The sequence below is a fragment of the Flavobacterium sp. FlaQc-49 genome (assembly GCF_044005985.1).
Lineage (GTDB): Bacteria > Bacteroidota > Bacteroidia > Flavobacteriales > Flavobacteriaceae > Flavobacterium > Flavobacterium cupriresistens.
In genome coordinates this window covers 403,700-461,370 of sequence record NZ_JBIPCS010000003.1, presented here as the reverse complement: position 1 = coordinate 461,370, position 57,671 = coordinate 403,700, and the positions used below count along the sequence as shown (strand labels likewise).

General features: G+C 34.5%; 56 protein-coding genes and 1 tRNA gene (1 of these 57 cut by a window edge). 21 read left to right on the top strand and 36 right to left on the bottom strand.

What is annotated here, in order from left to right:
• From ACHRV3_RS08440 to groL, 4 genes are all read left to right on the top strand, one after another.
• Positions 1-271, top strand: the end of a protein-coding gene (locus ACHRV3_RS08440; RefSeq protein ID WP_395433939.1) for a hypothetical protein. Its footprint begins 1,169 nt before the window's first position; only the last 271 of its 1,440 coding nucleotides appear in the window; its start codon lies off the left edge, out of view; its stop codon occupies positions 269-271.
• Between the two features lie 3 nt (positions 272-274).
• A complete protein-coding gene (secG, locus tag ACHRV3_RS08435) occupies positions 275-616 on the top strand; it encodes a preprotein translocase subunit SecG (RefSeq protein WP_047778410.1) in 342 nt (113 codons plus the stop codon).
• A gap of 138 nt (positions 617-754) precedes the next feature.
• A complete protein-coding gene (gene groES, locus ACHRV3_RS08430; RefSeq protein ID WP_047778409.1) occupies positions 755-1,030 on the top strand; it encodes a co-chaperone GroES in 276 nt (91 codons plus the stop codon).
• A gap of 81 nt (positions 1,031-1,111) precedes the next feature.
• The gene (gene groL, locus ACHRV3_RS08425) at positions 1,112-2,740 is read left to right on the top strand and encodes a chaperonin GroEL (RefSeq protein WP_047778408.1); all 1,629 of its coding nucleotides are present in this window, start codon (positions 1,112-1,114) and stop codon (positions 2,738-2,740) included.
• Positions 2,741-2,974: 234 nt separating this feature from the next.
• Here the strand turns inward: groL and ACHRV3_RS08420 are convergent, their stop codons facing one another.
• On the bottom strand, positions 2,975-4,504 hold the full coding sequence (locus ACHRV3_RS08420) for a SulP family inorganic anion transporter (RefSeq protein WP_395433937.1): 1,530 nt from the start codon (positions 4,502-4,504) through the stop codon (positions 2,975-2,977).
• 135 nt (positions 4,505-4,639) lie between these two features.
• Positions 4,640-4,852 (bottom strand): hypothetical protein, encoded by a 213-nt coding sequence (locus tag ACHRV3_RS08415; RefSeq protein ID WP_047778406.1) that lies wholly within the window; start codon positions 4,850-4,852, stop codon positions 4,640-4,642.
• Positions 4,853-5,322: 470 nt separating this feature from the next.
• Between ACHRV3_RS08415 and ACHRV3_RS08410 the strand changes: the two genes are divergently transcribed.
• From ACHRV3_RS08410 to ACHRV3_RS08380, 7 genes are all read left to right on the top strand, one after another.
• Positions 5,323-6,318 carry a sensor histidine kinase gene (locus ACHRV3_RS08410; RefSeq protein WP_047778405.1) on the top strand — a complete coding sequence of 332 codons (996 nt, stop codon included), beginning with the start codon at positions 5,323-5,325 and terminating at the stop codon, positions 6,316-6,318.
• The gene (locus ACHRV3_RS08405) at positions 6,294-7,004 is read left to right on the top strand and encodes a LytR/AlgR family response regulator transcription factor (protein ID WP_395433936.1); all 711 of its coding nucleotides are present in this window, start codon (positions 6,294-6,296) and stop codon (positions 7,002-7,004) included. Before ACHRV3_RS08410 ends, ACHRV3_RS08405 begins: the two co-directional genes overlap by 25 nt.
• Before the next feature lie 152 nt (positions 7,005-7,156).
• Positions 7,157-7,564 (top strand): hypothetical protein, encoded by a 408-nt coding sequence (locus tag ACHRV3_RS08400; RefSeq protein ID WP_047778403.1) that lies wholly within the window; start codon positions 7,157-7,159, stop codon positions 7,562-7,564.
• Between the two features lie 2 nt (positions 7,565-7,566).
• Positions 7,567-8,859 carry a hypothetical protein gene (locus ACHRV3_RS08395; RefSeq protein ID WP_395433935.1) on the top strand — a complete coding sequence of 431 codons (1,293 nt, stop codon included), beginning with the start codon at positions 7,567-7,569 and terminating at the stop codon, positions 8,857-8,859.
• Between the two features lie 98 nt (positions 8,860-8,957).
• On the top strand, positions 8,958-9,302 hold the full coding sequence (locus ACHRV3_RS08390; RefSeq protein WP_395433934.1) for an SH3 domain-containing protein: 345 nt from the start codon (positions 8,958-8,960) through the stop codon (positions 9,300-9,302).
• Positions 9,303-9,421: 119 nt separating this feature from the next.
• The gene (locus ACHRV3_RS08385) at positions 9,422-10,102 is read left to right on the top strand and encodes a hypothetical protein (protein ID WP_047778400.1); all 681 of its coding nucleotides are present in this window, start codon (positions 9,422-9,424) and stop codon (positions 10,100-10,102) included.
• A gap of 149 nt (positions 10,103-10,251) precedes the next feature.
• On the top strand, positions 10,252-11,505 hold the full coding sequence (locus ACHRV3_RS08380) for a TMEM143 family protein (protein WP_047778399.1): 1,254 nt from the start codon (positions 10,252-10,254) through the stop codon (positions 11,503-11,505).
• 237 nt (positions 11,506-11,742) lie between these two features.
• On the opposite strand, the gene ACHRV3_RS08375 is transcribed toward ACHRV3_RS08380, so the two are convergent.
• Complete coding sequence (locus ACHRV3_RS08375; protein WP_230004627.1) at positions 11,743-12,288, bottom strand: DUF4494 domain-containing protein; 546 nt, start codon at positions 12,286-12,288, stop codon at positions 11,743-11,745.
• Positions 12,289-12,505: 217 nt separating this feature from the next.
• Here ACHRV3_RS08375 and ACHRV3_RS08370 point away from each other — a divergent pair, with 217 nt between their 5' ends.
• A complete protein-coding gene (locus ACHRV3_RS08370; protein ID WP_230004626.1) occupies positions 12,506-12,970 on the top strand; it encodes a DUF962 domain-containing protein in 465 nt (154 codons plus the stop codon).
• Between the two features lie 205 nt (positions 12,971-13,175).
• Here ACHRV3_RS08370 and ACHRV3_RS08365 read toward each other — a convergent pair whose 3' ends face one another.
• From ACHRV3_RS08365 to ACHRV3_RS08345, 5 genes are all read right to left on the bottom strand, one after another.
• Positions 13,176-14,318 (bottom strand): acyltransferase, encoded by a 1,143-nt coding sequence (locus ACHRV3_RS08365; RefSeq protein WP_395433933.1) that lies wholly within the window; start codon positions 14,316-14,318, stop codon positions 13,176-13,178.
• Between the two features lie 125 nt (positions 14,319-14,443).
• Positions 14,444-15,352 (bottom strand): LytR/AlgR family response regulator transcription factor, encoded by a 909-nt coding sequence (locus tag ACHRV3_RS08360; protein ID WP_395433932.1) that lies wholly within the window; start codon positions 15,350-15,352, stop codon positions 14,444-14,446.
• A 174-nt stretch (positions 15,353-15,526) separates the two neighbouring features.
• Entirely contained in the window at positions 15,527-16,120 is a 594-nt protein-coding gene (locus tag ACHRV3_RS08355; RefSeq protein WP_395433931.1) for a hypothetical protein, read from the bottom strand.
• A gap of 120 nt (positions 16,121-16,240) precedes the next feature.
• Positions 16,241-16,699 (bottom strand): hypothetical protein, encoded by a 459-nt coding sequence (locus ACHRV3_RS08350; RefSeq protein WP_395433930.1) that lies wholly within the window; start codon positions 16,697-16,699, stop codon positions 16,241-16,243.
• Between the two features lie 162 nt (positions 16,700-16,861).
• Positions 16,862-17,302, bottom strand: a complete 441-nt coding sequence (locus tag ACHRV3_RS08345) for a hypothetical protein (protein WP_395433929.1) — start codon at positions 17,300-17,302, stop codon at positions 16,862-16,864.
• Positions 17,303-17,859: 557 nt separating this feature from the next.
• On the opposite strand from ACHRV3_RS08345, the gene ACHRV3_RS08340 reads away from it, so the two are divergent.
• Positions 17,860-18,732, top strand: coding sequence for a DUF2272 domain-containing protein (locus ACHRV3_RS08340; RefSeq protein WP_395433928.1), 873 nt, complete (start codon positions 17,860-17,862; stop codon positions 18,730-18,732).
• A gap of 415 nt (positions 18,733-19,147) precedes the next feature.
• On the opposite strand, the gene ACHRV3_RS08335 is transcribed toward ACHRV3_RS08340, so the two are convergent.
• From ACHRV3_RS08335 to ACHRV3_RS08315, 5 genes are all read right to left on the bottom strand, one after another.
• On the bottom strand, positions 19,148-21,538 hold the full coding sequence (locus ACHRV3_RS08335) for an arylsulfatase (RefSeq protein WP_395433927.1): 2,391 nt from the start codon (positions 21,536-21,538) through the stop codon (positions 19,148-19,150).
• A 125-nt stretch (positions 21,539-21,663) separates the two neighbouring features.
• Entirely contained in the window at positions 21,664-21,894 is a 231-nt protein-coding gene (locus tag ACHRV3_RS08330) for a hypothetical protein (protein ID WP_395433926.1), read from the bottom strand.
• A gap of 224 nt (positions 21,895-22,118) precedes the next feature.
• Positions 22,119-22,192: transfer RNA gene (locus ACHRV3_RS08325), tRNA-Arg, on the bottom strand.
• 90 nt (positions 22,193-22,282) lie between these two features.
• Positions 22,283-22,732 (bottom strand): GatB/YqeY domain-containing protein, encoded by a 450-nt coding sequence (locus tag ACHRV3_RS08320; protein WP_230004617.1) that lies wholly within the window; start codon positions 22,730-22,732, stop codon positions 22,283-22,285.
• Positions 22,733-23,043: 311 nt separating this feature from the next.
• Complete coding sequence (locus tag ACHRV3_RS08315; protein WP_395433925.1) at positions 23,044-23,421, bottom strand: hypothetical protein; 378 nt, start codon at positions 23,419-23,421, stop codon at positions 23,044-23,046.
• Positions 23,422-23,632: 211 nt separating this feature from the next.
• On the opposite strand from ACHRV3_RS08315, the gene ACHRV3_RS08310 reads away from it, so the two are divergent.
• Both ACHRV3_RS08310 and ACHRV3_RS08305 read left to right on the top strand, forming a co-directional pair.
• Positions 23,633-24,910 (top strand): IS1595 family transposase, encoded by a 1,278-nt coding sequence (locus tag ACHRV3_RS08310; RefSeq protein ID WP_395433924.1) that lies wholly within the window; start codon positions 23,633-23,635, stop codon positions 24,908-24,910.
• 20 nt (positions 24,911-24,930) lie between these two features.
• Complete coding sequence (locus ACHRV3_RS08305) at positions 24,931-25,104, top strand: hypothetical protein (RefSeq protein WP_395433923.1); 174 nt, start codon at positions 24,931-24,933, stop codon at positions 25,102-25,104.
• A 53-nt stretch (positions 25,105-25,157) separates the two neighbouring features.
• Here the strand turns inward: ACHRV3_RS08305 and ACHRV3_RS08300 are convergent, their stop codons facing one another.
• On the bottom strand, positions 25,158-25,862 hold the full coding sequence (locus tag ACHRV3_RS08300; protein ID WP_395433922.1) for a hypothetical protein: 705 nt from the start codon (positions 25,860-25,862) through the stop codon (positions 25,158-25,160).
• Positions 25,862-26,797 carry a hypothetical protein gene (locus tag ACHRV3_RS08295; protein ID WP_395433921.1) on the bottom strand — a complete coding sequence of 312 codons (936 nt, stop codon included), beginning with the start codon at positions 26,795-26,797 and terminating at the stop codon, positions 25,862-25,864. Before ACHRV3_RS08295 ends, ACHRV3_RS08300 begins: the two co-directional genes overlap by 1 nt.
• Before the next feature lie 464 nt (positions 26,798-27,261).
• Between ACHRV3_RS08295 and ACHRV3_RS08290 the strand changes: the two genes are divergently transcribed.
• Positions 27,262-28,083: a hypothetical protein gene (locus ACHRV3_RS08290; RefSeq protein WP_395433920.1), complete on the top strand. Its 822-nt coding sequence runs from the start codon at positions 27,262-27,264 to the stop codon at positions 28,081-28,083.
• A gap of 220 nt (positions 28,084-28,303) precedes the next feature.
• On the opposite strand, the gene ACHRV3_RS08285 is transcribed toward ACHRV3_RS08290, so the two are convergent.
• Complete coding sequence (locus tag ACHRV3_RS08285; RefSeq protein ID WP_395433918.1) at positions 28,304-28,462, bottom strand: hypothetical protein; 159 nt, start codon at positions 28,460-28,462, stop codon at positions 28,304-28,306.
• A gap of 131 nt (positions 28,463-28,593) precedes the next feature.
• On the opposite strand from ACHRV3_RS08285, the gene ACHRV3_RS08280 reads away from it, so the two are divergent.
• Positions 28,594-29,334 carry a hypothetical protein gene (locus ACHRV3_RS08280; RefSeq protein ID WP_395433917.1) on the top strand — a complete coding sequence of 247 codons (741 nt, stop codon included), beginning with the start codon at positions 28,594-28,596 and terminating at the stop codon, positions 29,332-29,334.
• A 189-nt stretch (positions 29,335-29,523) separates the two neighbouring features.
• Here ACHRV3_RS08280 and ACHRV3_RS08275 read toward each other — a convergent pair whose 3' ends face one another.
• The 16 genes from ACHRV3_RS08275 to ACHRV3_RS08200 all read right to left on the bottom strand — a co-directional run bounded on the left by ACHRV3_RS08275 (position 29,524) and on the right by ACHRV3_RS08200 (position 48,643).
• Positions 29,524-30,681, bottom strand: coding sequence for an IS3 family transposase (locus ACHRV3_RS08275; protein ID WP_395433916.1), 1,158 nt, complete (start codon positions 30,679-30,681; stop codon positions 29,524-29,526).
• A gap of 28 nt (positions 30,682-30,709) precedes the next feature.
• Entirely contained in the window at positions 30,710-31,813 is a 1,104-nt protein-coding gene (locus tag ACHRV3_RS08270) for an IS3 family transposase (protein ID WP_395433915.1), read from the bottom strand.
• Between the two features lie 196 nt (positions 31,814-32,009).
• On the bottom strand, positions 32,010-33,992 hold the full coding sequence (ftsZ, locus tag ACHRV3_RS08265; protein ID WP_047778392.1) for a cell division protein FtsZ: 1,983 nt from the start codon (positions 33,990-33,992) through the stop codon (positions 32,010-32,012).
• A 78-nt stretch (positions 33,993-34,070) separates the two neighbouring features.
• Complete coding sequence (gene ftsA, locus ACHRV3_RS08260; RefSeq protein ID WP_230004616.1) at positions 34,071-35,504, bottom strand: cell division protein FtsA; 1,434 nt, start codon at positions 35,502-35,504, stop codon at positions 34,071-34,073.
• Between the two features lie 6 nt (positions 35,505-35,510).
• Complete coding sequence (locus ACHRV3_RS08255; RefSeq protein ID WP_230004615.1) at positions 35,511-36,233, bottom strand: cell division protein FtsQ/DivIB; 723 nt, start codon at positions 36,231-36,233, stop codon at positions 35,511-35,513.
• Positions 36,220-37,569, bottom strand: a complete 1,350-nt coding sequence (gene murC, locus ACHRV3_RS08250; RefSeq protein ID WP_047778389.1) for a UDP-N-acetylmuramate--L-alanine ligase — start codon at positions 37,567-37,569, stop codon at positions 36,220-36,222. The genes ACHRV3_RS08255 and murC overlap by 14 nt, the downstream gene beginning before the upstream one ends.
• 235 nt (positions 37,570-37,804) lie before the next feature.
• Positions 37,805-38,896 carry an undecaprenyldiphospho-muramoylpentapeptide beta-N-acetylglucosaminyltransferase gene (gene murG / locus ACHRV3_RS08245; RefSeq protein ID WP_395433914.1) on the bottom strand — a complete coding sequence of 364 codons (1,092 nt, stop codon included), beginning with the start codon at positions 38,894-38,896 and terminating at the stop codon, positions 37,805-37,807.
• A gap of 46 nt (positions 38,897-38,942) precedes the next feature.
• Entirely contained in the window at positions 38,943-40,262 is a 1,320-nt protein-coding gene (locus ACHRV3_RS08240; RefSeq protein WP_395433913.1) for an FtsW/RodA/SpoVE family cell cycle protein, read from the bottom strand.
• A gap of 88 nt (positions 40,263-40,350) precedes the next feature.
• Positions 40,351-41,682: a UDP-N-acetylmuramoyl-L-alanine--D-glutamate ligase gene (gene murD, locus ACHRV3_RS08235; RefSeq protein ID WP_047778385.1), complete on the bottom strand. Its 1,332-nt coding sequence runs from the start codon at positions 41,680-41,682 to the stop codon at positions 40,351-40,353.
• A gap of 71 nt (positions 41,683-41,753) precedes the next feature.
• Positions 41,754-42,104, bottom strand: coding sequence for a four helix bundle protein (locus ACHRV3_RS08230; protein WP_395433912.1), 351 nt, complete (start codon positions 42,102-42,104; stop codon positions 41,754-41,756).
• A gap of 61 nt (positions 42,105-42,165) precedes the next feature.
• Positions 42,166-43,395 (bottom strand): phospho-N-acetylmuramoyl-pentapeptide-transferase, encoded by a 1,230-nt coding sequence (mraY, locus tag ACHRV3_RS08225; RefSeq protein WP_047778383.1) that lies wholly within the window; start codon positions 43,393-43,395, stop codon positions 42,166-42,168.
• Positions 43,396-43,469: 74 nt separating this feature from the next.
• Positions 43,470-44,933, bottom strand: coding sequence for a UDP-N-acetylmuramoyl-L-alanyl-D-glutamate--2,6-diaminopimelate ligase (locus tag ACHRV3_RS08220; RefSeq protein ID WP_395433911.1), 1,464 nt, complete (start codon positions 44,931-44,933; stop codon positions 43,470-43,472).
• Positions 44,930-46,936, bottom strand: coding sequence for a penicillin-binding protein (locus ACHRV3_RS08215; RefSeq protein WP_395433909.1), 2,007 nt, complete (start codon positions 46,934-46,936; stop codon positions 44,930-44,932). The genes ACHRV3_RS08220 and ACHRV3_RS08215 overlap by 4 nt, the downstream gene beginning before the upstream one ends.
• Positions 46,927-47,274 (bottom strand): FtsL-like putative cell division protein, encoded by a 348-nt coding sequence (locus ACHRV3_RS08210; protein ID WP_047778380.1) that lies wholly within the window; start codon positions 47,272-47,274, stop codon positions 46,927-46,929. Before ACHRV3_RS08210 ends, ACHRV3_RS08215 begins: the two co-directional genes overlap by 10 nt.
• Positions 47,275-47,286: 12 nt before the next feature.
• Positions 47,287-48,195, bottom strand: coding sequence for a 16S rRNA (cytosine(1402)-N(4))-methyltransferase RsmH (gene rsmH / locus ACHRV3_RS08205; protein ID WP_205625364.1), 909 nt, complete (start codon positions 48,193-48,195; stop codon positions 47,287-47,289).
• Positions 48,170-48,643, bottom strand: coding sequence for a division/cell wall cluster transcriptional repressor MraZ (locus ACHRV3_RS08200; RefSeq protein ID WP_047778421.1), 474 nt, complete (start codon positions 48,641-48,643; stop codon positions 48,170-48,172). The genes rsmH and ACHRV3_RS08200 overlap by 26 nt, the downstream gene beginning before the upstream one ends.
• Positions 48,644-49,020: 377 nt before the next feature.
• Here ACHRV3_RS08200 and ACHRV3_RS08195 point away from each other — a divergent pair, with 377 nt between their 5' ends.
• On the top strand, positions 49,021-49,785 hold the full coding sequence (locus ACHRV3_RS08195) for an alpha/beta fold hydrolase (protein WP_047778379.1): 765 nt from the start codon (positions 49,021-49,023) through the stop codon (positions 49,783-49,785).
• A gap of 42 nt (positions 49,786-49,827) precedes the next feature.
• Positions 49,828-50,448 carry a ribosome biogenesis GTP-binding protein YihA/YsxC gene (yihA, locus tag ACHRV3_RS08190; protein WP_047778378.1) on the top strand — a complete coding sequence of 207 codons (621 nt, stop codon included), beginning with the start codon at positions 49,828-49,830 and terminating at the stop codon, positions 50,446-50,448.
• A gap of 1,041 nt (positions 50,449-51,489) precedes the next feature.
• Here the strand turns inward: yihA and gldC are convergent.
• Together gldC and gldB are read right to left on the bottom strand one after the other, a co-directional pair.
• Positions 51,490-51,825 (bottom strand): gliding motility protein GldC, encoded by a 336-nt coding sequence (gene gldC, locus ACHRV3_RS08185; protein ID WP_047778376.1) that lies wholly within the window; start codon positions 51,823-51,825, stop codon positions 51,490-51,492.
• Positions 51,825-52,781, bottom strand: coding sequence for a gliding motility lipoprotein GldB (gldB, locus tag ACHRV3_RS08180; RefSeq protein ID WP_395426985.1), 957 nt, complete (start codon positions 52,779-52,781; stop codon positions 51,825-51,827). The genes gldC and gldB overlap by 1 nt, the downstream gene beginning before the upstream one ends.
• 99 nt (positions 52,782-52,880) lie before the next feature.
• Here gldB and nadE point away from each other — a divergent pair, with 99 nt between their 5' ends.
• Entirely contained in the window at positions 52,881-53,687 is an 807-nt protein-coding gene (gene nadE, locus ACHRV3_RS08175) for an NAD(+) synthase (RefSeq protein ID WP_395433908.1), read from the top strand.
• A gap of 92 nt (positions 53,688-53,779) precedes the next feature.
• Positions 53,780-54,409, top strand: a complete 630-nt coding sequence (locus ACHRV3_RS08170; protein WP_026730588.1) for a response regulator transcription factor — start codon at positions 53,780-53,782, stop codon at positions 54,407-54,409.
• Here the strand turns inward: ACHRV3_RS08170 and dnaG are convergent.
• Both dnaG and ACHRV3_RS08160 read right to left on the bottom strand, forming a co-directional pair.
• The gene (gene dnaG, locus ACHRV3_RS08165; RefSeq protein ID WP_230004610.1) at positions 54,406-56,439 is read right to left on the bottom strand and encodes a DNA primase; all 2,034 of its coding nucleotides are present in this window, start codon (positions 56,437-56,439) and stop codon (positions 54,406-54,408) included. The genes ACHRV3_RS08170 and dnaG overlap by 4 nt on opposite strands.
• Positions 56,440-56,566: 127 nt before the next feature.
• Positions 56,567-57,598: a hypothetical protein gene (locus ACHRV3_RS08160; protein ID WP_395433907.1), complete on the bottom strand. Its 1,032-nt coding sequence runs from the start codon at positions 57,596-57,598 to the stop codon at positions 56,567-56,569.
• Positions 57,599-57,671: the final 73 nt, after the last annotated feature.

Genomic DNA, 57,671 nt, shown 5'->3' with positions numbered 1-57,671 from the left:
ATTAATTGATAAATTTATCGAAACAAATCCGAAAATCGCACCGGTCAAGTCCGTAGCAGCCACTACCACTACTCAATTTGACATCAATAAGGAAGAGAATCCATACCTGATGACAGAGACTTTAGCCAGAGTCTATTTGGAACAAAAGAAATATACAAAAGCAATCCAAGCATATGAAATATTAATTTTGAAATATCCAGAAAAAATTAGTTTCTTTGCAGACCGCATATCGGATATAAAGATTTTACAACAAAATAACAATAACAATTAAACAATGAGCACATTTTCAATTTTTTTAGTTTTAATCACAATAGTTTGCTTTCTATTGATCGTAGTAATTATGGTACAGAATCCTAAAGGAGGCGGATTGTCTTCTACAATTAGTGGGACTCAAATGCTAGGTGGAGTACAAAAAACGACAGACTTTTTAGATAAAAGTACTTGGACGTTAGCTACTATCTTAATTGCTTTAATTTTACTTTCAAGCTTAAGCTTTACAGGATCATTAAGTGATACTGACTCTAAACTTATTGAGAAAACGGAAGCTCCTGCTGCCAAAACACCAGCTGCTCCGGCTCAACAAACTCCTGCTCCGGCAGCTCCTGCAACAAAATAATAATTTTGATATAAAATTGAAATGCCAGCCTGTCAAAGCTGGCATTTTTTTTAGGAAATAATGTCAGTTTTTGAAGCATGGCATAATTTCTGAAAGTTTTTGAACATTAAAAAGTATAACCTAAATATAAATAAAATTATGGCTTTAAATATTAAACCGCTTTCTGACCGCGTACTTATCGAGCCTGTTGCAGCTGAAACTAAAACTGCTTCAGGAATCTTTATTCCAGATACTGCCAAAGAGAAACCACAAAAAGGTACTGTAGTTGCAGTTGGAAACGGATCTAAAGATCACACTATGACTGTAAAAGTTGGTGACACTGTTCTTTATGGTAAATATGCCGGAACAGAATTAAAACTAGAAGGCACTGATTATTTAATCATGCGTGAAGAAGATATTCTTGCGATAATCTAAAAATAAAAGTAAGTAATAAATAGTAAGAGTGAAGTACTGCGGTAACTTGAAACAACTCAAACTTTAAACAAAAAACAAAAAATGGCAAAAGATATAAAATTTGATATTGAAGCACGTGACGGATTAAAACGTGGTGTTGATGCATTGGCAAATGCTGTAAAAGTAACTTTAGGACCTAAAGGTCGTAACGTAATTATCGGGAAATCATTTGGTGGACCAACGGTTACTAAAGACGGTGTTTCTGTTGCAAAAGAAATCGAATTAAAAGACCCATTAGAAAATATGGGCGCACAAATGGTTAAAGAAGTTGCTTCTAAAACCAATGATTTAGCAGGAGACGGAACTACAACGGCTACTGTTTTAGCTCAGGCTATCGTAAAAGAAGGTTTGAAAAACGTTGCTGCAGGTGCCAATCCAATGGACTTGAAACGTGGTATCGATAAAGCAGTTGAAGCTATCGTTGCGGACTTAGCGAAACAAGCTAAAGTAGTTGGAAGTGATTCTGATAAAATCAAACAAATTGCTTCTATCTCTGCAAACAATGACGAAGTTATTGGTGATTTGATCGCTACTGCTTTCGCTAAAGTAGGTAAAGAAGGAGTAATTACTGTTGAAGAAGCTAAAGGAACAGATACTTATGTTGACGTTGTGGAAGGAATGCAATTTGACAGAGGATACCTTTCTCCATATTTTGTTACAAATCCAGAGAAAATGGAAGTTGAATTAGATTCTCCATACATCTTATTATACGATAAAAAAGTATCTTCTTTAAAAGAATTACTACCGGTTTTAGAGCCGGTTGCTCAATCAGGAAAACCATTATTGATTATTGCTGAGGATGTTGACGGAGAGGCTTTGTCTACTTTGGTAGTAAACAAATTACGTGGAGCTTTAAAAATTGCTGCTGTAAAAGCGCCAGGTTTTGGAGACAGAAGAAAAGCAATGTTAGAAGACATCGCTATCTTAACTGGTGGTACTGTAATTTCTGAAGAAAGAGGATATACCCTTGAAAACACTACTATCGAAATGTTAGGAACTGCAAAAAGAGTTTCTATCGATAAAGACAACACTACAATTGTAAGTGGTGCAGGTGAAGCGGATATCATCAAAAACCGTGTGAACCAAATTAAAGGTCAGATGGAAACTACAACCTCTGATTATGACAAAGAAAAATTGCAAGAGCGTTTGGCTAAATTAGCCGGTGGTGTTGCTGTTCTTTATGTTGGAGCTGCTTCTGAAGTAGAAATGAAAGAGAAAAAAGACAGAGTTGACGATGCTTTACACGCTACTCGCGCTGCTGTTGAAGAAGGAATCGTTGCCGGTGGTGGTGTTGCCTTATTAAGAGCTAAAGCGGCTTTGGCTGACTTAAAAGCAGATAATGCTGACGAGGCTACAGGAATTCAGATTGTATCTCGCGCTATTGAATCTCCACTTAGAACTATCGTTGAAAATGCAGGTCTTGAAGGTTCTGTAGTAGTAGCTAAAGTTGGTGAAGGTTCAGGTGATTTTGGATACAACGCTAAAACAGATGAGTATGTAGACATGTTAAAAGCAGGAATTATCGATCCTAAAAAAGTAACTCGTGTAGCACTTGAAAACGCTGCATCTGTTTCAGGAATGATCTTAACTACAGAATGTGCCTTAATTGATATTAAAGAAGAAAACGCTGGCGGAATGCCAATGGGTGGCGGTATGCCGGGAATGATGTAATCGTTCTTAACTTCTTACCTTATAAAACGCCAAATAGAAAATTCTATTTGGCGTTTTTCTTTTCGTACAATCGAAACAACTACATATTTTAATCTTATTATTTTATGTTCTTAAAACCTTTGAGAAGAAATTTTAATCTGTTTCTTGCCACAAATTACACGAATTATCGCGATTTTTTTTTAAAATTATTGCGCACAGATTAGTGCAAATTGGTGTCTCTTTAAAAAAAAGCAATTAGCTCACCACCTTATAAATTGGATCTTCAATTACATTTACCTTAATCACGGCAGCTGCATTTTTAAGTAATATTCTGCAATCCTCACTTAAATGTTTTAACTCGATTACTTTACCTAATTCGTTGTATTTTCTGGTCAGATTATTTACAGCCTCAATCGCAGACATATCCGCGATACGGCTTTCTTTAAAATCAATAATCACTCGATTAGGGTCATTTTGTATATCGAATTTCTCCATAAAAGTGGCTATTGAGCCAAAGAACAAAGGACCGTAAATTTCATAATGTTTCACACCATCAGCATCCATAAAATGTCTGGCGCGGATTCTTTTAGCGCTTTCCCAGGCAAAAACTAGTGCAGAAACAATTACACCAATCAAAACCGCTAAGGCCAGATTGTGTAGTAAAATAGTAATTACTGCGACCAGAATTCCAACGAAAATATCGTGTTTTGGCATCTTATTTATAATCCTCAAACTGGACCACTCAAATGTCGTAATTGCTACCATCATCATAACTCCCACCAAAGCGGCCATTGGCAATTTCCCGATTACGGGAGCACCAAAAAGTATGATTACTAAAATGGTTAATGAAGCAATAATTCCCGAAAGTCTGGCTCTGGAACCTGCCGAAAGATTTACCAAAGTTTGCGCAATCATCGGGCATCCTCCCATTCCGAAAAAGAAACCATTCAGTATATTAGAACTCCCTTGTGCAATACATTCCCGATTGCTGTTACCACGTGTTCCGGTGATTTCGTCCACTAGATTAAGCGTTAGCAAACCTTCTGTTAAACCTACCGCTGCCACGATTACGGCGTACGGAAATATCACTTTAAAAGTTTCAAAAGAAAGTGGAATATTTGGAATATGAAACGGAGGAAATCCTCCCTGAACCGAAGCAATATCCTGAACTGTTTTAGTCTCAATATTAAACACTAAAACAAGAACAAAAACTACCAATATCGCGACCAAAGATGCCGGAACAGCTTTGGTAATTTTAGAAAAAAGCAATACTATACCCACTGTAAGTACCGTCAGTCCTGCCATTACATACAAAGAAGTTCCCTGAAGCCAGGTTGTTTGCCCGTTTACAATGGTTTTAAATTGTTCTAGCTGTGACATAAAAATAACAACCGCAAGACCATTCACAAAACCAAACATCACAGGTTGCGGAACCAGTCTGATGAACTTTCCAAATTTAAAAAGTCCAATAGCAATTTGTACTACTCCTCCCAGTGCGACGGCTGCAAAAACATATTCTATTCCGTGTGATCTCATCAAGGCGATCAAAACAATCACCGTTGCTCCTGCACCACCCGAAATCATCCCGGGTCTGCCTCCAAAAACAGCGGTCACCAAACCTGCAATAAAAGCTGCGTACAAACCGGCCAAAGGAGGAAATCCGGCAAGAATTGCAAAAGATAATGATTCGGGAATCATCGTCATTGCTACCGTTAAACCTGCTAAAATTTCATTTTTATAATTAACCTTTTGTGAAAAGTCAAAGAGGGAATATGCTTTTTTCATAAGAGCACAAATTTAAAAAATTATGCGCAGAAACAGAAGAAACTCTTTCAATCCTGAGAAAAGCCTGAAAAACTCGTATTTCGATGTACCGGTTCTTTTAAAAACGGATTTAATAATGGAAAGTATAAAACTTAATTACTCTAACGGTACACAAATATACCCCAGACAGTTTACATAATCTATTATGTTTTTGGGCTCTAATTCGATACCTTCCACTCTTAGAATTTTGTCACAGTCCTCCAGATCAAAATTGATTTTATAATCAGGAAACTGGGTCTGGATCACTGCAATTATATAATTTTTGTCTGATTCTTTCTGAACATTTGTTTTAAAAACCTCAACAACCATAACGCTATTTTTAAATAATAAAAAAACTAGAATTTTTAATTTTGTCTAAAAAAGACAGTCCGATATACCAAACCTATATCTAAGTCCGGATATTTTCTTTCTGATCGTAACCATTCGGTTGGTTTGCTCACCTTCTGCTGTCATTTCTGACTTTAACGTTTTTCAAAAAAACGATTGCCTGAGGTGTAACTCGATATTCCTAAGTAACACCGGATTAAAACTCCAGCTGATTGAACTTAAAAACACCTTTTAAATTTGAGGTGCTTAAAGTTAAGAAAAAACCTTCAGACTCCGATTCGGTTCCAAATTGTTTTTTTACAATGATCAAAAACCAAAGCAAATGTAAATGAGAAGTGCTTATTATAACAGCATAATTACACCAATGGCGTCAAAATTTACACCAATGGCGTTCGTATAATTTTTATTCTCCACGCTATTGTAAATTATAATATTGCCCTAATTTTGTCCTTATGACGATTCTCAAAATTTACCAGAACTTTTTTCTTAGAAACCTCATCCTGAATATCATTTTGTTTGGGCTTATTTTTATCTGTGTTTACGATGAAACAAAATTCACCGGACAGGATTTATCCTTCATTACTACTAAAATTGCTTTAGGCTTTTTTCCTTGTATTATCTGGATTACCTTTTTTAATCTTTGTATCATCAGACCCTTTTTGTTTCAAAAAAAAATAAAGACTTTCTTCTTCCTTCTTTTCATCTATTGGACTGCTTTTTATTATTTTATGAACTGGTATTTTCCATTGGTCGGATTAGAAAAATCTAGAACGCTGTCGATTGTATCGCTTATGATAAACGGGATTGCTTTTTACTTTCTTCATATGATTATTATGAAAAAAGTATCTCAGACCAATAAAGACATTATTAATTTCAAATCAGAGCTTTCGTTTTTAAAACAGCAGCTGAATCCGCATTTTTTATTGAATGCCATGAATAATTTATATGGCGAATCCTTGTCTGAACCCGAGAAACTTCCCGACAGAATTCTAAACCTTTCTGATTTACTGCGGTATCAGATTGAAGCGACCAAAAAAGATTTTGTCTTTGTAGCCGAAGAAATAGATTTCATTAAAAAATATATCGAATACTATACGTTCCGGAACGAAAGGCTGGGCATTACCCAAAATTATGAAGGCTCATTTGACAACATCGAAATTCCGCCTTTGTTCTTCTTGCCGCTGGTAGAAAATGCTGTAAAATTCTCTGCTGAAACAACCGAACCTTTTATTACAATAGATTTAAAGGTAGATCAGCAGAATTTGTTTTTCACTTTAAAGAATAATTATCCCGAAACCGGTTCCCGACTTTCGAGCACAGGAATCGGAATTGAAAACTTAAAACGACGTCTTGAAGTATACGGTTTAAAACACGAGTTAACCTGTAAAAAAGAAGCAAACATCTTTAGCGTAACACTAAACCTATGGCACTTACCTACCGCTGTCTGATTATTGATGACGAATCGCCCGCACATAAGGCATTGGCATCGCATATTTCTAAATTTGACGATCTGGAGCATTCCGGAAGCGCTTTTAGTGGTATGGAGGCACTAAAAATGCTCAACGAAAACAGCTATGATATTATTTTTCTGGACATTAATATGCCGCTTCTTTCGGGTGTTGAACTTATGGAAATACAACCCAAAAGACCCCTTACCATTGTCACAACGGCCTATTCTGATTTTGCGCTTTCTGCCTATCAAAATGATGCAATTGATTATCTGTTGAAACCCATTTCATTTGAAAAATTCTCTAAAGCTATCGAAAAAGCAAGAACGTATTATTCCGGAAAAAGCCTAAAAAAGGACGATACTACCAACAAAAAAGTGCTTTCCCTACGCGTAAATGGCCAAATGATCGATGTTGTAATCAGTGATATTTTATACATCGAAAGTTTGGGAAATTACATGAAACTGTATAGCGCTAAACTCAACTTACCACTGCTTATTTACGGCTCACTCGCCAGTATCACCTCAGAAATTGACAGTACTGACTTTCTTCAGGTACATCGTTCTTATATCGTAAACGTTAATAAAATTAAAGCGGTTACGTTCAAAAACCTAACCATGAATACGAACGAAATTATTCCTGTGGGAAGGAAGTATCAGATTTTATTGAATAGTTTTTTTAAGTAACAATCTGTTCCTCAAAAATACACAAAAGCTCAACTTTAAACAGTTGAGCTTTTTTTTCGTTTTATAATTTGTTAAAAAAAGATAATAACACCTCATCAATATCTTTAATTTAAGCTTACTTTTACTACAAAATAATTTTAACTGCCACCGCTATGATAACCAAAACTACATTAGACACCCTTTATTTAATTAATGATTCCAATCGAATGGTTTCAGTAGAAATAGTAATTGGTGATCAGGGTCAGACCTCTTCTTTGATTGTATCGCTAAACGATGAAGTCATTGTTCCTGACCCTAATAGCAATCCCTCTGAAACGGCCCATAGCGGTAATTTGCCTAAAACAGCCATTAAGGAAAATAAATTACTGCATGGAAAAAATCTTAAAATACAAGCTGTCATAACCGATACCTCTAAAGAAACCAATATAACTTCATTAACTGTAAAATTATCCGGCGGTTTCATAACCAGAACCTATCCCCTATACAAAATGGTCGACAAAGAAGGAGAATCTGCAGATTACTATTGTTATATTGATTTTACTGACTCTACAAAGTTGTGATTATGAAAAAAATAGCTACCCGATTTATTTTAGTTTTCTTTCTCTTTACAAACCTCGTACTTATAGCCCAGGAAAAAGATAATAGTGAGGAATTTGATTTATTAAAAGCTCCAATTTCTCCCGCTTCCAACCTATTAGGTTTTTCGCAAAGCGACATCGACAAACCAACGGATGTCTCTGCTTTTATGACCTCCTTGCAAACAGCAACAAATTCCTTTTCGCAATTGCCCTCCAATTATGCTATCGATATTGCTCCGTTTTGGTTGTTTAAAAAAGACAATCCGGGTGATATCAGTACCAAAGGCCTGAGTAATTCCTCTGGCGAAAAAGTAGTAAAGCAGACTTTAGTCCTCTCTTTTGCTGTTAAAAATACAGACTCCATATCGAATAATTTTGACCCTGCAAGCACCTATGCTGCTTTTGGTTTCCGGTTTTCTATTTACAGAGGTGAGTATGACAGCAAAACTAAAAATCAATTAACAGCAATTGCTTTATTGCAGCAGGAAAAGTTAAAATTGATGAAAGATAATCAAATGGAGGTGTATGAAAACCTTCCGCTCGAAATTGATAGTCTGAAAAAAGTACGAAAAGCTATTTTTATAGGAATTGATACTAATGATACATCAGACGACAATACCAAGCTTGTTGAATTATTATATAAAAAAGCAGATAAATTAGACTCCATCATCTCCTTGAAAATACAAATTTTATTGGATGACAATATAAGTTCAAAAACAAAGAATGGTGATAGCGATTTAAACAAATTTGAAAGAATCAATACCAAGATAAAGCAACTGGCAAGTCAATTCCAGCTGGCCAGAGTCAATTTTACGTGGGATATTGCGGGCGGTATCAGTGCCGAATTCAGAAATAAAAACTTCAACAATTCAAAAGTTTACAATTCGGGAATATGGACCACTTTTGGTTATACTTGGGAAAAATCGGGTTCCCTATTAGGCTTAGTACGATATTTATATAATCCGGATAAAATCTTTGCCTTAGACAATCAGGTAAACGAAATGAACAATGTCTCTACTATTGATACCGGAGTCAGGTACATTATAGGAAAATCACAATCTAAATTTAATTGCAGTATAGAGGCCATTTACCGAAGTGCCTTGTCTAAAAACACCACTAACTCTTCCTGGAGGCTTATGGCAAATGCCGATTATGCCATTTTAAAGAATCAGAAATTAACATTCTCTTTTGGACGCAATTATGACGGAACGACTTCTAAAGACGGTAACCTGATAGCTGCCTTAGGCCTTGTATTTGGATTTGGTAACAGCAGATAAATTAATTTCAGAACATAAAACTTCAATAGTCGAATCCTACATAAAAAATATTGGTATTTTTGAAAAACTTAGACAATTAAAATTAAACCGGTACTCCCATGGAAACTTTTAAGATTCTCGAAACATATAAAACCCAATATAAAGATCCTATTGTTTTGCATGTAGCCGAAATTGTACATCTTGGAGAAGAGGAAAAAGAAGAAAAATGGAAGGGTTGGATCTGGGCAGAAAGCAAAACCAATAAAGGCTGGATACCGCTGCAAATACTTGAAATTTCGAGCGATAAAAGAACCGGTAAAGTTTTAGAATATTATTCCGCCAAAGAATTAGATGTTGAAAAAGGGGATGACATCGAAAAAATCAAATCTTTAAATGGGTGGACATGGTCCAGAAATGTAAAAACCAATACAGAAGGATGGATTCCTGACGAAATTATCGAATAGGATAATTGTTCATTTTTTGAGAAAAAGTTACGTCGTAAAAACAACAACTATTGGTTGAATTTTTTAGCTTTGCAAGATTATCAAAATTGCTTAGGAAGCAATTTTAAAATCTAAAGACAATGAAAGCCATCACCTCAACATTTTTATTCTTAATGCTTCTTTGTTCAAATTCTTACGCACAATTGAATTCCGATCAAATATTCGACAGCTTTAAACAGGGTGAACGTACCAACTGTTCCTCGATTGCTTTTATTAAAGCTTCTTTAAATGTTTATGGGCTGGACAATCTTTTTGTAACTGAAAAAGTAAACGATAACGGGTATAAAATAACATTAAAAAACAATGCTTCTTTTACTTTAAAAAACGAGGAACTTGATAAAGCAAGCTTTTCTGCCGGTTTTGTGTTTATTAAAGAGAATGAAGAAAACACCAAAATAAAAGACTACGCCGTATTGGCCTATGCTGTAATGGCAAAATACAAACAAATTATTGACAGAGAATCAACTTTTGACAAAGCATTAGAGGATTTGGAAGATGGTGAAGTATATACGCCAACTATTTATAAATATTTAGGATTCGAAAAAGACAAACAAGTACTGCCGTTAAAACGATTAACAGGAAATGAATATTGTGGTGTAGTAGCATGGTCTACAGCACATGCTGTTTTTGTTTGCGAAGAATATATGGACTACTATGGCAATAAAAAACACATCTGGGGAAAATACCCGGGACGTTTCAGAATCATTAATACAGACGCTATTTCCAAACACTTAGAAAAACCGGATAACGCAAATTTGTAATTCTAATTTTCCGTAGTCTTCTCATTCTTCTGAGAAATGGAATTTTGACCCCAAAATTCCACAATCAAAACAGTCCAAACCTTTGTACCTTTGCCTCTTTGCCACTTAAAAAAAGAAGCCCCACCAAAAATTAAAGTTCCAAATCGAATATGACACGAGAACATTATATTCCTTTCAACAAGGAATTCTTACTCGAGCAACAAATAAGTGTTTTTGCTGAAGACCCACAAAAAAGTGATGCTTTTAAAAAATTGTTTGACATTGTTGAACATTACTATCATTACGAAGCCTTTAACCTAAACCGCAATCTAAAACAGAACTACGCTTTATTCGACCCCGATTTGAGTCCGAAAGAGCGTGAAGCTTTTGTTGGTAAAAGTGATTTTTTGATTTTTAAAGAAACGCTTCATAAGGTTTTAGCCCACGGCAATTACACTCGTATAGATCAGGAAACTTTAGACAGAGCCTTTAAAGAATCTGACTTAATTGGTTTAAATCTTTCTATCGATTTTAATGCTTTTAAAGACTACGAATTGTATGTTCGCGGCCATCATAAAGCGACAGAAAAAGTATCTAAATTTGTTTTCTGGAAAAAGGAAATAGAAGTAGAATACTACGATCGCGTGATGGTTTATCTGAATTACAACGAAGCCGATTATCTGAAAGAGAAAAAAGTCAAGCTAGGAAAAATGCCTGTTGACCCGGGTTCTATCGGGTTAAAAATCTTTAAGCGTGTTCCTAAAAACGATCTCGAAACGATATTTCCAAACGCGATTCCGAGAATGTCAACCCGGGATAAATTATTCTTTTGGGTACCGGGAATCGGAGGTGGTATTTCTTTACTGAGCACAACGGTAATTCCGGCATTGATTGGTATGTACGCTGCGTATCAATCGGGCGAAACAATAGATTTGCTAAACAGTAAAGCTTCCTTAAATCAGGGATTAATTGCACTGGGAATATTGTGTGCTTACTTGTTCCGTCAGTACAGCAACTTTATCAATAAAAAAATCAAATACGGAAAAATGTTATCCGACAGTCTTTACTTTAAGAATCTCGGAAACAACAGTGGTGCTTTTTACTCACTCTTAAACTCTTCGGAAGAAGAAGTGCTTAAAGAAACGATATTGGCCTATGCTTTTTTATACAGAAGCCCTACTCCGCTTACCGAAGATGAACTCGATGCTCAAATTGAATCCTGGTTTCTGACAGAACTCCACACTGACCTGGATTTTGATGTAAAAGATGCTTTAGAAAAATTACAAAATATTGGTCTTGGTATAGAAACCAACGGCAAATGGGAAGTTATCGGACTCGATAATGCACTTGTAAAAATTGATAAATTATGGGATAGTGTTTTTGAATATAATCAGGAAACAACCTCAGGATTGAATTGCACCTAATTTTTTTTTTAAACACATAGACACATAGATTCTATTTTTTTAAAAGACTATAAAAAGAAAATCGTTTTTTTACATAGATGCAGACTTTCTGTTTTTTAAATAAGTGAAATGCCTGTTTTTGAGTTTCGAAAGCTATGTCTCTATGTGTTAAAAATAATTACACACAAAGACTTGAAACAAAAAAAAGAGAACAAAATTGTTCTCTTTTTAATTGTATAATTTTGAAAGTTCTTGATTTTAAACCTCCATAAGGTCATCTACAGTCTCTCCCATGTCACCAACGGCAACCAATGCAGGTTTTGAAGCTTTTAAGGTATTGAATCTTTCCAATTGCGCTAATTCTCCTTCTTCACCACTGAAGTACGGGAAAACGTCCATAATCGGAGATTCTGAAATCGCAGGAATCGTATAATCTCCCATCGTGTTTTTCATTACCGTTATCGTATTATCGTAAGCTTCTTTTACATCATTGGCCTGTACCAAAAGATACATATTGGTTTTTCTCTCTTTACCGCTTTCTTCATCATAAGCCATTAGGGTAACTTTTGATTTGAACCAACGATCGGCGTTTTCAAATGGGTGTATCTCGGCAAAATTTGCCACTTTTATATTCGTGATTTTAAATTCTTCACTAACGTAAGCAGCCATTTCTTCATTGATTCTGCTTTCTGCTTCTGTATAAGATACCGCATCTACCAAATAAGGTTCTGAAGTAACTTTTTGTCCTCCGGTCTCATCGGTTTTTCTATATTTTACTTTGCATTCGTACCAAATTGCGCTCATTTCTTCTGTTTTTAAGGATGCCAAAGATAGATTTTAAAGGGCATAAAAATCGACAATTTAAAAAATAGATATTCACAATTTCCAATGGCCTTCAAATTACTTTTTTACGTTTTGCAGATTATTATTTTTGAGACACTTAGAACTCATTATTCCTATTTTAAATTATAAAAAAACAAATATTATTTAATAGATTTGTTATATACCTAAATTCAAAAGTATGAGAACATTAGAGCAATGGTTTGAAGAATATGCCGTAAGTCATCAAAATCCAAAAAACAAAGCGATCCATTACGTCTGTGTTCCGGCAATCTACTTTTCGATTGTGGGTTTATTAATGAGTATTCCAAGCGGTTTTATTGCCAGTACCCTACAACTCAATGCTCCTATTGTAGAAAATTGGGCGGTTGTCGTATTGATTTTTGTACTGCTCTTCTATATTCGGCTATCGGTTGCAATGGCGTTTAAAATTGCTATTCTTTCAGCGCTTTGTCTGATCGTAAATTATTATATCGGACAAGTTTTACCGCTATGGTTGTTCTCCATAGGCGTGTTTGCAATCGCCTGGGTCGGACAATTCTACGGACACAATATCGAAGGTAAAAAGCCTTCTTTTCTCAAAGATCTTCAGTTTTTAATGATTGGCCCTGCGTGGGTGGTGGAGAATTTGTTTTCTAAGAAGTAGTTTTTTTTAGTCGCAGTCGCAGTTTTCAGTCGCAGGCTGAAACCGGGAAGTATAACTGTAAAAATGTAAACTGTAAACTGTGACTGAAAACTGAGACTAAAAACTGTGACTGAAAACTGTGACTGAAAACTGTGACTGAAAACTGTGACTGAAAACTGTGACTGAAAACTGCGACTAAAAACCAAGACAGTTCTAAAAACGACAATCAAAGTACCTTCTTCACACCGGGGATTCGTAAAATAAGTCCTCCGAGGCCGTAACTTGCTCCAAGAACTATTGGAGCTACTAAAAGTAATTTTAAGGCAGGATCAACCTCCCAATTTCTTATAGCCAGCGTCAAACCTACAATTACGAGCGGGTGAAAAATGTATACAACAAAATTAAGTCGTGCCAATTTACGTAGTACTGCCGATCCGGTGTTCCATTTTGTTCTTCCTTTGATCAAAAATACCGTCAGTATAGAAATTCCGATCCATTGCTCCCAAATGGCATATAACAACGACTGCCAATGAAATCCGCCTGAGTACCATGATATGGGCATGTTTACTTTTGCGCGGATAAGAAAAAATACAGGAAAAAACAGTAAAGCTAATACAATTGATTTCATCAGTCGCCTTTGAGTCAAGTCCGAAAGTTGTGCAAACCAATTGTTTCTGGCTGCAATAATTCCCATGCTAAACAAAGCAATATATTGTGTGAAATGACCTAATTGAAAACCAACAGGCTCCAGCACCCATCCGACCGGAAATACAATTCTCACGATAAAACTGATTATTCCCAATGCAACTGCAAATACTACAATTTGAAATGCTCCCGGTACCGGTACTGATTTCTTAAAATCGATTTTAAAGATGCTTTGCAGAAATACATAAATCAAACTAAATAATAGCAATGCAGCAACGAACCACATTACTCCAAAATCAATCCAACTGTCGTATCCTGACAGATATTGAAAAATGGTTATATGTTGTCCTTTTGCAAAATAATAAACCAAATAACTTAATAATGGAGAAAGTACAAAGGAGTAAAACAACAACGGAATCCCTAATCTGACCAAACGATCCATGATAAAATGGAAGGCTCCTTTTTTAGAATAAGACGAACCGGTAAAATAAGCCGCCAACAAAAAGAAAAAGCCCATGAAAAAGGACTGATTTATGCTCACAAACATTGTCATTGGGATGAGTGCTCCAAAACAGCTTGTTTTCTGCACCCAATACCAGCCACCCGGTCCTCCGTAGGCAATAACGGTATGATGAAGAATAACTAATATCGTCAATATGGTTTTAATATTGTCAATATATACTAATTGATCTGACTGACCGGATTTCGGGATTTCTAATGACATGATGACTTGTTCTAAAATTACTTTACACAACCGACAATCGGTTGACTAAGGCAAACGTACAACAAGATAAAGGCTTCTATACATGCCATGTTATCAGCAACAAGCTTTTGTGACGAGCAACAACCTTAAGCTATATTTGGCTTTCTGAGCTGTTGATAACAGTTATTAAAATTGTCTAACTGTTTTCTGGAAACGGGGATTTTTTCTTCGGTGCCTATAAATGATAATAGATATCCCTGCGAATTTCCGGTGACTTTTTCAACCTTGAACATGTTTATTAAATACGTTCTATGGCATCTAAAGAAATGTGGATAAGCTGAAATTTGCGTTTCGAATTGACTAAGGGAAATCCTTTTCAACTCTGTTTCGATTTTGTTTTTGGCTGATTTTGTTAATTCGATATAATTCCCATCTGCTTTTACAAACAATAAATCGTCTATATTTAAACTAAAATCATCCTGTTTTACCTGTGTCGTAATAAAAAGCGGAGAGGAAACAACTTTTTCGCCTTCTTCACTTTTGAGTGGTTGAAATTGGAGCACAAATGGTGAACCTTGCTTGGTCTGAAAATAGAAACTAACGACTCTGAGAAAAAAATAAAAGAAGATTCCCGCGACAAAACAATTTCGAATTTCTTCCCATAAATAGCGTAGCGACCAATTATAGGCATTGTTGTAAATCAAATCACGCATTAAAAAACTCGCTATACCCGCCAAAATTAAAAAAAGACTCATGTGCAGATATTCCCTAAGCAAACTCCAATTAGCTAACAGCTGTTTTTTTCTTCTAAAATAATTCAAAGTGGAGAAGTACAAATAAAAAAGCAGCGCAGGTGAAAAGGCATGCAAGGCACAGATAAAAAAATAGTTCATTTTGTGCTCCGGCTCATACACTCCAAAAGGGGTAAACAACAAAAGAAACAGCAAAAGGGTACTAAAAACAACAATAGTGCTCTTAAACAAATTCGCTGTCTCATATCTGGACGGATACTCAATCTGTTGTTGCAAATGTTCATTGTTGATGTAGAATCGCATAACTGTATAGTACTTTTGACTGCTTAGCGAATATATGAAATAAAAAAGCAGCATTCTAATTGCACTGCCCCCAAAAAGTTAGACACTATTTGGGGCATTTTTTATGGAAAGAAAAGTCAAGTACAATTATGAGTTGATATTATTAGCCAAGTTAAGTAAAGCATTAATGAACTTTCATTTTTGCTTGTCAATACAACATTCCGTTGTGCCTGACCAATAGCAATACATTGCTTTTTCCAAGCTTTTAACGAAAGTTTGAAATTGATTTTTTAAATTTAATTTTTTATCAATTATTGTTAGTAAAACCTGAACTTTTCTTCTTAACTCCGTTTTTTCATGTTCAAAGGATTCGGATTCAGCGAAAATAGATTGGTAACCTAGCCTTTTATTTGAATACTGATCTGTTATTGTAAAATATACAGAATCTCCATCGAGAAAAGCTTGATTTCTACAATCTTCATCTTCATTGCAATTTATTAGAGAGTCAATTCCCCCTGCTCCTAGCTCAGTAATTAATTCCTTAACTGTTTGAGAAGACAAGTAGTTTTTATTTATTATTTTTTCTTCTATATTTTCACAAGAGAATTCGTCTGTTTTAGTTAATATAGTCTCAATATAACCTATGAAAACCTGATTCTCGTACTCTTCCAGAAAAACTGTTTGGGGTTTTCCACAAATTGATATCTCATAACTTTTAGGCTTTATATTATTTTGACTAAACGAAAAAGAGATAACTAAGAAGTGCATAATCGTGAATATTCTTTTCATTTGTTAAGGCATATTAAGTTATACATAAAAAGCAACATACAAAATATTGAAATGCTGATTTTTAAAGTGTATTTGATTTCGGTTATTTTACCTAAATAAGCTAATAAAAAACAATTACATTTAATAAGTTATAAACAGAGACTCATCACCTTTAGTAATATAATCAAAAGAAAATATCCTGCCGTTTTTCAAAATAAAATACATTATAGGTTCATTTTTATTACTAACTAAAATAAAAATCTTGTCCGTTTCTTTTGAAAAAAAAGCTTTGTCGCTTTTATAGTCATTGTACGATATCACGGAAAAATCTGTCGGATTTAATAATGATCCTTTTTCCTTTTTTATTTTTTTTAAATGTTTACCAAGAATTTTTACTCTGTCTTCGACAGAATACTTCGGATTATCAATTGGTTCAAAATAGATATAAGTTTCCGCAATTGACTTCGCTTTTTCTTTTTCGAAAAAAACAGCTTTTACAAAACTGGTTACAAATAATTTTTTATCTGTTTTGTTTTGACATATTGCAACAGTTGTTTGCAATAAGATTATGATCAATACTATAGTTTTATTTATTTTCATTTTAACATCCTCCTTTTTTTTGTGATGCATTTCCCTTTGTTGTGTTTTTCTGTTACTCCACACTGTCAGGAAGACAGAACAAATGGTTGCTCAATACAACTAAATTTATTCTGCAACTTTAGAACATTTATCCACACCTATAAAATTTTAACTTTTAAAACATTAATTATCAGATCTGGATTCCGATAGTATGCCTCCCTCGCCTTTAGTCAAAACTAACAGAACAATAATTTTAGATTCGTCGTTAACAATAAAAGGCAGTATTGTTTCTTCATTAAATCTAATATAATACAACCTCTCCCTATCCTTAAGTTTTATATCGTTGTTATACTTCTTGTTTTGATATTCATCTGCGGAATAAACGATTATTTGCTCCCCTTCTTTTTTATATCCTTGTCTTATTGCATCCAAAACAAGGAGACTGGTTTGTTTTCCTTTTCCAGTATATTTTACTGAATTTTCTATAATACTATCGATAGACGTTGATTTGTCTACTATTTGATTTGCAAAATCTTTAAGTATCTTTTTATCACTTTTCATGTAGTAATAAAAATATCCTCCACAAAAAAACAAAACCAATGTTAGTGCTACTATTTTTTTCATTTCATTTCGCATTTTGCTGGGTAGAATTGGATTTAGTTAGTCCCGTGGTTAATTAAGTTAATAAATTACTTAAACTGTTACCGCTACGATTATTCATAAAATCTTTTAATTGTTTTATCCTAATTACCTGATTTTGAAACCCTGCAGTATTAAGTACAATTTTTTAAAATAAACAGGATAGCGTATTACAGTTTTTTCTTAAAAAAAAAACGAAAGTATACATTTTATACATTCAAACCAATTGTAAGAAGTTTTTTATTTTTCAAATCACTAAAAAGCAAACTCACCAGCGGTTTTTAAGCAAAAGATCCTCTTTCTACTGCAAAACAAACCAGTTACAGCTACACTAATCAGACAAAAGAAGTTGCAAAACTATTGCAATAATATTCCTTTAAAGAACAGGTATAAACACTCCTTGTAAGCAGGTCGACAATTTCGTAACTTGCTTTACACTACACAATTTCAGATAACTACAAACTACTTCGGCCATTTAAGAGAATATACCTCCATCAACTAGTTAGCTGCAATTTTTTTAATAACTTCTAAATTAGAACAGTATGTCTTTTAAAGAAAAACTTATCCGCATCGCAAAAGAAGAATGGGAATTCTTCGGAATGCAAGAAATTCTCAGATACGAGAAAGACAATCACGGTAATCCTCGACCTGTTTTTAAAGAAATTGGACATCGTGAAACGGAAAACGGTTATTATCAAAGAGTTGGTAAATATTGGAAAACCGGTGTTAATAAAAATCTTGATGGTAGAAATGACGACCAGCCATGGTCTGCAGCCTTTATTTCTTATATTATGAAAATAGCCGGAGCCGAAAACCATTTTCTTTACAGTGCACAACATTCTGTTTATATACGAAAAGCAATAACAGCCAAACAAAATAACAATGGAACATATGGCTTTTGGGGTTATCGTCTTACCGATTACAAACCAGAGACTGGAGACCTTATCTGTTATGTAAGGGAAGATTCTGTTGGGCGTATCAATTACGACAGCAACGACAGCGACTACCCTTCGCATTGTGATCTTGTAGTAGAAAAAACAGGAAATATACTAAAAGTAATTGGTGGTAATGTAGAAAACTCTGTAAGCGTAAAACATGTTCAGATAGACAACAATGGATTCTTAATAGACACCTCTAAACCCTGGTTTGTTATTCTAAAAAATAAAATTGCTGACACTAACACAATAGACATCATTCCTCCTGCAAGCGCAAAAAACTATTTAGTCACAGGTGACAATGTAAGAATACGAAAAACACCTGAAAGATTAGACAATAACAAAATAGGTCTTTTATTTAAAGGTGATACGGTAAATTATATTGAAACCTCGCCGAATCAAGAATGGGCAAAAATAAAATTTGGAGAAATAACCGGCTGGACATCCAAACAATATTTGGTTCCCATCGAAGTATCCTAAGGTAACTCTATACATGATGAAACAGCAAAAAACCAGTAGCAGATACTCTCCGTCATTTGTTGGTACTAATGATCGACATAGACAGGTTTGAAAGTTAAAAAACAAAAAAACACCTTAAAAATAAGGCGTTTAAACTAACTTAAAGTAAAAATGTGACCAAGGAGGAAAAATGTTCCTGAATTACAAATTGCACCCAATAAATAAATGTCGCTAGTTTTGTTTTTAGTAAAAAAGCCATTGCAAAAATTTGCAACGGCTTTTATCATATTCGAATAATTGCAGATTTTTTTGCGAATCCGGAAAAGCTACAGCTGAGGATCTGATAAAAAAAGTCTACATTTTTTTTCTCTAACTATTAACTTGAGCTAATTAAGAGCATTATAGTTTACATATTGTTCTTCTTCTTTTTGAATCTTTATTGTTTTAGATTAACGACCACCTTATCTATTTTTCCTTTGAAAGTAAAAGGCACATCATAATCTCTAGTTACCGGCGTACCAAAATCCTCCCCGACATCTAAAGTCTCATCGGCAGAGAAACGACTCGGAACGGTTCTTGCAATATCACCTTTCGCAGCTTCTTTACCATCAACTAAAATGGTTGCTTTTGCCGCTTTTCCTAAGCCCCCGCCTGCATAATCAAAATTCAGTACAATGGTATGTTTGCCTGCAGCTAAAGGCGTTGCCGCTTGTATAGTCCATTTATGATTTGGATAATGAGAAAATGCGTATGAAAAAGTTGGTTTTCCATTTTGCAGCATTAATGCAAAACCTGCAAAATAGCCTCCCTGTGTAATAATCATTCCGTCATCACCTGCTTTAACTTCAATATCAGCTTTGATGCTAAAAGAAGTATTTTTCAGATTAGGTGCCATTCCTTCGGTGATACGAGAACTACCTTGATAATATACATATTCACTTCTTCCTACATTGAATTTAGGGCGATTCTCCGGGTTTACTCTGTCAATATATCTGTCATCGAAAGGGAAAACTTTATATTTTTCAGCTTCTTCCATGAAAGCTTTCTGCATTTCTTTTAGTTTCTCCGGATTTTTTGAAGCGATATCATTCGATTGTGTAAAATCTTTAGTAAGATCGTATAATTCCCATTTATAATCTTTAACAGGGTCTTCTGTTGGCACAGGATGTCCCTGCCATGGTAAATTTTTAGGAGTTGTACTGGCCATCCACCCATCTTTGTAAAAGGCACGGTTGGCAATTACTTCGAAATACTGTGTTTTATGGGTTTCCGGTGCAGTTGCATTATCAAAACTGTACATTAAACTTTTCCCTGCCATTGGCACTTGATCAAATCCGTCCACTTTTTTTGGTTGAGGAATATGAGCTGCTTCCAAGATGGTTGGTGTTATATCGGTAATGTGGGTAAATTGACTGCGTACCTGACCAGTCTGTTTTATTTTAGCAGGCCATGAGATTACCATCCCTGTGCGACTTCCTCCTAAATGCGAAGCTATTTTTTTATCCCATTGATAGGGAGTATTCATTGCATGTGCCCAGCTGTGTGAATAATGTTCAGCCATCCATGGACCTCCAAATTCATCCAGATTCTTCAGCATATATTCTTCGGTATCTTCTACGCCATTAACTAAAACACCAATTTCGCTGGTTAGTCCTTGACCTGTTGGGTCTTCAGCACTCGCGCCATTGTCTCCCATAATAAAGATGATCATGGTATTATCTAATTCGCCCAAATCTTTAATAGATTGAATTACTCTGCCGATTTGGTTGTCACAATAGGCTAGCATAGCGGCATATACTTCCATTTCTCTTGCTGCTACCTTTTTCATTCCAGGCGAAAGAGCATCCCATCTTTGGTATTCTTTAGGAGTAAGTGCTAATTTTGCATCAGCCGGAATAATACCTAAACGTTTTTGATTTTCATAAGTAGCAATACGTTGTTTGTCAAATCCTTGGTCAAACTTTCCTTTGAATTTGGCAATCCATTCTTTAGGAGCCTGATGTGGTGCATGTGCCGTTCCGGGTGTATAATAGGCAAAGAAAGGTTTATTTGGAGAAACGTTTTTCTGCGTTCTAATCCAATGAATCGCATGGTCTGCCAAATCTCTATCTAAAATATAGTCAGCATCTACTTTATCATCTTTCAAATAGGGATCAACAGGTTTGGTGCCTTCAAATAACGCAGGTCTGAATTGATGTGCATCTGCTCCAAGAAATCCATAAAAATATTCGAATCCTAATCCGGTAGGCCATAGATTAAAAGGTCCCGCCGGAGTGGACTGCCAGTCCGGTACATTATGATTTTTACCAAACCAAGAAGTGCCATAACCATTATCTGTTAAAATTTTACCTATGGTTGCTACACTACGAGGAACCAAACTGTGATAGCCTGGATATGGGGTTGAAAATTCCATAATAATACCAGTTGCAGCGGTATGATGATTGCGTCCCGTAATAAGCGCCGCTCTTGATGGAGAACAAACGGCTGTAGTGTGGAAACGATTGTATTTCAAACCATTTTTTGCTAAATCGTCAAAGTTAGGCGTTGGAATTGGCCCGCCAAATGTAGAACTGGCTCCAAAACCGACATCATCAATCATAATAAGTAAAACATTAGGAGCACCTTCCGGAGCACTAACTTCTTTTGGCCATTCTATAGGATCTGAGTCTTTTATAGTAGGTGCCACTTTACCAACTTTTTGATAAGGTTCGATTGGTAGAGTTGTTCTGTCCGGCCAATTTTGATTAGCTGCTGGTTGCTGTGCATTACTTATTTCGGGTAAAAATAAAGTAAGTGCGACAACAAATAAATAGTTAAAACATTTCATATTTACTTAAGTTTAAGGTAAACCCTAAATTTAAGATTTAAGAAAAAAAGAATATTGAATACACCTCTAAAGTATGTTTCATTTTACAAAATGAAACCAATCTTTCAGAATTTCTTTTTGCCTAATCATTTCGTTTTCCCTGAATCCAATTCATTAATTAAAAGCTCCATATTCAATCTCCTGCCCAATAATCTGTAATTGATTTCTATTGTATTAATTTCCGCCAATTCCTTCTCGATTAATAAATTGTAATCTTTAAAACTTTCCTGACTAGCTTTCGCAAGCTGTTTTTTCTTATCGAAATATTTCAAAACTTCAGACAAATGCAACGAGATTCTTTTCTGAATGTTACTCAAAAAACAACTGTATGTATAACGCACCTGTTCCGTCCGACCTAACGTAGTCGTCTTTTATCTTTATTTTATAGGATAACTGCCCACTCATAAATCGTGGGCAGTTTGTTGGGCAGTAAATCCCATTATACACGTGAGCAATGTTATTCGGCATAGCTCTAAATTACTAAAGGCGACCAGATTATGACAAACATCATAATCTGGTCGCCCAGTTAAATTCTATTTAGTGACCACGGAGGGGTTCGAACCCCCAACCCTCAGAGCCGAAATCTGATATTCTATCCAGTTGAACTACGTGGTCTTATATAAAAAAAATCAATTTTTGAAATTCCAAATTCCACTTGGAATTTTTATATTGGAATTTGGAATTTAAAAAATTTGGAATTTAAAATTACACGAGTAATTTTTTAACGATTGCTGAGATTGTTTTTCCTTCAGCAGTTCCGCCTAATTGTGCAGATGCTAATCCCATAACTTTCCCCATTGATGCAATTCCTGCAGCTCCGGTTTCAGCGATAATTTTAGCTACTACAGCTTCTACTTCTTCTTCGCTTAATTGTGCCGGTAAGAATTTTTCGATTACAGCTACTTGTGCTAATTCAGGCTCAGCCAAATCAGGACGGTTTTGTTCTGTAAAAATTCTAGCACTTTCTTTACGGGTTTTAACTAATCTCTGAAGTAATTTTACTTCATCGTCAGCTGTTAATTCTTCTTTAGAACCTGATGCAGTTGCAGCCAATAACATTTCAGATTTAATGGCTCTTAATGCTTCTAATGCTACGGTATCTTTTGCTCTCATGGCGGTTTTGATCTCGTCCATGATTTGTACTTGTAAACTCATCTTATTTTTTTATTTGAATAAGCAATGCTTATTAAATTGATATTATGCTTAAAAATCTGTTCATGACTTGTATACTTTTATAACTTATGTCAGGATGAGCGAAGTCGAAGCCCTCTACATTATAATCAACCTTTGACTTTGCTCCGGATGATGATATTCATTTTATAAACTACTTTTAAAAGTCAAATTTCTAAATTCTGTGCGAAGATAAAAAAAATAACCCGAAAATTAAATCCAATTTTCGGGTTATCCTATTTATTGTGAATATAAAATTAAGATAATAATATACACAGGTTACCACATCTTTTTAGTTATTTAAGATGTTTGAAAAATTCTAATAACTGATTATCTGATATCTTCTTAAAGAATGTGTAATAATCTGTAATGAAAATCAATTCATCATCAATCTGTGAAGGTATTACGATCGATTTTTTAATATTGTTGAAGTTATCATATTCTAAGAAAAATGAAAAATCAACAAGGTTATACCTAATATCTATTTTTATTTTAAGTCTTGTATCACTAGTTGATACATAATCATATTCTACAATTTCAAAATGATTATATTTTTTATTTTTAAGATAACTTAATATCTCGTATTTAGTATGTTGTAAGACTTCATTATTTGCCATCTCTTTAAACCATTTAATGTATTTACCGAGAAACAAATATAGTTTTAATTTAAGCATAATAAATGATTTAGATATAATATAACAACATCCAGTAGGTCTTGTACGCAAGCATCATATTTTTCAAAACCACCTGTTCCAGCAGGTGGTTTTTATTTTATAAATTAAACAATCTTCCTGATTTACATCGTCCACTCTTCAACTTTTTCAAATCAAATTCATTTCATTTTCAAATGTTGTTTCATTCGTCAGAAATTCTAAATCGGAAATTATGAAAACTGACAAATACGACTTCACATCATGCTACGACAATTACAACTTTTCACAATATGACGAAGAACATGATGACTATAATGAAGAAATTTATGAAGAAATTTATGAAGAAATTTATGAAGATTTCGAACCAACACTATTTCAGGAAGCCTGTGACGATTTTCTAAGAGTTCTATTAGTTCAATGCGGAATTGAACTCCCTGAACAACAGTTTGTTAGATTGCCAGACCCATTGAAATTGTTAATAACTCGTCGGAAAAAAGTACGAAAAACCTTACCAATTACACCAAAAAGTATTATTTTTAATAAAACAAAGATGAGTAAACATCCTAATATTGAAATTAATACTGCCAAAATTTTTAAATCAGTATTTGACATGATGAGTAATTTAAACTCAGAAAAAGCATGTCGTGAACACTTGGAAAAATTACGTTGGAACGGAGAACCAATTTGCCCTCATTGTGGAAGTCAACGTGATAATCATTATCGAATTAAAAAAAGAGGAGAAGACAAAGGTTACTATAAATGCAAAGATTGTCGATTACCATTTAGCGTTACAATAGGTACAATATTTGAAAAATCAACTGTACCCTTGCAAAAATGGTTTATGGCAATTTTTATTTTTACGACCAACAAGAAAGGAATAAGTAGTTATCAATTAATGAGAGAAATTGGAGTAACGCAGAAAACTGCTTGGTTTATGCTAAGTAGACTTAGAAATTCAGTTAGAATGAGAGATGATTTCGAATTTGATGGTATTACCCAAGTTGATGAAACTTTTGTTGGAGGGAAAAATAAAAATCGTAGCAAAGGGAAAAAGATTCCCAATACTCAGGGAAGGAGTGCTAAAACAAAAACTCCAGTATTCGGTATGTTAAATAATGGAATTGTATATACCCAGGTGGTAATGAATACTGAAGGAGCAATTCTTAAAGGCATAATAAATGAGAAAATCAAAAAAGGTTCTACTATTGTAAGTGATGGATGGAAAGGGTATATTGGATTAGATAAGTATTATAGTCATAAAGTTATCCAGCATAACTTAGGAAAGTATAAGGTTGGAGCTTACCACACGAATGGAATTGAAGGATTTTGGGGTATTTTGAAACGAGGTATAATCGGTATATATCATTTTACAAGTAAAAAACATTTACATCGTTATTGTGATGAATTTGCTTATCGATATAATATTCGAACAATGGATATAGGAGAACAGTTTAATTTTACGCTGGTTAATAGTGACGAAAGGTTAAGATATAAGGAGTTGATAGCGTAGTTATACATATTCTAAAAACTATGAAAACATTAACTCAACACATCGAAGAATCGTTAAACAAAAAGTCTGTCACAGAAGATTCAAACGAGAAGCCTGTAGAAGAAGATATGTCTAATTTAATGAGAACAAGTCCTGCTAAAGGCGGAGGAATTATGAAAGGAACAATATCTAATGAGAAACGAGAAGAAAAATAGTTTCTTCTCGTTTCTCTTAGTTGCTAGTTGATCAAGTAAAAAATCTATCGATGCTATGAGGCAATATGTCTCCCCATTATTACATCTGTAACCATTGGATTTACTGGGTCTATATTATTTTTTGTTATAGGTAGTTGCTCAAAAAATCCTGAGCTAGTTAACTCAGAAGGCATGATGCGTTTAAATGATCTTTGAGTTATAACAGCTAACCTATCAGGATCAATTTCACCTAAAAAAGCTAATTGAGCAGTAATATTTTCTGTAAAAGTATGTTGTAAATCATCTAAGGTAGTATCATCCCATTCTTCTGTTGTAATATAAATTTCATTATTATACAAAGCACCACGGATAACATTTATACAAAAGCCTACACAAGTTGTCACATCAGGAAGACCTTGCTCCGAATAATAAGTTCCATCTCCATTGTAAAATGAATCTGTAAAAATCCAACCATATACAGGATGTGCCTCTTCCTCAAGAATCTCACAAAATGCTTTTATATATTCAACTTGCGATGGTTCAAAAATGGTTAATTTCTTTATATATAAATCGGACGGATGATCTTCAATTAATTCCATTAAAACCTTTCTACCAGTATAATGGAAAAAATAAAAATGTTCTTCCAAACAAATTACTAATCCAGAGTGATAACCTACACCATCTTTTACCATAATTGCTATAGCAACGAAATCATCGGTGTTATCACAATCACTTAATAATGTTAAGTTTTCTTCAATAAAATTTCTCTCTACAGGCATTACAATACAGGTTTTTTAGTTTTACTCATAATCAATTCTTCTACTTGTCCAAGTAATTCTTCTAATTCAGGATGATTTTTAAATCTTTTTGAGATTATTAATATTGCCATTAATGTGCTAACCTCTACCGTATCATTAAGGAAAATGCGTATAAACTTTCTAGCTTCTGCAAATTCATTATTTGAATAAAACTCTTTTAATTTATAATGGATTTTCTTTATTGCAGCAGTGCCTTCTAACCTCTTTAATTCGGAAAAGAAACGTCTGAATTCATTATAAAAGTCTCTTTGATTTGATTCATAAATATCGCAATATTGATAAAGCATTTTATTATTTGGCCCCATCTTTGCCCATGCAGAAAATCTAAATTCTTTATATAAAAACTGATTTACTATTTGAGCTTGTCTTTCGGTACATGATATTACATATTTGTTAAAGTCAGATATAATATGAAAGTTTGGATTATCTCCACCATTACTTTGTAACTTTCCGTGAAAAAATTCAATATTGAAATTATTTTCAATATTTGTGCGGATTCTTTTCTTTCGAAAGGGAACATTAAAGGCTTCTCTAAGTGAGGTTTGATCCCCATTTTTAAGATATCTTACCTTTACTTCAAAACCACGTTCATTTATTTGCTCTTTAATAACTTGTAAGTTGTCAACATAAAAATTTTCACGATTAGGATCATTATCTACAACTTTCATAATTGATCTATGGATGACTTCCATTGTTTCTTGTTCACCTTCCAAAACTGCACAAGCACTTCCTTCAACAAGACCTATTTTTATATCTGGTTTTCCCTCATGAACAGCGATATTACGTAATGCACTTAATATTTCAATAAGAGCATTTGTCGTATTGACAGACAATCCAGATAGACTTACATCATTTCCGTTATGTTCTTTGTCTATAATAATTTCTATTTTGTTCATTGATTGACAATTAAATACGTGACGAATTTAAACTATTTTTTTATTTATATTTTACGGAAAACCGTAATTTTTGTTTATTTTCAACGATATGTGAATGTATAGTAAATTATTTTCAATGTAAATACGTATAAATACTTGTTTTGTCTCAAATCGTTGATCATAATTTTTTATGTTAATAAGCTATCAAAACATTGTTCTCTTTCATTTCCTTAAGTTGTCCTTTTTAATTATTTTTGTATTGTAAAAATATTCGTGCTTAATTACGTTATTGCTAAATCTAAACTACCACCCTGAAGCTCAATAGCTTCTCGATTTAACAAGCAAATAATGTATGTGAGGTGCGCCGATATGGCGTGGCTTTGCATCATTGCTTGTTTAGGGTGTGGTAGCCCAGGATTTAGCTTGGTGTAAATGTCCACGCTTCTTTTTTCATTAAACATTTATAAATCCTAACTACCACAAAAATGAAAAAGCACTACCAAAAGTACTGCACGCATTTCGCGTATGCCATTATTTCCATTTCCACATTCTTATTTTCAACTCGGACGATCGGTCAAGAAAAATTATCCATCACACCTGAGTTATCTGCTCTAATTATCAAAAAGTATCAAGTTGAGCCTTTTAAGATTTTTCCCGTTTCGGTTCAAAATCTTAAAAATCAATTGTCAAAGTACATTATGTTAGAAGATGATGTTGATTTAAATACTTTGTCCGGAGATTATATCTTATTGCCTGATCATTATTTACTTATTAATAAAGAAATTGAAGATAAATTTATTAAAAATGAGTTAGTTACTGAAAAGCATGAAAACTTCGATATCCTAAAAGGTAGTTTTGATCGATTTTCAATTATTAAAAAATCAAGTACGAATGAATTATTTTATGTGATGTCTAATCGATTCATAGGTCAATTAGAAATTGAAACTGATGATGCTAATTTTAAAAATCTTGGAAATACGGCTGAATACAAAGCATGGAAAGCTACCTACTTAACATTACTCCAATCAGCACAAATTAATGTAAATACTTGCAATTCCATAATTAAGAAGCATACTTATTTGAATCGATTAGGTCAGAAAAGATATGATTCTGAAAAATTTACAGAACAAGAAAAATTAAGTTTTAATAAAAATCTCGATTCATTAAATGATAAGTTGAAAAAGATTGCAGATTTGGAAGATAAGCGTGATTTCTTGGAATATTATAATGATAAGATATCAACTACAGAGGCTACAAAATCTTACAGTTTATCATCGTTTTATAACAGCACGAGTAGAAGTAATTAAGTGTTAAAAACCGACTTAAAATTTAGCTAAAGTTTAACATTTACCGAGCTGAATTTAACATATCCCGTGAATATATAACGGGTGAAAAAATCACTTAAAAAGCCTAAATCTTCCAGGAAGACAAGGCTTGATAGAATTAAAACGATAATTTCCATAGCTAATGTTGCAATTGGGATTTGGAAAATTATCAAGTTTGGCATCGAAAGATGGCCATTCTAAATTAAAGACCGTCTGTTCCACCAGACGGTTTTTCTTTTTCTACAGATTCATCTTCGTTAACAATTTCTTTCGTATTGTCAGTTTGATTTTCTATAACTGTTGGTTGCTCTTCTTGGGCAGGTTTAAAACTTTCCTGAATGTGATTTGAAAGTGTTTTCATGATATGTTTGTTTAATATTGTATTGATATATGTATAATTAAACAATATCTCGGTTATAACAAGACGAGTTTCAGAGCACGATGCTATATTACTATCTAAATTGATTATATTCGTATTATAAAAAATAAGAAATGAGAACTTTGAACATAATTGAAATCGAAAATAAAATTATTACGGATTCCAATGATATTAATCATTCTGAAAGAATCTATGCTCAGGATAAGATTACTCAGTTTTTAAATTTTCTTCAAGACCAGCCAATATCTAAAAGAATACTGGAGAGAATTAGTGAAGATTTTTCTTTGCTAAAAAGTGAATTACCACTTAATCAAAAATCAAACTCTTACATTGATCCCAAAGTAAAAAATAATGCTAAATCCTTTCTTAAAACTCGGTACGACCAAGGTGCATTTGGATTTTTTATCATTAAAAATTCTTTTGAGATTGAAAGAAAATTTGATAATCATTATTTTGAAGCTAGTGCAACTTGGTATGATCTAATAGGACCTAGCTATAACGAAAGGTTTGATTGCTTTAAAGAAAAGTTTTTTAAACCATTTGTAGAACTTATACAATGGTATATTTATGAAAGTCAAGTAAGATCCGATAAAGATTACTATTCAAAAAATGAAATTGTTATAATAAATGACAAGTTAGACAAAATACTAGCAACTCAAACAGCATCTAGTGAAATCATTTTTGATGAAATTGGGGAATTAAAAGAATTGATTCTTACCCTAAATAAGAAGAACTGGATCGAGATTTTTAGAGAAAAACTTAGAGATGCTGCTTTTGGAGAAATATTGACAAGTGCTAATTTTATCGCATTAGTAAAATATATAGCTGAAAACAAATTATTACTAAATTCATAATAAAAGATCAAATTTCTATTTGCTCTTTTATTTTTATGTTATAAGCAGTGTTATATATAAACTAAACAAATAACTTTTTATATCGCACCTTTGGAGGTGATATACTGTGTTTATTATCTTATATATGCATATAATTAAACAATCGTCCTAAATAAATCTAAATGATTTCAGATGGTATATAGTATATAATTATATGAAATGTAATCTATCAAACTCTTCAATTGTCTTATAACCTAGATGTGAATGTCTTCTCTTTTTATTGTACCAATTTTCGATGTATTCGTATACTTCCAATTTCAACTGTTTTCTTGACGGTAACTTATTTCCAGTAAGCAATTCAGCTTTGAAATAACTAAAAAAGCTTTCGCAAACGGCATTGTCATTATGATCTTCTCTTCGACTCATGCTTCTTCTAACAAATTTATAAGAGTCTATTGTATTGGTAAAAAGTTTATTAGCATATTGAACACCTCTATCGGAATGAAATATTAAGTCTTTAGTAATTTCTCGATTATTAACAGCCATTTTCAAAGCGGGCAAAGTCGTTTCTTTTGTGCTCATTTTTGTACTTAAATTCCATCCTATGATTTTCCTATCAAATAAATCCATTACAATTGTAAGGTACAAAAAGCCTTTAGTCGTTTGGATATAGGTTATATCTGAAACCCAAGCTTTAGCAGGTTCCGTGACTGTAAATTGTCTATTTAAAACATTTGGAACTACATAGTGATTATGAAATGAATCGGTTGTGACCTTATATTTTCTTTTAATTTTTCGACGTAGCCCCAACATTCTCATGTACTTTTTTACTGAAGAGTTTTTTATTTTAAATCCTCTGCTTTGAAGTTCTCTTGTAATTTTGAAGCATCCGTATCTTCGCTTAAATTCATAATATATAGATGCAATTTCTTGTTTTAATAAAATTACTCTAGATTCTGTATCTGTAAGTTCTTGCTTTTTTGTTCTATAATATGTGGTTTCTGATACTTCTAATACCGTTAACATTTTTGCAATTGAAAATTCAGATTTATTATTTTCAATAAAATTTTTAGTCATTATTTTTCCTTGTGAAACATATTTGGTTCCTCTCTTTAAAATTTCAAACGTAATTTTCGAATTTTTAACTTTCCTTTTAAGCTCTCTAATGACAGCTTGTTCCGTAGTTAAATTAGGGTTACCAGGACCTGGGAAACTTCTTGTTCCAAATTTTTCAAAGTCTTGTCGCCATTGATACAAATGACTTGGAGTTATTCCCAACTCTCTTGCAAGACCCGCAACTTGCCCTTTGCCTCGCTCATAACTTAATTTAACTGCATTCACTTTGAAAGCACGTTCATATGTTTTCATAGGCTGAAGTTTAATAATGAATGTTCTCCTATTGTAGATTTTTGAAATATTCAAATATTTTTTCTTGCATTTGCTTTTTGGTAACAAGCATTTTTAAATCTATCAGTTCAGATTTAAGCGAATTAAAGATGCTTTCAGATATAACATTGTCGGCACGATTTCTTTTTCTACTCATACTTCGTCTGATAAATTTATAAGATTCTAATTTATTACTAAACATTTTGCTAGCGTATTGACTACCTGAATGGGAATGAAATATTAATCCTTTCAATACTTTTCTATTTTTAACAGCCATTTCCCAAACAGGTATCGTAGTCTCTTTGACAGATAATCCATTACTTAAGGTCCATCCTATAATCTTTCTGTCAAATAAATCCATAATAATTGTTAAGAATAAAAGTCCATTGGATGTTTGTATTCGAGTTATTCCTGAAACCCATACTTTAGAAGGTTCGTCAACTGTAAATTGTTGATTTAAAAGGTTAGGAAACTTATAAGGATTATAAATTGAAGTAGTTTTGAGTTTAAGGTTTCTCCTAATCTTGCTAACTAGTCCTAGGTTTCGCATATGGATCATAACTTGGCCTTCCTTTATTTTAAAGCCACGACTTCGTAATTCTGCTGCAATTTTCGGACCACCATACAGCTCTTTGTATTCATAAAATATGGAAATTATTTCCTCTTTTAATATTTGAGTTTGACGTTTCGCCGGAGTAAGCAATTGATTATTCCATTTCTTATATGCTATAAGAGATGTCCCTAAAATATTACACATTTTATAAATTGCGTACTTATCGGAATGGTCTTTAATAAATTGAAAAATGGCAAGTTTCCCTCCAGAAGTATATTTGCTTGCATTTTTGAAGATTTCAATTTTAAGTTCTGTGTTTTTAAGCTCCTTTTTAAGCTTTCTTTTTTGTTGGCAAAATCTTTTTTGTTCATCGTTTAATCTCGTGAAGCCATGACCGCAAAAACTTGCTTCTCCATATTCACGAAGTTCTTGCCTCCATCGAATTATAAGTGATGGTGAAATTCCAAGTTCTCTTGCTCCTATGTAGCAACCTATTTGATATCCTAATTGGACTGCCTTTACTTTAAAGTTACGATCGTAAACTCTGCTACCTTTTTTCATTTTCCTAAAGCTCAGATTCTAATATGTGAATTTAAGAAAGATAAGTGACAGATATACAATGATTTGTCTTTTATTTACTGTAAAATAAAAAAGGTAATAATATACAATGCATATTATTACCTTTATATATAATTTAAAAACTTCCTCGGTTATTATTAAAATTTAAAGTGGTAACCTGTGTATATTATTATCAAAATTAATCTACGTTGTCGTGCAAGAATGAATTATTCGAACGCAACTGCAAATCATTATTACTATCTGTACCAACAGAAATCCTCGAATTGGTTGTATTTGATTGTGTATTTGAAAGATCGATACCTAATCTTTTATAAGCAGGCTCTTTTTCAAGTTCATCAATTCTTGAAACATTATTATGGAATTTATAATTAAATTCTTTTAGTTTCTTTCTTCTTTCTTCGGCTCTCAGACGCAAAGTCTCTTCGATTGTTAATTCCATCGGAGAAACGGAGTCTGTTGTTGTGAAAGCTTGCTCCTGAGCAAAATCAACTCTTGGTTTCAGCGTGATATTCAACTCTTCAGGAACTACATCTTCTACTACTTTTTGAACTGCTTTAGAAGCCGTCAAATCGTTTTCCATCTCCATGTATTCTTCTAAAGAATATTTGATAATTCCGTTATCTGAAAGTTCGGTTACCGGAACAAATTGCACCGGCTCGGTAACTTTCATATTACGGGCTTCGTTTGTTAATTCAAACAAAATCTTATTATCTTCCACAACCGCTTCTTTTCTCACTTCCGGCTCTGCTCGGAAAAGAGGCAAGTCGAATGAAAAAGTAGTTTGTTCTTCTTTTTCAATAACTCTTTGCTGAACCGGTTTTATTTCCTGAAAAGCTTGAACTTCGGGAACAGAAATCGTAAAATCGATGTCTGTAATTGGCGAAACGATTTCGAAAGTTACATCCAGATTTTTGATAAACTCTGACATTACCACCAATTCTTCCTGATTGATTGCCGGAGCTACCGGAGCCACTGCAACCGGTGTAGGCAATACGGGAGCAACCGTATCTTCCATCAGATCAAAAACAATTTTCTCTTCTATTTTAGCTGTAACTGTTTCTGCATTTACATCAAAAGAAGTAAGTGGTTTATTCGTTAAATTATGAACACTTCTTTGCTCATCTTCTAACGTATGAATGATTTTTTTAGGTTCTGTATTTACAATTTCATTTTGTTGTTCCACATCAAAACCAGTCGCAATGATCGTAACGGCAATAGCCTCACCAAGAGTTTCGTCTTCACCAACCCCCATGATAATATTGGCATTAAATCCTGCTTCTGCCTGGATGTGATCATTGATTTCTCCAATCTCATCAAGTGTAATCTCATCTGATCCAGAAACGATAAGCAACAATACGTTTTTGGCACCTGTAATTTTGTTGTCATTTAACAACGGAGAATCCAATGCTGAAATAATGGCATCTTTTGCTCTGTTTTCCCCTTCGGCAACAGAAGACCCCATGATAGCTGTTCCACTGTTTGACAAAACAGTTTTAGCATCACGTAAATCGATATTTTGAGTATAGTGGTGCGTAATTACTTCGGCAATACCTCTTGAGGCTGTTGCCAAAACTTCATCCGCTTTCGAGAATCCGGCTTTGAAACCAAGATTTCCGTACACTTCTCTTAACTTATTATTATTAATTACAATTAACGAATCAACCTGCTTACGCAATTTTTCGATTCCTAAAAGCGCTTGCTCCTGGCGCACTTTTCCTTCAAATTGAAAAGGAATTGTTACGATACCAACAGTCAAAATTTCTCTTTCTTTTGCTAATTGTGCAATTACCGGAGCAGCTCCTGTGCCCGTTCCTCCACCCATACCGGCAGTGATAAATACCATCTTAGTACCACGTTCTAACACTTTTTCAATGTCAGAAATACTTTCAATAGCAGACTGTTGCCCTACGTCAGGATTTGCTCCTGCCCCAAGACCTTCAGTTAAATTTACCCCTAACTGGATTTTAGTTGGTACAGCACTATTTTGAAGTGCTTGTGAGTCTGTATTACAAACGATAAAATCTACCCCTTTAATACCTTGCTTAAACATGTGGTTTATAGCATTACTTCCGCCTCCACCTACACCTATTACTTTGATTACATTTGACTGATTTTTTGGTAAATCAAATGAAATACTTCCAAATTCTGAGTTGCTCATCATCTTTTTGGTTTTGAAATTCTTATTAAATACATTTTTTACTTCTTGACTTGGGGCAAAAAGTAATTCCTCTTCTTTTTACTACTCTGCGTTGTCTAAAAAATCTTTGATTTTATCGACATATCGGTCAAAAAATGATCTTCTTATTTTTGTCTCCGTAGACTCTTCTTTACTTACGTTGTTCCTGATCTCTCTTGGCTCATCAAAAGTCTCTGCTCTTTCAACGTAATTTTCTTCTACTTCGTATCGTTGTTGTACCTGCTGTTGCATTTGTTGTTGTGCCTGAGGAACAACATTTCTGTAAACTACTTTTGGCTGCTCGTTAACAAACTCCATTCTAACAGCACTTTGCGTACTATTTTCAATGCTGTTCATTACCAAACCTACCGCTGTTGCAAACAATGGACTTGAAATTTCTTCTCCTGAATTTCCTGCCAAATGTTCATTAGGATATCCGATTCTGGTATCCATTCCGGTAATGTACTCTACTAATTGCTTGATGTGTTTTAGTTGAGCTCCACCACCTGTAAGAACAATTCCTGCGATTAACTTCTTGCGAGGATCTTCGTGTCCGTATGCTTTGATTTCTGCGAAAACCTGTTCTACAATTTCCACCACACGGGCATGGATGATTTTAGATAAGTTTTTAAGCGAAATCTCTTTTGGCTCTCTGCCTCTTAAACCCGGAATAGAAACAATTTCATTGTCTTTATTTTCTCCCGGCCAGGCTGATCCGAATTTTATTTTTAAAAGCTCTGCTTGTTTTTCGATAATAGAACAACCTTCTTTGATGTCTTCTGTAATTACATTTCCTCCAAAAGGAATTACAGCGGTATGACGAATAATTCCGTCTTTAAAAATCGCTAAATCTGTTGTTCCGCCACCAATATCAATAAGAGCTACACCTGCTTCTTTTTCTTCCTGACTTAAAACAGCATCTGCAGAAGCTAATGGTTCTAAAGTTAATCCAGATAATTCTATTCCTGAACTCTGAATACATCTGCCTACGTTTCTGATTGAAGATGCCTGTCCCACCACTACGTGAAAACTGGATTCTAATCTTCCACCATACATTCCGATTGGCTCTTTGATTTCGGACTGTCCGTCAATTTTAAATTCTTGTGGCAAAACATGAATGATTTCTTCCCCCGGTAACATGGCCAATTTGTTAACCTGATCGATCAAAAGTTGAATATCATTTTCGCCAATTACTTCTTCCGGATTGTTACGGCTGATGTAATCTGTATGTTGAATACTTCTGATGTGTTGTCCGGCAATACCCACAACGACATCTTTAATTTTATAACCTGAATTATTCTCTGCTTCGACTATCGCTTGCTGAATAGACTGAATGGTTTGCGTAATGTTGTTTACTACACCTCTCGCAACCCCCAGACTTTTGGATTTTCCAATCCCCAAAATTTCCAGTTTACCATACTCGTTCTTCTTGCCTATCATGGCAACTATTTTTGTCGTTCCAATATCTAGACCTACTGCAATGTTATCTTTTTCCATTTTCTATTATTTTGTGCAAACTACTTGTTCCGTAAACCTAAGGTCAATCTTTGTGTATTTGTATAACGAACTATCTAAAACTGCTTTTTGAAAAAAGGCTTTATAGTTTCTGAATTTTTTATCAACATTCATCGTTCTGCCAAAATCGATGAAGTAATTATAATTTCTATTAAACATTTTTAAGCTACCATTAGGCATAATTTGTATTGCAATGATGTTTTTTTTCAAAAACGCATCGTCATAAATTGTGCGAAATAGGGTAGCTAAATCTTCGTTATTTTTTTCATTTATTGCCCCGGAAACAAGCGGAACTCGCGCCGTAAAATTGTCAGACAAGGGCATTTTATTCCCCTCATAGTCAATATAAAAAGACCTATCACCATCGTAAATACGGGCAATCGGGGTCTTCTGTTTTACGGTTGCTTTTAGAACCCCGTCGATACTTACAAAAACATCTGACTTCTCAATCATGTCTTGCGCATCAAGGGTTTTCTCAATCTTATTCAAATCTAGTTCATCTTTTCGGATACTGGAAGCATCTTTTTTATTTTCTATCAACAATTTATTAACCGTCTCAGGCTTCACAAAAAGCGTATTTTCTCCTACAAAAACAACCGTGGATTTTCTTAAATTTCTATTCCCATTCCGATGCTGAGCGAACGAATACAAAAAAAGTACCAGCCCAAAAATGAGAATTAACCGAATATTTATCCAATTAAATAGTTTCATTTAGCATTTTTTTGATTGATGGAACCATTTCACCAATATCTCCAGCTCCTATTGTTACAATTATTGGCGCATCACTGGCTTTGATTGACGCTAATAAATCATTTTTTGCAACAATTCTTTTGTTCGAATTCGTCATTTTACCCAACAACCATTCTGATGTAACTCCCTCCATAGGAAGCTCTCTGGCCGGGTAAATATCCATCAATAACACTTCATCAAAAGCCGACAAACTTTCAGCAAATCCATCCGCAAAATCTTTGGTTCTGCTGAATAAATGGGGCTGAAAAATCGCCAGTACTTTACGACCGGGATACAACTCCCTAACGGCCTGATGCACTGCATTTATCTCCGTTGGATGATGCGCATAATCGTCTATATAAACCAGTTCGTCTGTTTTGATCTGATATGAAAAACGCCTTCTGATTCCGTTGAATGAGCCAATGGCTCTTGCAATGGAGTCGGTCGGGGTGCCAAAGGTTTTAGCCATTGCAATAGCCATCAATCCATTCATTAAATTGTGTTTTCCCGGCAATCCAAAACGCAGGTCTTTCATTGTTTCAGTTGGTGTTTGCACATCAAAAACATAACTGGCATTTTCTATACGAACATTAAACGCCTTATATACCGCCTCTTCATTTATAGCACATTGAACGCCCTCAAGAGGTAATTCTTTGGTTATAAAGAGATTATTTTTATTTTCCACTTTAGAAGCAAATTCTACAAAAGAAGCTTCGATAGCCTCACTTGTCCCGTAAATATCCAGGTGATCCGCATCCATTGAAGTTACACAAGCAATATCCGGGTGCAAATGCAAAAACGATCTGTCAAATTCATCCGCTTCTACTACCGTTACCGTTTTTCCGTTTCCAATTAAATTCGAGTTGTAGTTTTCTACAATTCCGCCTACAAAAGCCGTAACATCAGCACCGCTTTCGTATAAAATATGTCCTAAAATACTTGATGTTGTTGTTTTTCCGTGCGTTCCTGCAACAGCAAAACAAAAAGTATCTTTGGTGATAATCCCTAAAACTTCAGCACGTTTTTTAATCACATACTGTCTTTCTGTAAAATAATTCCATTCTGCGTGTGATTTGGGTACTGCTGGTGTAAAAATCACCAACGTATTCTCTACATAATAATCACTCGGAATCAAATTGATATTATCCTCAAAATGAATGTCAATACCACTTTCAATCAACTCATTCGTTAGCATTGATGGCGTTTTATCGTAACCTGAAACCTGTTTCCCGATGTATTTGAAATAGCGGGCCAGGGCACTCATTCCGATGCCTCCAATACCAATAAAATAAACGTTTTGTATTTGATTTAAATTCATTTTAATTCTTCTTTAAGCTTTAGGCTATATGCCTTTAGCTTTATTTGTAAAAATATTGTAAAACTTTATTTCCTAATTCTGAAAAAATATAAATCCCCAGAATTATAATTATTAAGAACATCACATCCTTAATTGATTTTTTGAAATAACTCTTATTCCTTCTAAAATCGAAATAGTAAGCTATTCCAATTAAAACAATAAACACTAAAAATAGTATCAGAACATAGTTCATCAATTATTTCACGATTAACTTAATAATCTCCTCCACGATTGCCTGCGTTGCTTTTGGCATTGCCAATCGTTTTATATTTACACTCAATTGTTTTTGTTTTCCTTCGTCTTTCAATAAAGCTTCAAAAACAATACTAAACTGACTGTCTAATTCTGATTCTTTCAACAAAATAGCGCCTTTAGCCTCTACTATTGCCTGCGCATTTTTAGTTTGATGATCTTCTGCTACATTCGGCGACGGAATAAAAATTACCGGTTTCCCTACAATACACAATTCCGAAACTGACGATGCTCCTGCTCTTGAAATAATCACATCGGCCGCAGCATAGACAAAATCCATTCTTTCAATAAAATCAACCACTTTTACATTGGGTTGATTGTACTTTTTATAGTCTTCAAAGTATAATTTCCCACATTGCCAGATGACCTGAACGTCCTGCGAAAGCATACTTTCTAATTCTTTTTCAATTAACTGATTGACTCTTCTGGCTCCCAGACTTCCGCCTAAAACCAACAGTGTCTTTTTGTTCGGATCTAAACCATAGAAAGCAATCGCTTCATCTCTCTTACTATGAATATCAATTAAATCCTGACGAACCGGGTTTCCGGTCAGCACAATTTTTTCTTTAGGAAAAAAGCGTTCCAAATTTTCATAGGCCACACAAATTGCACTCGCTTTTTTACTCAATAATTTATTGGTAATCCCGGGAAATGAATTCTGCTCCTGAATCACGGTTGGAATTCCAGCCGAACCCGCCGCCTGTAATAAAGGTCCACTGGCGAAACCTCCGGTACCTATTACAACATTTGGTTTGAACTTTTTAATTATCTTTCTTGACTCTAGCAAACTTGTTGCCAATTTTAAAGGAAACATCATATTTTGTAATGTTAACTTTCGTTGTAATCCGGCAATCCAAAGTCCTTTTATTTTGTAACCTGCCTGAGGCACTTTTTGCATTTCCATTTTGTCTTTAGCTCCAACAAAAAGAAATTCAGCATCAGGAAATTGTAACTTTAACTCGTTTGCAATCGCAATTGCAGGATAAATATGTCCTCCAGTCCCACCACCACTTAGTATGAATTTATACTTTGTCATATTTTTTAAAAGTTACAACGTTTTAAAAACTATTCTTTTAATTATTTTATCTGTTTAATACCGCATTCATTGGATTTTTAGAATTGTCTTCTATCGAATACATTCGCTCTTCGCGATACATTTCTTCACTTTCCTCATTAGCCAAATTTTCCTCTGCCAATTGTTTATCTATTAACCTTTGCAAGGCTACTTTTCTTCTTTCTTTTTCTTCCTGAACCTCAGCAATTTCTTCCTCTTTCTTCGTTACACTGATAATAATTCCAAGAGAGAAACACGTCATCCAGATCGAACTACCTCCACTACTAATCAACGGAAGTGTTTGTCCTGTTACCGGCAATAATTCAACCGCTACCGCCATATTTATCATCGCCTGAAATATCATCGGAAAACCGAGCCCGACGACGACTAATTTCCCAAATAGGGTAGTCGCTTTATGTGATGCGATCACAAATCGGAACAACAACAACAAGTACAAAACCAATATGGAAACTCCGCCCACCAAACCGTATTCTTCTACAACAATTGCATAAATAAAATCGGAAGAAGATTGTGGTAAGAAGTTTTTCTGAACACTTTTACCGGGGCCTAAACCGCCTAATCTTCCGGATGCAATTGCTATTTTTGCCTTCTCAATCTGATAGTCATCTTCATCTGGTTTGTCTGTCGTAAAGTTTTCAATACGACTTCCCCATGTACCTACCCTGCTAAAGAATCTGGAATCCGGAAATGCTTTTGCTATCAAAAGGAAAAACAATAACATCGCAATCCCTGAACCTATAATAAAGGCAATATATTTAATTGGATATTTACCAATGAAAGTCAACATAATTACCATTGAAAAAATCAACGCTGTCGTCGAAAAGTTGGCCGGTAAAATCAAGGCTAACGTAATAAAAACCGGAATCCATAATTGCACAAATGAAACCTGAAAAGGCTCTCCTTCTTCCTTCGTTTTAGACAAATAACGCGCTACATATATAAACAATACGATAGAGGCTAATGTTGATGTCTGAAACGTAATTCCGATAAACGGCACCTGAATCCAACGACTTGCATTGGCACCGGCAATAACCGTTCCTTTCAACAAGGTATAAAGCAATAAAATCCAAACTACCGGAAGCGCTATCTTAGAAATCGCTCTGAAATAATGATACGGTACTCGGTGCACCCAATAGATAATCAAGAATCCGATGCAAATGTGCGCCAAGTGTTTTACCAAATACCCCAACGTATTTCCGGTTCCATGACCAATATACGCCAGATTACTACTTGCACTAAAAACAGGCATAAACGAAAACAGCGCCAATAAAGCCACGAATGACCATATTACTCTGTCTCCTTTTAATTTGTTAACTAGTTCTTTCATAATCAAAATTTTGTTTAACGTTTTTTTGTTTCAGGTTTCAGGTTTCACGTTTCAGAACTTGAAACGTGAAACCTGAAACTTTAAACTTTTACAGGTTATGGACTGCTTGCTTAAACTGCTTCCCTCTGTCTTCGTAGCTTTCGAATAAATCGAAACTCGCACAAGCCGGAGATAATAAAACGGCATCTCCTTTTTCGGTTAGACGTTGGGCTGTTTTTACGGCATCGTTCATGTTGTTTACTTCTACCATGATATCAACCACATTACCAAACGCTTCTATGATTTTTCTATTGTCAATACCTAAACAGATAATTGCTTTTACTTTCTCACGAACCAATGACATCAATTCGTTGTAATCATTTCCTTTATCAACTCCACCAACAATCCATACCGTTGGAATATTCATACTGTCTAAAGCAAAAAAAGTAGCGTTTACATTTGTTGCTTTTGAATCGTTGATATATTGAACGTTTTGAATTTTCAATACTTTTTCTAAACGGTGTTCAACACCTTGAAAATTAGATAAACTTTCGCGAATCGTTGCATTTCTGATTTGCATCAATTTCGCTACAGAGCTTGCTGCCATTGCGTTTTTCATGTTATGTTTTCCTTCTAACGCAATGTGTTCGGTCTCCATTGTAAACTCTTCTTGGTTAATCTTTATTTCCATTTTGTTGTTGTTTATAGAAGCTCCTTCGTCCACTTTTTTAGTCAATGAAAAAGGAATTAATTTTGCTTTTGTTGTATTGTTCTTTAACCATTCTGCAATTGCCTCGTCGTCTGCATCGTAAATGAGATAATCACTTTCAGTCTGGTTCATTGTTATTCGAAACTTCGAATTGATATAATTTTCATACTTATATTCGTAGCGGTCTAAATGATCGGGACTAATATTTGTAATTATGGCTATATCGGGCCTGTAATCTATAATTCCATCCAGCTGAAAACTACTTAATTCGAGCACATAGGCATCAAACTTATTTTCGGCTACCTGCCAGGCAAAGCTTTTTCCGATGTTACCGCCCAAACCAACATTTAAACCAGCTGATTTTAACAGGTGATGGGTTAACATTGTCGTCGTTGTCTTTCCGTTACTTCCGGTGATCCCAATTGTTAAGGCTTCTGTAAAAGGTTTTGCAAACTCGATTTCCGAAATCACTTTAACTCCTGCTTCGATAAGCTTTTTTACTATCGGTGATTTCTCGGGAATTCCGGGGCTTTTCATGACCACGTCGGCATTCAAAATCAGGTTTTCGGTATGTTTCTCCTCTTCCCAGGCAATTCCGTTAATGACAAGAACTTCTTTGTAACTTTCCTTAATCTTTCCGAAATCGGATACAAAAACCTCATATCCTTTTTTCTTACCCAGAATAGCGGTACCTACACCACTTTCTCCTCCACCTAAAACTACTAGTCTCATACGCTGTACAATTAAAAATTGCAAATTAAAAATTAAAAAATCTTCTAAAATCTCAACTTTTAATCGATTTACTATTTTCCTTTTAAGGTTATTATAATTTTCGCCAGTATTCTACAAATTTCATCCGCTTCAGCATAAATACTCTCAAATTCATTTACAGAGATATAATCTGTTGCTTTTAATAATTTTAACCAATAAATTGTTTCTCTTGCTTCTTTATATGAAATTTCAAGCTTAAACAGAAACTCTTTATCTGAACGTCCTCCAATTGATTCTTCAACATTTGCTCCAATCGAAGTGCCACATCTTAAAATTTGTTTACTTAAAACAAATTCCTTTTTTACTGTAGTCAGATGCTTGTACAAGTTGATAATTCGTACTGCAAAAAGAAATGATTTATCCTGAATAACATTTTCTTTCATCCTCAACAACTACATCAATTTTTAATTTTTAATTTTTAATTCTCAATTTTTAATTTAAAATCTATCTTAGTTTTAAAGTAACGATTGATAATATGGCTAACATGATGGCAACAATCCAGAATCGGGTTACAATTTTACTTTCATGATATCCTTTTTTCTGATAGTGATGATGCAAAGGCGACATCAGGAAAATCCTGCGACCTTCACCGAAACGTTTTTTGGTAAACTTAAAATAACTCACTTGTAAAACCACTGAGAAATTCTCTACCAAAAAGATTCCGCACAATAAAGGAATCAGTAATTCTTTACGAACTGCAATGGCCAAAACAGCAATGATTCCACCAATCGTTAAACTTCCTGTATCTCCCATAAAAACAGAGGCGGGGTACGAATTGTACCAAAGAAATCCGATCAACGCTCCTACAAAAGCAGAAATAAAAACCGTCATTTCTCCCGAATTGGGGATATACATTATATTGAGATAATTTGAAAAAATTATATTTCCCGAAACAAACGTAAATATTCCGAGGGCGAGCACCGAAATCGCTGACGTTCCCGCAGCGAGCCCGTCTATTCCATCCGTCAGATTCGCACCATTGGAAACGGCTGTGATAATAAAAATAACTACCGGAATAAAAATCAACCAGGCCCATTTTTCATATCCTTCCCCTGTCCACGCTAAAAGTTCTGCATAATCAAACTCATTATTTTTAACGAAAGGAATGGTGGTTGCCGTTGATTTTTCCTCTACTGGTGTCGGTAAAACTACTGTCGTACCTGCAGTCTTGTAAATGTCCGTTCTTCCGGTATCCGTGCGCACTGTTACAGCAGGATTGAAATATAAAACCGCTCCTACAATAACTCCTAAACCTACCTGACCAATAACTTTAAAAATCCCTTTAAGGCCTTGTTTGTCTTTTTTGAATATTTTAATATAATCATCCACAAAACCAATTGTACCCATCCAAAGGGTTGTTACAATAAGCAATACGATGTAAATATTATGCAAACGTGCAAATAACAAAACCGGAACCAGCGTTGCAAAAATGATAATCAGTCCCCCCATTGTTGGAGTTCCCGCTTTTTCATTCTGACCTGCAAGACCTAACTCACGAACGGTTTCTCCCACTTGCTGATTGCGTAAAAAGTTAATAATTCTTTTTCCGTAAATCGTCGACAAAAGCAATGAAAGCATCAATGCCAAAGCCGATCTGAAAGTGATGTACTGAAAAACTCCCGTTCCCGGAATGTCTAACGTTTTGTCTAAATATTCAAATAAATAGTATAACATATCTTTTATTTTAAAATTCAATTTTTAAAATTCCAAATTCCAATAATGGTCTTTTCGAATTCTGAAACTGATTATTATTTGTTTAGTTGACCCAAAATTTCTTTTACAGTTTCCATATCGTCAAAATGATGACGTACCCCATTTATCTCCTGATAGGTTTCATGACCTTTTCCTGCAATCAGAATAATATCGTTTGGCTGTGCCAATTGACAAGCGGTTTTAATGGCTTGCTTACGATCTGTAATCCTTAATATTTTTTTATAATTATGACCGTCTACTCCTTGTTCCATTTCATCCAAAATCACTTCCGGATCTTCATTTCTTGGATTATCTGATGTTAAAATTGCTTTGTCACTAAGATCTGCAGCAATTTTGGCCATAATAGGTCTCTTTGTTTTGTCTCTGTTTCCACCACAACCCACAACTGTTATTAGCTGTTCGTTTTTAGTACGGATATCGTCAATCGTTTTTAAAACATTTTCCAAAGCATCCGGCGTATGTGCGTAATCCACCACTGCCGTAATATTCGTTTCAGAAACGATGTACTGAAAACGACCCGAAACACTTTCTAAATCAGACAGTAAGCGCAACGCCTCAAGGCTATCCATACCCAATTCAACAGCTGTTCCGTAAATCGCTAAAACATTGTATGCATTAAAAGTTCCGATTAGTTTTACCCAAACTTCATTGTCGTTTACTTTTAACAGCAAACCGGACAATTGACTTTCTAAAATCTGTGCTTTAAAATCAGCATAGGACTTCAAGGCATAAGTCAACTTTCTCGCCACTGTATTTTGCAACATTACAGTTCCGTTTTTATCATCAATGTTAGATAATGCGAAAGCTGATTTTGGCAACGAATCAAAAAATGATTTCTTAACATCTCTGTATTCTGCGAAAGTCGGATGATAATCTAAGTGATCGTGTGATAAATTAGTAAAAATCCCTCCCACAAAATGCAATGCTTCTGTTCGTTTTTGATGAATTCCATGTGAACTCACCTCCATAAAACAATGTGTCACTCCTGCTGCTGCCATTTCATTCAAATAATGATTAATGGTAATAGAATCCGGAGTAGTATGTGTTGCTTTATATTCTGTTTGGTCCACCATGATTTTTACAGTTGACAATAGACCTACTTTAAAACCTGCTTTTTCAAACAATTGAAACAATAAGGAAGCGATCGTTGTTTTTCCGTTTGTACCGGTTACCCCTACTAATTTTAACTTCTCAGAAGGATTTCCGAAATAATTAGCCGCCATAAAAGCCAACGCAGTATTAGTGTCAGCCACTTTAATATAGGTAATTCCTTTTTGAAGTTGCTCCGGTAATTCGTCACAAATAATTGCAATAGCACCTAATTCAATCGCTTTTTCAATAAAGTCATGCCCATTAGACAATGATCCGCGAATCGCTACAAAAACATCGTTTTGTTCTATTTTTCTGGAATCAAACTCAATTTTATGTATAGCAATTTCGGTCGAACCTGTTACGGACTCGATCGCTACTTTATATAATATGTCTTTCAGTATTTTCACGATAATTCTAATACTATTGTTTCGTTTTTACTAATATTTTGTCCAGCCTGCAAAGACTGTTTTTTTACTTTTCCTACCCCATTAACCTTTACTTTCAAACCCAGGTTTTCTAACAAGGCAATGGCATCCATTCCCGGCATTCCTTTTAAATCTGGAATCTGTTTTACTTTCTTCTCTGCTTTTGCGTAATACTCATTATAACTGTTATCCTGTTTTGGAATTCTGGAATCCAGTTTTTTGATTTTATTTGTTGAAGGGGCATCTGTAAATATTTTTTGGGCGATTCGTTTAAAAACCGGCCCTGCTACATCTGCTCCGTAATAATTATTTTTTGCTGTATTGGGTTTATGAACGACCACTATACAAGAATATTTAGGATGATCAGCCGGAAAATAACCCACAAAAGAAGAAGCATAATACATTCCTTCTTTTCCTGCTTTACCATAATTGACCTGAACCGTTCCTGTTTTACCAGCCATCGAAAAATCTTTGGAGTACAACTTAGCTCCTGTTCCCTTTTTCACCACATTAAGCATTACTGCTTTTAGTTTCTTAACCGTTTCCTCAGAGCATACTTTTGGATTTATAACTTCAACATCAAATTTTTTGATCGTTTTGTTCCATTCTTTAATTTCGGAAACAAACTGTGGTTTTACCATTACACCATTATTCGCTACTGAATTGTAAAATGTCAAAGTTTGCATAGGCGTAACCGAAACACTATATCCAAAAGCCATCCACGGAAGTGAAACCCCTGACCAGTTTTTGTCTCCGGGATGCGGAATAATTGCTCTTCCTTCTCCTTTAAAATGCAATCCTAATGTTTTATGCAATCCGAAATTTTTGATATGATCCACAAATTTCGACGGATTGTTTTTGTAATTGTCATAAACTGCCTGAACCATTACCGTGTTGGATGAAACCTCAAATCCTCTGGCCAGCGAAATTTTCCCGTAACCTCCTCTATGAGAATCACGAACGGCACGACCGTAATATCTTATTTCTCCGCCATGAGTATCGTAAACCGTACTTGTATCGGCTACTTTATCTTCTAAAATCGCCATTAAATCGACCAGTTTAAAAGTAGAACCCGGCTCATGAGACTCTGCTATAGCATAATTGGTCGTTTCATAATACGATCCGTCTTCTCCTCTTCCTAAATTGGAAATTGCTTTTACATGCCCCGTTTCAGTTTCCATAACCACAACACAACCGTGATCTGCTTCATAAGTTTCTAACTGTTTCAACAAAGCATGGTGCGCGATATCCTGAATAAAAACATCAATTGTCGAAATCACATCAAAACCGTCCTGAGGATCTACTTCGTTGACATCACGAATTGGTTTCCATTGTCCTTTGGCAATTTTTTGTTTTAAAATTTTACCGTCTTTTCCATTCAGATAACTTTTAAAAGCCCATTCAATTCCTTTACCCACTTCTATTCCTGTTGCCGGATCAATTCGGTCGTAACCAATTGTTCTTTCTGCAATTTTCCCGATTGGATGTTTTCTCACAGTTTCCTGCTCAATAATAATCCCTCCCTTGAAGGCTCCTAAATTGAATAATGGAAAACCTTTTATTTTTACATATTCGGTATAACTCAAATTGCGGGCAACCAAATAATAACGGTTTTTATTGGTTCTCGCTTTTCTTAATTCTTTTTCAAAATAGCTGCCGGATTTCCCTAAAACGGTTACTAATGAATCTGATAATGCTTTTACATACTTTTCAAAAGTTTCTGTCTTTGGTGTTTTGGCATCAAATCTAATCTCGTAATTAGGAACTGAGGTCGCCAGCAAACTTCCATCTGCCGAATAAATATTTCCTTTATTGGCCGGAATTACAAAATTCCTAACGGTACGCTGCTTTGCTAACTTTCTGTAATAATCTCCCTCAACCCATTGAATATTGGTTAATTTAACGACAATAGCAATCGCCATCAAAAAGATGAAAACTGCTACGAGGTAAATTCTGTAGGATATATGTTTATCGTCTACTGCCATATTCTTTTAAGGAAACTTTTTTCTTCTTCTTTTTCGACTTCTATTTTCACAGGAGGAACGGTTGATGGGAAAATTTGCTTCTCGAGCATTTTATCCGATATCGTTGACTCCATTTTCAACTTCATTAATTCTGAACGTCGATCTACAAATTCGGATCGCAATTCTTTTGCGTCGTTACTGAGCTTCGCAATCTCAAAAACCTTTTGTTCGTATCGCTGCGTATTCGCAATCATTATTATGGCAAGCAGTATAATAAAAACGATGAATCTCCAGTTTTTTACTGCATCATCATTTAAAAGAAACCTTGCTTTTAATATACTAAATACTCCACCTTTCATCTTACCTTATTATTATACCTTTTCAGCAATTCTTAATTTTGCGCTTCTTGCTCTGTTATTTATTTTAATTTCAGCATCATCAGGAACAATCAATTTGCCGATTGTTTTAAACGGAACAGAAAAATTTCCGTAAAAATCACGTTCCGGTTCTCCCTCAAACATTCCGTTTTTGATAAATCTTTTTACCAATCTGTCTTCTAAGGAGTGATACGATATTACTGAGAATCTTCCACCCGGATTTAAAATTTCTAACGATTGCTCGATAAACTCTTTCAAAACATCCATTTCCTGGTTGACCTCAATACGAATCGCCTGATACATTTGTGCCAAAATCTTATGACTCTTATGTGCCGGTAGAAATCTGCCTAAAACAAATTTCAATTGTTCTGTATTTTTAATCGGCTCTATTTCTCTTGCTTCAAGAATAGTTCTTGCAATTGCGGGTGCATTTTTTAATTCACCGTAATCATAAAAAACACGACGCAAGTCCTGTTCATCATATTCGTTTACCACTCGATAAGCATTCAAATCATTCTTCTGGCTCATTCTCATATCCAGTTCAGCATCAAAACGAGTTGAGAAACCTCTTTCCGCAACATCAAACTGATGAGACGAAACTCCTAAATCGGCCAAAATTCCATCTACTCCTTTAACACCATGAAAACGCAAAAACCTTTTTATAAATCTAAAGTTCTCATTAATTAAGGTAAACCTTTCGTCCGGCAATGCATTTGCAAGCGCATCTTCATCCTGATCGAAAGCAAATAATTTTCCGTTCGGTCCGAGTCTTTTCAAAATTTCTTTTGAATGACCACCGCCACCAAACGTAACATCCACATAAATGCCATCAGGTTTAATATTTAAACCATCAACTGTTGGATGAAGCAAAACCGGATTATGATATTCCATTGTCGTCGTCATTAATATTACCCATTACTTCTTCGGCCAGATCTGCAAAATCCATATCTTCGCCGCTTATTGATTTTTCGTATAAATCCTTGTCCCAAATCTCCACTATATTAACCGCCGATGAGAATACAACATCTTTAGAAATACTTGAAAAAGCCACCAAATCTTTTGGAACCAGTAACCTCCCCAATGCGTCAATTTCTACCACTTTAACTCCTGCAGTAAATCTTCTGATGAAATCATTGTTCTTTTTTACGAAACGATTCAACTTGTTGATTTTTTGCATCATCAAGTTCCACTCTTCCATCGGATACAACTCTAAACACGGTTGAAAAACAGAGCGCTTCAAGACAAACCCGTCCTGAAGGGAAGAAGCCAACTGCTTTTTCAAAGGTGCAGGCATCATTAGCCTCCCTTTAGCATCGACTTTACACTCATATGTTCCTACGATTGTGTTCAAAGAAATACTCACTATAGTTATACAGCAAAAATATAAAAAAAAATACCACATTCTACCACTTTGTACCACTTTGTTAATAAGTTTACCCACTTTCACCCCCTTACGCTTAATCACTACACAATCAATACTTTATATATAAAATATCTAACTGACATTATTGTTTAACAATTACAAAAAATACATAGTCTTTATCTTAAAAAACTAACTATTATGCAAAGATTTCAGAATTTGGCTACTACCCCAAAACCACCCCTAAAAGCTGGTAATTAGCCACTTAATAATTCGACAAAAATTATCTAGTTAAAAAAGGCTGGCAAAAATCCATATTTATTTATTTAACCCTATATTTGTCCAAATTGAAATTGGCATTAAATTAAATGGACAAAAACTACAAAAAAGAAGGCAAGTACAGCTATTATGAAGCTGGAGAAGGAACTCCTATCGTTATTTTACATGGTTTAATGGGGGGCCTAAGTAACTTTGATGCTGTAGCGCAATATTTTCCAACAAAAGGATACAAAGTTGTTATCCCTGATTTGCCAATATACACGCAGAGTATTTTAAAAACCAACGTAAAGAGCTTTGCGAAATACGTAAAAGACTTTATCACTTTTAAGGGTTTTGAAGAAGTTATCCTGTTAGGTAATTCACTTGGAGGACATATCGCACTTTACCACACCAAATTGTATCCCGAAAAGGTTAAAGGACTTGTAATTACCGGAAGCTCGGGACTTTATGAAAGTGCCATGGGTGACAGTTACCCAAAAAGAGGTGACTACGAATACATCAAAAAGAAAGCTGAAGATGTATTTTACGATCCAAAAATAGCTACTCCGGAATTAATTGATGAAGTATACGCTACGGTAAACGATCGCATCAAATTGATCAAAACACTTACCATTGCCAAAAGCGCCATTCGTCATAACATGGCAAAAGATTTACCAAAAATGACTACGGAAACCTGTATCATCTGGGGTAAAAACGATGCTGTAACCCCTCCAAATGTGGCCGAAGAATTTGACAAATTATTGCCTAATTCAACCTTGTATTGGATAGACAAATGTGGACATGCAGCTATGATGGAACACCCTCAGGAATTCAACACGCTTCTTGAAGATTGGCTTGTGAAAAAGAATTTATAGCACTCAACTTTCGACTTAAAAGAGGTTTTAAAACCAAACAACATGAAAATTAATACCGCCGAATTTATTGTCAGTAATTCTGATGTTACAAAATGTCCTCAGGATTTTTTGCCGGAATACGCTTTTATCGGCAGATCAAACGTTGGTAAATCATCCTTGATTAATATGATTACCAATCATAAAAACTTAGCTAAAACATCCGGAAGACCGGGAAAAACACAATTAATTAATCACTTTAAGATTAATAACAATTGGTTCCTTGTCGATTTACCAGGTTATGGCTACGCTAAAGTATCTAAGAAAACGAAATCGGTTTTTCAGCAATTTATTACGGATTACTTTGAAACAAGAGAACAATTGGTTTGTGCCTTTGTTTTGATTGATATTCGTCACGAAGCTCAAAAAATTGATATTGAGTTCATGTCATATATGGGTGAAAGCGAAATTCCGTTTTGCATCATTTTTACCAAGGCCGACAAAATCAGTAAAGTAAAAATTGACTCTCACGTTGCTGCTTACAAAAAACAAATGTTCGCCAACAACTGGGCCGAAATGCCACAATATTTCGTAACCTCCTCTACAGAATCGATCGGAAAAGAAGAACTCTTATCCTACATAGACGAAGTAAATCAGGAAGTATTCAAAAACAACTCAGGGTTTTAAAAAAACCTAAATTCCAATAAAAAAAATTCCAAATTCCAAATCCCAAATTCCAACCTATACAATTGGAATTTGGGATTTTTTTATTGGAATTTTTATCTATAGTTCTTCCGGGTCATCAATTAATTCTGTATCAGAAACTTTTATTTTATTGTTTAAAGATCTCCATTCTTTAAATATTAAAAATTGATACACAATATAAAACAAAGAATTAAAGAACCAAAAATCAAGTATAAAAGGTTCCGTAAAAATCACCGAGTCGGTATTACCACTTAGAAAAATACTCAAACTGCTGGCCAGATAAATTATCAACCCATTGCAGAGATACAAATACTCGTGCTTTGCCCTTTTAAAATTCTTTATTAAAAAGATTAAGGCATATATAATCAGCAATATCGAAGTCATTTCGATTTCAAGATAATTAAACTCCCAATAAAGCCCAGGTGTTTCATAATACTGCACTATCAAAATCATTAGGACCAATATCAAGCAATAAAGTACTATTCTTTTTAAAATAATATTCCGGAATAAATTATAAAAAAACACACTTAGAGCAATAAACTGAAAGAGAAAGTAATAATGTGAAAGAAAGAAATTAGATCCCGGAGAATAAAACCCAATAATATTACAGCATAATTCCTCTACAAACAAAAGAATCAAATAAACTGTAATTATTTGATACAGAAACCCCTTGTCCTTTCGTGTTCTAAAAAACAGAATACCGTTTATCAGCAAAAAAAATAATCCTGTAAGGCTTATAATAAATGGAAATAGCATACTATTAAAATTTTCTTAGACCGTCAACTATACCAGCGACAAGTTAATTTTACCCTTCTAAAACAACTTACAAAAAAGAAATATCATATAAAGTTAACAATAAATTTCCTCTAAAACCAAAGGCATGGTCATAAAATTCCAATATCTTAAATTTCAAATTCCAATAAAGGAAATCTCAAATTCCAAATCTTAAATTCCAAACTCTAATAAACAAAAATCCCAAATACCAATCATAGATTTGGAATTTGGGATTTAAAATATTGGAATTTACTTTGTCAGGTTTAGTTTTTCTGCGAAATAATCACAGAAATCTTTCATTGTATCTGCCATTTTTTCGTCGTCTGTAGCACGTTTAAAGGTGTCTGACATCGCGACCAAAGTCTGATGAAAGAAAATTTTCATTTCATCTACAGGCATATCTTTGGTCCATAAATCAATTCGCATGGTTTCTTTAGCTTTGCTGTCCCAGATTGACAACATAATTGCTTTGGCCTCTTCAGCCTGTACCCCACCGTCCTGAGCACTCCAGGTTAATTTTTCCGGAACACGGTTTTCGTCTAATTCTATATTGAATCTAATTTCTGAGTTTATTGTATCTGACATTATTTCTTAGGTTTATATTTTGACTTTTCGAAAATTTCTTTTGCATTTGTTTTTAATAATTCCGGCAACGTAACTTTATTATTCTTCATATAAGAACGCACCATTTGCCAGCCAATCCAAGCTCCGACTCTTCCAGGTGAATCATTATCAATTTCAAGAAAGAATTTTGAAAACGGCGCCGGTGCAATGAAACGGGTGTTTAGTTTTGGATCATCACTGTAGAGTATTTCATTTTCTATAAAATAACGCCACATATAACTTTCGTTTTCTTCACACCATTTTATTTGTTCGGGCGTATACCCCATTCTTTCCGCATCTGTATAACTTGGCAAAAGTAACTCTTTTGCATACAACTGTTTTCCTTCAAAGATCATCTGAGAAAGCAAACTATGATCCGGTGAAGACGGAATTTTTCTGAAAGCAAAACTGGAAACTACGTCCGGCATGATTTGTCTTTCTTCAAAATTCTGCTTCAGATAATTTGGAAACTCATAAAACTTATGCTCTTTTCCTAAATACAATTCTAACGAGACGATTACCAGACTATCCGCATAAATTGCTTTGGCCGTATAATCCATTTCTGCAATTACCGTAATTACTTTAGGTGTTTTAACTTCAGGAAAATAATATTTTATGTGTTGAAACAAACCGTTAAACTCTTCTCTTACCGGTTCAAAATTGGAGTATTTTTTCTCTACTTCCGTATATACTTCTCTCCAAATCGGATCCTGCATTTTTTTCAACCACACCGCATCGTCATTACCGGGTGGAAAAAAGAAAGGATATTGTCTTTTTATTTTGGCTAAATCTTCCGGTTTGGTTTCAAAAAACACTTTATCGAAACGTTCTACTTTAATATCAACGGGAATTTCTTCAACTTCTTTTTCGACTTTACTTTTTTGATCACAAGACAAAAAAAACAAGCACAGAAGCAGTACAAAGCGATAAATTTTCATTTTATTTTAATTAGATTTGTGTTGCTGGAATTCAAGCATTATTCATACTTAAAAATAATTCTGCAAATATACTCCTGTATCTTAAAACTTGACCTAATTATGACTAAAAAAAGCACTATTCAGACAGAAAAAGTAAATACTTATATCGTAGAGTGGCTAAAAGATTACGCTAATAAAGCAAAAGTAAACGGATTTGTAATTGGAATTTCGGGCGGAGTGGATTCTGCGGTTACTTCTACCTTATGCGCTCAGACAGGTTTAAAAGTTTTATGTGTTGAAATGCCGATTCATCAGGCAGAAAGTCAGGTTTCAAGAGGAAGAGAACATATTGAACAATTAAAGAAACGTTTCCCAAACGTTTCGAACACCCAAACCGATTTGACTGCAGCTTTTGAAGCTTTTAAAAGTGCTGCACCGCAAACAGAAGACGAAGCCAAAGTGAACTTATCATTGGCTAATACACGTGCTCGTTTGCGCATGTCTTCTTTATATTATTTAGCAGGAATTTACGGCCTTTTAGTTGCCGGAACCGGAAACAAAGTTGAGGACTTTGGTGTAGGATTTTATACCAAATATGGCGACGGCGGAGTCGATTTAAGCCCGATTGCCGACCTAATGAAGTCTGATGTTTACGCTCTTGGAGCATTTTTAGCAATTCCGGAGTCAATTTTAACAGCTGCGCCAACAGATGGGTTATTTGGCGACAACAGAACAGATGAAGACCAATTAGGAGCCAGTTATGACGAACTCGAATGGGCCATGTTAGCTGTCGAGTCAGGAAATACGGTAGCTGACTTCACAGGCAGGGAAAAAACCGTGTTTGAAATTTATAAACGTTTAAACACCAGCAACAAGCATAAAATGGATCCAATTCCGGTTTGTTTAGTGCCAAAAACGTTAAAATAAAACTTTTTAACATTTAGCATCAATTAATTACAGAATTTATTTATTAATTTTACCGTTCCAAAAAACATGAACAATTCTAAAAAGGTAAAATTATGATTAAAGTATGTCTAGCAGACAATCATCCTGTGACGCACTTTGGCGTTAAGTCTTATTTTAAAGACCACGATCAAATTTCAATTGTTGCCAATGTCGGCAATTTTTCAATGGTTAGAGATATTCTTCAAACGAAGGAGATTGACATTCTAATTCTGGACTTAGAATTAGAAGGACTTTCAAGCATCTTTGAAGTAAAATCTATCCTAAAAAATTTCCCAAAGACAAAAATTGTGATTTTCAGCGATCTGGCTGAACAAATGTATGCTCCAAATGCTATTAAAGCAGGAGTTTCCGGTTATGTACACAAAACAGAAAAACTTGAAACATTAGGTCTTTCTATTATTAAAGTACACGAAGGAAAAATTATTATCAACGAAACTGTTCGCAAAAACATGGCACTTATTGCTAAACAAAGCAAAAGCGAACGTCTTTACAGAAAACTTTCGAATCGTGAAATTGAGGTTTTACGTTACTTAAGCGATGGTAAGAAAAACAACGAAATCTCTAAAATCTTAAATCTGAACGAAAAAACGATCAGTACTTACAAATTAAGATTATTGACCAAATTAAATGTTACTAATCTGGTTGACTTAGTTAATAAGGCTAAGACTTTAGAAATTATTTAATGGTATCGCGACATTACTCTTCCTAGTTTTTTCGCAAAAGAATTAACCAATTTTGAGTAATCAACGATAGCTGACAAAAGCTCTGTATTATCTGAATTTTCAGGTCGTATAGAGCTTTTTAATTCTTCGATAATTCGATCAACCAGGTACCAACGCATTGACATAATTGTTTCCGTAACATATTGTCCGATACTGGCATGTTTCTCTTTTGCAAAGATATTTTGCCCCTCCCAGTTGTGTAACGTTACTTTTTCATCTTCCATCAAAATATCGGTTACTTCTTGTGCAAATTCAGGTTGTAGTCGCATTAAATATTGCTCCAAACTAAATTTACTGTTCTGATTGTAAAAACCAATCAAATCAGTAAAAATATTCTGAAATAATCCATTCGAAAGTTCCACCTCATCTTCCTGTAAACTCAGATAGATACGCTCGAATACTTTATACTCTTTCTTTTCAGAAACCATAATGATCTCGCCTTCCTCATTACTTTTCAGAAGTACATCTTCAAATTCCTCTGTTTTATCACCGTAAAGCAGCAAAATTTCAATTACTTTTCGTTCTAAACGGTACAGTATATCTACTTTTTCAGAGGGTGGTGGAGGTTGTTCCATGTCTCCCGGAAAAGTAGGATCATCATAATACCTTGGATCATCTGGCGGGTAACTGTTTCGATGAACCTCAAACGCTTTTTGTTCCTGTTTTTGTTTTTTATGGGTATCTGTAATTTCTTTCTGCGTAAGCTGTGCAAGCGTACTCACTAACACCTGCTCGGAAATGTCCATGATTCTGGCACATTCCTGTGTATACACTTCACGCTGAATTCGATCCGGAATCTTAGAAATACTGGTAACCATATCCCGAATCAAATCGGCTTTTTTTATAGGGTCGTTTTTAGCTTCACCCATCAAAATGGAAGCTTTAAACTGTATAAAATCTTTACTGTTTTCTTCTAAATAAGCTACTAAGGCGTCATGCGAATTCTTTCGGGCAAAACTGTCCGGATCTTCCCCATCAGGAAAACCGCACACCCTTACATTCATTCCTTCCTCCAGAATCAAATCGATTCCACGAATAGAAGCGCGTAATCCCGCCGCATCACCATCAAAAAGAACCGTAATATTTTTGGTCAGACGATTGATTAATCTAATCTGATCCGGTGTTAAAGCTGTTCCTGAAGAGGCGACAACATTCTCTATTCCCGCTTGGTTAAACTGAATTACGTCTGTATAGCCTTCAACTAAATAACAATTGTTTTGTTTGGCAATTGCTTGTTTGGCCTGGAAAATCCCGTAAAGGACTTTACTTTTATGGTAAATATCACTTTCAGGTGAATTTAGATATTTAGCAGCTTTTTTATCGTTCGTTAAAATACGTCCTCCAAAACCCAAAACACGTCCTGACATGCTTTCGATAGGAAACATTACACGCCCCTTAAAACGGTCAAAAGGCCGATCTTCTCTTGGAATTGTCAGTCCGGTGCTTTCCAGAAATTCCAGTTTGTACCCTTTACCCAAAGCTTCTTTGGTCAGGGCATCCCAGGTTTCGGGTGAATATCCTAAATTAAATTTCTTTATTGTTTCGGCAGTAAACCCTCTTTCTTTAAAGTACGAAAGTCCAATGGCTTTGCCTTCTTCTGAATTTAAAAGTGTTTTATGAAAATATTCTTTTGCAAATTCCGAAACCAAATACATACTTTCACGAACATCTGTAATTGCTTTTTCTGCATCCGTTTGCTCTGTCTCTTCAATTTCAATATTGTATTTTCTAGCCAGATATCGAATGGCTTCGGGATAGGTAAACTGAGAATGTTCCATCAGGAATTTAACCGAGTTCCCTCCTTTTCCGGTACTAAAATCTTTCCAGATTCCTTTTGCGGGCGACACCATAAACGACGGAGAGCGTTCGTCTGAAAAAGGACTCAGTCCTTTAAAATTACTTCCGGCCCGCTTTAAATTGACAAAATCACCAATAACCTCCTCTACACGAGCAGTTTCAAAAACGGTGTCAATTGTATTTTGTGAAATCAAAATGTAATATATTTTAAAAATTTGAAGTCAGTAAAAGTACATAAATCAATCTTTAAATCTGCTGATTTTGCACAAAAAAAGCGTCCCTTCCGAGACGCCTTCCGACTAACTAAACGTAATCTCATACTTAATTCAAATCAAAACGTAATCCTAGCGAAATGTTATTCTCTTTCACTAAGTTATCCTTAAACAACGGATTCAAATCGTATTTTAAATACAAACTGATATCTCGGTATCCGACGTAAGAACTTAATCCGTAAATAAAATTATTGACATTATAATCGCCTTTTATAGTTGTTTTATATTTTAAATCTTCTTCTTCAAATTTTAGAATCTGTTTCGATTTTACATTAATTCCGGCATAACCTCCAACACCAAATCGGAAACTTTTATGGGTTCTGAAATAGGTTTTTCCGTCTTTTACTTTTGGTTTCGTAAAATCAAATTCTAAGTGTACCGGCAAAACGATATATACATTTCTAAAACGAGATTCGCTTAAATTTACAGCATTGATTTCCAAATTAGTCTGATCTCCGTCTACCACAAAACTGCGGTTTTTTGTCGGGCGAATATTGTTGTACATTAAAGACAAACCGTATTTAGCATGTAATAAATTATCGTTTTTCATCAGTCTGGTGTTATAGGTAAAACCCCATTCATAAAAATGTGAACCTATAAAACTGTAATTCGAATCCTGAAGTTTCCCGTCAATCATCATGTTGTTTAGACCCGTCGCAAATACAAACTGTGACGTTGTTCTCTTTTCACCACGAATTGAATCTTTATTGCATTTGTCTCTTTCCCAACGAATCATATAAATGCGGGACGAATCTTGTTCTTTGATTTTTCCATCTACTTTTTGCTGCACTAAATCGTTAAGTTCGTTCTGTGCCAAAGTCACTTTTTCCTCGATGATTACTGCTCTGGCTTCTGCTAATTCTTTTTTGCGTTTGTCTGCTTGTTCTTGTGTTATCTTTCCTTCAGACAATTGAACGTTTACAGCTTCAACTTCTTCTTTCAGAATTTTCTTTTGTTCTTTGGTGACCCTTTCTATTTTTCTGGCAATACTTGACGCTTTCGACTCAAAAGTTTCCTGTCCCAGCACTTTGCTGACAAATAAAAAAACCAGGATAACGAGGTATAGGGTAAAATTTTTCATGATTGGTGATTTTTGATTGATGAATGGTGATTAATGATTGATGATTTTAGATTGTAGATTTTAGATTGATGGC

Coding starts and splice junctions, on each gene's coding strand:
- secG (WP_047778410.1), top strand. CDS start 275: ATGAGCACATTTTCAATTTTTTTAGTTTTAATCACAATAGTTTGCTTT.
- groES (WP_047778409.1), top strand. CDS start 755: ATGGCTTTAAATATTAAACCGCTTTCTGACCGCGTACTTATCGAGCCT.
- groL (WP_047778408.1), top strand. CDS start 1,112: ATGGCAAAAGATATAAAATTTGATATTGAAGCACGTGACGGATTAAAA.
- ACHRV3_RS08420 (WP_395433937.1), bottom strand. CDS start 4,504: ATGAAAAAAGCATATTCCCTCTTTGACTTTTCACAAAAGGTTAATTAT.
- ACHRV3_RS08415 (WP_047778406.1), bottom strand. CDS start 4,852: ATGGTTGTTGAGGTTTTTAAAACAAATGTTCAGAAAGAATCAGACAAA.
- ACHRV3_RS08410 (WP_047778405.1), top strand. CDS start 5,323: ATGACGATTCTCAAAATTTACCAGAACTTTTTTCTTAGAAACCTCATC.
- ACHRV3_RS08405 (WP_395433936.1), top strand. CDS start 6,294: ATGGCACTTACCTACCGCTGTCTGATTATTGATGACGAATCGCCCGCA.
- ACHRV3_RS08400 (WP_047778403.1), top strand. CDS start 7,157: ATGATAACCAAAACTACATTAGACACCCTTTATTTAATTAATGATTCC.
- ACHRV3_RS08395 (WP_395433935.1), top strand. CDS start 7,567: ATGAAAAAAATAGCTACCCGATTTATTTTAGTTTTCTTTCTCTTTACA.
- ACHRV3_RS08390 (WP_395433934.1), top strand. CDS start 8,958: ATGGAAACTTTTAAGATTCTCGAAACATATAAAACCCAATATAAAGAT.
- ACHRV3_RS08385 (WP_047778400.1), top strand. CDS start 9,422: ATGAAAGCCATCACCTCAACATTTTTATTCTTAATGCTTCTTTGTTCA.
- ACHRV3_RS08380 (WP_047778399.1), top strand. CDS start 10,252: ATGACACGAGAACATTATATTCCTTTCAACAAGGAATTCTTACTCGAG.
- ACHRV3_RS08375 (WP_230004627.1), bottom strand. CDS start 12,288: ATGAGCGCAATTTGGTACGAATGCAAAGTAAAATATAGAAAAACCGAT.
- ACHRV3_RS08370 (WP_230004626.1), top strand. CDS start 12,506: ATGAGAACATTAGAGCAATGGTTTGAAGAATATGCCGTAAGTCATCAA.
- ACHRV3_RS08365 (WP_395433933.1), bottom strand. CDS start 14,318: ATGTCATTAGAAATCCCGAAATCCGGTCAGTCAGATCAATTAGTATAT.
- ACHRV3_RS08360 (WP_395433932.1), bottom strand. CDS start 15,352: ATGCGATTCTACATCAACAATGAACATTTGCAACAACAGATTGAGTAT.
- ACHRV3_RS08355 (WP_395433931.1), bottom strand. CDS start 16,120: ATGAAAAGAATATTCACGATTATGCACTTCTTAGTTATCTCTTTTTCG.
- ACHRV3_RS08350 (WP_395433930.1), bottom strand. CDS start 16,699: ATGAAAATAAATAAAACTATAGTATTGATCATAATCTTATTGCAAACA.
- ACHRV3_RS08345 (WP_395433929.1), bottom strand. CDS start 17,302: ATGAAAAAAATAGTAGCACTAACATTGGTTTTGTTTTTTTGTGGAGGA.
- ACHRV3_RS08340 (WP_395433928.1), top strand. CDS start 17,860: ATGTCTTTTAAAGAAAAACTTATCCGCATCGCAAAAGAAGAATGGGAA.
- ACHRV3_RS08335 (WP_395433927.1), bottom strand. CDS start 21,538: ATGAAATGTTTTAACTATTTATTTGTTGTCGCACTTACTTTATTTTTA.
- ACHRV3_RS08320 (WP_230004617.1), bottom strand. CDS start 22,732: ATGAGTTTACAAGTACAAATCATGGACGAGATCAAAACCGCCATGAGA.
- ACHRV3_RS08315 (WP_395433925.1), bottom strand. CDS start 23,421: ATGCTTAAATTAAAACTATATTTGTTTCTCGGTAAATACATTAAATGG.
- ACHRV3_RS08310 (WP_395433924.1), top strand. CDS start 23,633: ATGAAAACTGACAAATACGACTTCACATCATGCTACGACAATTACAAC.
- ACHRV3_RS08305 (WP_395433923.1), top strand. CDS start 24,931: ATGAAAACATTAACTCAACACATCGAAGAATCGTTAAACAAAAAGTCT.
- ACHRV3_RS08300 (WP_395433922.1), bottom strand. CDS start 25,862: ATGCCTGTAGAGAGAAATTTTATTGAAGAAAACTTAACATTATTAAGT.
- ACHRV3_RS08295 (WP_395433921.1), bottom strand. CDS start 26,797: ATGAACAAAATAGAAATTATTATAGACAAAGAACATAACGGAAATGAT.
- ACHRV3_RS08290 (WP_395433920.1), top strand. CDS start 27,262: ATGAAAAAGCACTACCAAAAGTACTGCACGCATTTCGCGTATGCCATT.
- ACHRV3_RS08285 (WP_395433918.1), bottom strand. CDS start 28,462: ATGAAAACACTTTCAAATCACATTCAGGAAAGTTTTAAACCTGCCCAA.
- ACHRV3_RS08280 (WP_395433917.1), top strand. CDS start 28,594: ATGAGAACTTTGAACATAATTGAAATCGAAAATAAAATTATTACGGAT.
- ACHRV3_RS08275 (WP_395433916.1), bottom strand. CDS start 30,681: ATGAAAACATATGAACGTGCTTTCAAAGTGAATGCAGTTAAATTAAGT.
- ACHRV3_RS08270 (WP_395433915.1), bottom strand. CDS start 31,813: ATGAAAAAAGGTAGCAGAGTTTACGATCGTAACTTTAAAGTAAAGGCA.
- ftsZ (WP_047778392.1), bottom strand. CDS start 33,992: ATGATGAGCAACTCAGAATTTGGAAGTATTTCATTTGATTTACCAAAA.
- ftsA (WP_230004616.1), bottom strand. CDS start 35,504: ATGGAAAAAGATAACATTGCAGTAGGTCTAGATATTGGAACGACAAAA.
- ACHRV3_RS08255 (WP_230004615.1), bottom strand. CDS start 36,233: ATGAAACTATTTAATTGGATAAATATTCGGTTAATTCTCATTTTTGGG.
- murC (WP_047778389.1), bottom strand. CDS start 37,569: ATGAATTTAAATCAAATACAAAACGTTTATTTTATTGGTATTGGAGGC.
- murG (WP_395433914.1), bottom strand. CDS start 38,896: ATGACAAAGTATAAATTCATACTAAGTGGTGGTGGGACTGGAGGACAT.
- ACHRV3_RS08240 (WP_395433913.1), bottom strand. CDS start 40,262: ATGAAAGAACTAGTTAACAAATTAAAAGGAGACAGAGTAATATGGTCA.
- murD (WP_047778385.1), bottom strand. CDS start 41,682: ATGAGACTAGTAGTTTTAGGTGGAGGAGAAAGTGGTGTAGGTACCGCT.
- ACHRV3_RS08230 (WP_395433912.1), bottom strand. CDS start 42,104: ATGAAAGAAAATGTTATTCAGGATAAATCATTTCTTTTTGCAGTACGA.
- mraY (WP_047778383.1), bottom strand. CDS start 43,395: ATGTTATACTATTTATTTGAATATTTAGACAAAACGTTAGACATTCCG.
- ACHRV3_RS08215 (WP_395433909.1), bottom strand. CDS start 46,936: ATGGCAGTAGACGATAAACATATATCCTACAGAATTTACCTCGTAGCA.
- ACHRV3_RS08210 (WP_047778380.1), bottom strand. CDS start 47,274: ATGAAAGGTGGAGTATTTAGTATATTAAAAGCAAGGTTTCTTTTAAAT.
- rsmH (WP_205625364.1), bottom strand. CDS start 48,195: ATGACGACGACAATGGAATATCATAATCCGGTTTTGCTTCATCCAACA.
- ACHRV3_RS08195 (WP_047778379.1), top strand. CDS start 49,021: ATGGACAAAAACTACAAAAAAGAAGGCAAGTACAGCTATTATGAAGCT.
- yihA (WP_047778378.1), top strand. CDS start 49,828: ATGAAAATTAATACCGCCGAATTTATTGTCAGTAATTCTGATGTTACA.
- gldC (WP_047778376.1), bottom strand. CDS start 51,825: ATGTCAGATACAATAAACTCAGAAATTAGATTCAATATAGAATTAGAC.
- gldB (WP_395426985.1), bottom strand. CDS start 52,781: ATGAAAATTTATCGCTTTGTACTGCTTCTGTGCTTGTTTTTTTTGTCT.
- nadE (WP_395433908.1), top strand. CDS start 52,881: ATGACTAAAAAAAGCACTATTCAGACAGAAAAAGTAAATACTTATATC.
- ACHRV3_RS08170 (WP_026730588.1), top strand. CDS start 53,780: ATGATTAAAGTATGTCTAGCAGACAATCATCCTGTGACGCACTTTGGC.
- ACHRV3_RS08160 (WP_395433907.1), bottom strand. CDS start 57,598: ATGAAAAATTTTACCCTATACCTCGTTATCCTGGTTTTTTTATTTGTC.